This is a genomic window from Porphyrobacter sp. LM 6 (genome assembly GCF_001720465.1).
In the GTDB taxonomy this organism is placed as follows: domain Bacteria; phylum Pseudomonadota; class Alphaproteobacteria; order Sphingomonadales; family Sphingomonadaceae; genus Erythrobacter.
Genome location: NZ_CP017113.1, coordinates 2,086,966 through 2,142,726, shown reverse-complemented (window position 1 = coordinate 2,142,726; position 55,761 = coordinate 2,086,966). Strand labels below are relative to the sequence as shown.

54 protein-coding genes and 1 pseudogene (1 of these 55 only partly in view) are annotated in these 55,761 nt (G+C 65.7%); 41 read left to right on the top strand and 14 right to left on the bottom strand.

The genetic code is table 11. The annotated features are described in order from the left end of the window. Positions 1-20: 20 nt before the first annotated feature. Genes moaB through BG023_RS10250 form a run of 3 tightly spaced genes read right to left on the bottom strand, consistent with a single transcriptional unit; the run spans position 21 to position 3,136 of the window. The gene (gene moaB, locus BG023_RS10260; RefSeq protein ID WP_069310366.1) at positions 21-551 is read right to left on the bottom strand and encodes a molybdenum cofactor biosynthesis protein B; all 531 of its coding nucleotides are present in this window, start codon (positions 549-551) and stop codon (positions 21-23) included. Between the two features lie 15 nt (positions 552-566). Continuing rightward, a complete protein-coding gene (locus BG023_RS10255; RefSeq protein ID WP_083234649.1) occupies positions 567-2,348 on the bottom strand; it encodes a lytic transglycosylase domain-containing protein in 1,782 nt (593 codons plus the stop codon). Between the two features lie 2 nt (positions 2,349-2,350). After that, positions 2,351-3,136, bottom strand: coding sequence for a uracil-DNA glycosylase family protein (locus BG023_RS10250; protein ID WP_190315752.1), 786 nt, complete (start codon positions 3,134-3,136; stop codon positions 2,351-2,353). Positions 3,137-3,273: 137 nt separating this feature from the next. Here BG023_RS10250 and BG023_RS10245 point away from each other — a divergent pair, with 137 nt between their 5' ends. From BG023_RS10245 to BG023_RS10205, 9 genes are all read left to right on the top strand, one after another. After that, positions 3,274-4,923 carry an electron transfer flavoprotein-ubiquinone oxidoreductase gene (locus tag BG023_RS10245; RefSeq protein WP_069310364.1) on the top strand — a complete coding sequence of 550 codons (1,650 nt, stop codon included), beginning with the start codon at positions 3,274-3,276 and terminating at the stop codon, positions 4,921-4,923. A gap of 14 nt (positions 4,924-4,937) precedes the next feature. Further along, a complete protein-coding gene (locus tag BG023_RS10240) occupies positions 4,938-5,156 on the top strand; it encodes a hypothetical protein (protein WP_150122856.1) in 219 nt (72 codons plus the stop codon). A gap of 99 nt (positions 5,157-5,255) precedes the next feature. Next, the gene (locus BG023_RS10235) at positions 5,256-6,056 is read left to right on the top strand and encodes a hypothetical protein (RefSeq protein WP_069310362.1); all 801 of its coding nucleotides are present in this window, start codon (positions 5,256-5,258) and stop codon (positions 6,054-6,056) included. Between the two features lie 8 nt (positions 6,057-6,064). Beyond that, complete coding sequence (locus BG023_RS10230; protein ID WP_069310361.1) at positions 6,065-6,880, top strand: 4-(cytidine 5'-diphospho)-2-C-methyl-D-erythritol kinase; 816 nt, start codon at positions 6,065-6,067, stop codon at positions 6,878-6,880. Continuing rightward, entirely contained in the window at positions 6,877-7,593 is a 717-nt protein-coding gene (locus tag BG023_RS10225; protein WP_069310360.1) for an N-formylglutamate amidohydrolase, read from the top strand. Before BG023_RS10230 ends, BG023_RS10225 begins: the two co-directional genes overlap by 4 nt. Positions 7,594-7,635: 42 nt before the next feature. Further along, positions 7,636-9,357, top strand: coding sequence for a dihydroxy-acid dehydratase (gene ilvD / locus BG023_RS10220; RefSeq protein ID WP_069310359.1), 1,722 nt, complete (start codon positions 7,636-7,638; stop codon positions 9,355-9,357). Next, a complete protein-coding gene (locus tag BG023_RS14760; protein WP_150122855.1) occupies positions 9,338-9,694 on the top strand; it encodes a hypothetical protein in 357 nt (118 codons plus the stop codon). Before ilvD ends, BG023_RS14760 begins: the two co-directional genes overlap by 20 nt. Further along, on the top strand, positions 9,687-11,075 hold the full coding sequence (locus BG023_RS10210; protein WP_083234648.1) for an NAD(P)H-hydrate dehydratase: 1,389 nt from the start codon (positions 9,687-9,689) through the stop codon (positions 11,073-11,075). Before BG023_RS14760 ends, BG023_RS10210 begins: the two co-directional genes overlap by 8 nt. Beyond that, positions 11,072-12,268 carry a class I SAM-dependent RNA methyltransferase gene (locus tag BG023_RS10205; RefSeq protein ID WP_069310357.1) on the top strand — a complete coding sequence of 399 codons (1,197 nt, stop codon included), beginning with the start codon at positions 11,072-11,074 and terminating at the stop codon, positions 12,266-12,268. Before BG023_RS10210 ends, BG023_RS10205 begins: the two co-directional genes overlap by 4 nt. Here BG023_RS10205 and BG023_RS10200 read toward each other — a convergent pair. From BG023_RS10200 to BG023_RS10185, 4 genes are all read right to left on the bottom strand, one after another. Beyond that, positions 12,265-13,047, bottom strand: a complete 783-nt coding sequence (locus tag BG023_RS10200; RefSeq protein ID WP_069310356.1) for a hydrolase 1, exosortase A system-associated — start codon at positions 13,045-13,047, stop codon at positions 12,265-12,267. The genes BG023_RS10205 and BG023_RS10200 overlap by 4 nt on opposite strands. Continuing rightward, positions 13,044-13,724, bottom strand: a complete 681-nt coding sequence (locus BG023_RS10195; protein WP_150122937.1) for a hypothetical protein — start codon at positions 13,722-13,724, stop codon at positions 13,044-13,046. Before BG023_RS10195 ends, BG023_RS10200 begins: the two co-directional genes overlap by 4 nt. Positions 13,725-13,735: 11 nt before the next feature. Beyond that, positions 13,736-14,044 (bottom strand): acyl carrier protein, encoded by a 309-nt coding sequence (locus BG023_RS10190; protein WP_069310354.1) that lies wholly within the window; start codon positions 14,042-14,044, stop codon positions 13,736-13,738. A gap of 106 nt (positions 14,045-14,150) precedes the next feature. After that, the gene (locus BG023_RS10185) at positions 14,151-15,125 is read right to left on the bottom strand and encodes a GNAT family N-acetyltransferase (protein ID WP_069310353.1); all 975 of its coding nucleotides are present in this window, start codon (positions 15,123-15,125) and stop codon (positions 14,151-14,153) included. A 19-nt stretch (positions 15,126-15,144) separates the two neighbouring features. On the opposite strand from BG023_RS10185, the gene BG023_RS10180 reads away from it, so the two are divergent. The 12 genes from BG023_RS10180 (at position 15,145) to BG023_RS10125 (ending at position 30,274) form a co-directional block, all read left to right on the top strand. Beyond that, a complete protein-coding gene (locus BG023_RS10180) occupies positions 15,145-16,692 on the top strand; it encodes an acyl-CoA ligase (AMP-forming), exosortase A system-associated (protein ID WP_083234647.1) in 1,548 nt (515 codons plus the stop codon). Continuing rightward, positions 16,689-17,915, top strand: coding sequence for a pyridoxal-dependent decarboxylase, exosortase A system-associated (locus BG023_RS10175; RefSeq protein ID WP_069310352.1), 1,227 nt, complete (start codon positions 16,689-16,691; stop codon positions 17,913-17,915). Before BG023_RS10180 ends, BG023_RS10175 begins: the two co-directional genes overlap by 4 nt. Before the next feature lie 200 nt (positions 17,916-18,115). After that, positions 18,116-18,757, top strand: coding sequence for an XrtA/PEP-CTERM system exopolysaccharide export protein (locus BG023_RS10170; RefSeq protein ID WP_069310351.1), 642 nt, complete (start codon positions 18,116-18,118; stop codon positions 18,755-18,757). A 16-nt stretch (positions 18,758-18,773) separates the two neighbouring features. Then, positions 18,774-20,294, top strand: a complete 1,521-nt coding sequence (locus tag BG023_RS10165) for an XrtA system polysaccharide chain length determinant (RefSeq protein WP_069310350.1) — start codon at positions 18,774-18,776, stop codon at positions 20,292-20,294. A gap of 16 nt (positions 20,295-20,310) precedes the next feature. Beyond that, positions 20,311-21,312: an AAA family ATPase gene (locus BG023_RS10160; RefSeq protein WP_069310349.1), complete on the top strand. Its 1,002-nt coding sequence runs from the start codon at positions 20,311-20,313 to the stop codon at positions 21,310-21,312. Beyond that, positions 21,309-22,967, top strand: a complete 1,659-nt coding sequence (locus tag BG023_RS10155; protein WP_069311256.1) for a hypothetical protein — start codon at positions 21,309-21,311, stop codon at positions 22,965-22,967. Before BG023_RS10160 ends, BG023_RS10155 begins: the two co-directional genes overlap by 4 nt. Before the next feature lie 16 nt (positions 22,968-22,983). Beyond that, the gene (locus tag BG023_RS10150; RefSeq protein WP_069310348.1) at positions 22,984-24,162 is read left to right on the top strand and encodes an XrtA/PEP-CTERM system-associated ATPase; all 1,179 of its coding nucleotides are present in this window, start codon (positions 22,984-22,986) and stop codon (positions 24,160-24,162) included. Between the two features lie 3 nt (positions 24,163-24,165). Further along, entirely contained in the window at positions 24,166-25,095 is a 930-nt protein-coding gene (locus BG023_RS10145; protein WP_069310347.1) for an XrtA system polysaccharide deacetylase, read from the top strand. After that, positions 25,092-26,150 carry a FemAB family XrtA/PEP-CTERM system-associated protein gene (locus BG023_RS10140; RefSeq protein WP_069310346.1) on the top strand — a complete coding sequence of 353 codons (1,059 nt, stop codon included), beginning with the start codon at positions 25,092-25,094 and terminating at the stop codon, positions 26,148-26,150. The genes BG023_RS10145 and BG023_RS10140 overlap by 4 nt, the downstream gene beginning before the upstream one ends. Next, positions 26,150-27,370: a TIGR03087 family PEP-CTERM/XrtA system glycosyltransferase gene (locus BG023_RS10135; RefSeq protein ID WP_069310345.1), complete on the top strand. Its 1,221-nt coding sequence runs from the start codon at positions 26,150-26,152 to the stop codon at positions 27,368-27,370. The genes BG023_RS10140 and BG023_RS10135 overlap by 1 nt, the downstream gene beginning before the upstream one ends. Then, the gene (xrtA, locus tag BG023_RS10130; protein WP_069310344.1) at positions 27,360-28,367 is read left to right on the top strand and encodes an exosortase A; all 1,008 of its coding nucleotides are present in this window, start codon (positions 27,360-27,362) and stop codon (positions 28,365-28,367) included. The genes BG023_RS10135 and xrtA overlap by 11 nt, the downstream gene beginning before the upstream one ends. An 11-nt stretch (positions 28,368-28,378) precedes the next feature. After that, complete coding sequence (locus BG023_RS10125) at positions 28,379-30,274, top strand: XrtA/PEP-CTERM system amidotransferase (protein ID WP_069310343.1); 1,896 nt, start codon at positions 28,379-28,381, stop codon at positions 30,272-30,274. On the opposite strand, the gene zapE is transcribed toward BG023_RS10125, so the two are convergent. Genes zapE through BG023_RS10110 form a run of 3 tightly spaced genes read right to left on the bottom strand, consistent with a single transcriptional unit; the run spans position 30,271 to position 32,660 of the window. Next, positions 30,271-31,392 carry a cell division protein ZapE gene (gene zapE / locus BG023_RS10120; protein WP_069310342.1) on the bottom strand — a complete coding sequence of 374 codons (1,122 nt, stop codon included), beginning with the start codon at positions 31,390-31,392 and terminating at the stop codon, positions 30,271-30,273. The genes BG023_RS10125 and zapE overlap by 4 nt on opposite strands. A gap of 4 nt (positions 31,393-31,396) precedes the next feature. After that, positions 31,397-31,864, bottom strand: coding sequence for a PaaI family thioesterase (locus tag BG023_RS10115; RefSeq protein WP_069310341.1), 468 nt, complete (start codon positions 31,862-31,864; stop codon positions 31,397-31,399). Positions 31,865-31,868: 4 nt separating this feature from the next. After that, positions 31,869-32,660: a succinate dehydrogenase iron-sulfur subunit gene (locus BG023_RS10110; protein ID WP_069310340.1), complete on the bottom strand. Its 792-nt coding sequence runs from the start codon at positions 32,658-32,660 to the stop codon at positions 31,869-31,871. 142 nt (positions 32,661-32,802) lie between these two features. On the opposite strand from BG023_RS10110, the gene BG023_RS10105 reads away from it, so the two are divergent. Continuing rightward, positions 32,803-33,558 (top strand): SDR family NAD(P)-dependent oxidoreductase, encoded by a 756-nt coding sequence (locus BG023_RS10105; RefSeq protein WP_083234646.1) that lies wholly within the window; start codon positions 32,803-32,805, stop codon positions 33,556-33,558. Here the strand turns inward: BG023_RS10105 and BG023_RS10100 are convergent. Next, positions 33,555-33,866, bottom strand: coding sequence for a hypothetical protein (locus tag BG023_RS10100; protein ID WP_069310339.1), 312 nt, complete (start codon positions 33,864-33,866; stop codon positions 33,555-33,557). The genes BG023_RS10105 and BG023_RS10100 overlap by 4 nt on opposite strands. 93 nt (positions 33,867-33,959) lie before the next feature. Here BG023_RS10100 and BG023_RS10095 point away from each other — a divergent pair, with 93 nt between their 5' ends. Further along, entirely contained in the window at positions 33,960-34,595 is a 636-nt protein-coding gene (locus BG023_RS10095) for a class I SAM-dependent methyltransferase (RefSeq protein ID WP_069310338.1), read from the top strand. A 63-nt stretch (positions 34,596-34,658) separates the two neighbouring features. Here the strand turns inward: BG023_RS10095 and BG023_RS10090 are convergent, their stop codons facing one another. After that, positions 34,659-37,325: an Rne/Rng family ribonuclease gene (locus BG023_RS10090; RefSeq protein ID WP_069310337.1), complete on the bottom strand. Its 2,667-nt coding sequence runs from the start codon at positions 37,323-37,325 to the stop codon at positions 34,659-34,661. 426 nt (positions 37,326-37,751) lie between these two features. Here BG023_RS10090 and BG023_RS10085 point away from each other — a divergent pair, with 426 nt between their 5' ends. The 7 genes from BG023_RS10085 to BG023_RS10055 all read left to right on the top strand — a co-directional run bounded on the left by BG023_RS10085 (position 37,752) and on the right by BG023_RS10055 (position 46,000). Beyond that, positions 37,752-38,651, top strand: coding sequence for an N-acetylmuramoyl-L-alanine amidase family protein (locus BG023_RS10085; RefSeq protein ID WP_069310336.1), 900 nt, complete (start codon positions 37,752-37,754; stop codon positions 38,649-38,651). A 54-nt stretch (positions 38,652-38,705) separates the two neighbouring features. Beyond that, a complete protein-coding gene (locus BG023_RS10080; protein ID WP_069310335.1) occupies positions 38,706-41,231 on the top strand; it encodes a penicillin-binding protein 1A in 2,526 nt (841 codons plus the stop codon). A gap of 43 nt (positions 41,232-41,274) precedes the next feature. Beyond that, the gene (locus BG023_RS10075; protein ID WP_069310334.1) at positions 41,275-41,814 is read left to right on the top strand and encodes a peroxiredoxin; all 540 of its coding nucleotides are present in this window, start codon (positions 41,275-41,277) and stop codon (positions 41,812-41,814) included. 68 nt (positions 41,815-41,882) lie between these two features. Continuing rightward, a complete protein-coding gene (gene prfB, locus BG023_RS10070; RefSeq protein ID WP_069310333.1) occupies positions 41,883-43,010 on the top strand; it encodes a peptide chain release factor 2 in 1,128 nt (375 codons plus the stop codon). Between the two features lie 2 nt (positions 43,011-43,012). Beyond that, positions 43,013-43,744: a class I SAM-dependent methyltransferase gene (locus BG023_RS10065; protein ID WP_069310332.1), complete on the top strand. Its 732-nt coding sequence runs from the start codon at positions 43,013-43,015 to the stop codon at positions 43,742-43,744. A gap of 100 nt (positions 43,745-43,844) precedes the next feature. Further along, complete coding sequence (locus BG023_RS10060; RefSeq protein ID WP_069310331.1) at positions 43,845-45,248, top strand: NAD(P)H-dependent flavin oxidoreductase; 1,404 nt, start codon at positions 43,845-43,847, stop codon at positions 45,246-45,248. A 20-nt stretch (positions 45,249-45,268) separates the two neighbouring features. Then, positions 45,269-46,000 (top strand): esterase/lipase family protein, encoded by a 732-nt coding sequence (locus BG023_RS10055; RefSeq protein WP_069310330.1) that lies wholly within the window; start codon positions 45,269-45,271, stop codon positions 45,998-46,000. Here the strand turns inward: BG023_RS10055 and BG023_RS10050 are convergent. Continuing rightward, positions 45,997-47,010, bottom strand: coding sequence for a 2-hydroxyacid dehydrogenase (locus tag BG023_RS10050; RefSeq protein ID WP_069310329.1), 1,014 nt, complete (start codon positions 47,008-47,010; stop codon positions 45,997-45,999). The two genes, BG023_RS10055 and BG023_RS10050, sit on opposite strands and share 4 nt — an antisense overlap. 96 nt (positions 47,011-47,106) lie before the next feature. Between BG023_RS10050 and BG023_RS10045 the strand changes: the two genes are divergently transcribed. Further along, complete coding sequence (locus BG023_RS10045) at positions 47,107-47,604, top strand: SH3 domain-containing protein (RefSeq protein WP_069310328.1); 498 nt, start codon at positions 47,107-47,109, stop codon at positions 47,602-47,604. A 20-nt stretch (positions 47,605-47,624) separates the two neighbouring features. On the opposite strand, the gene BG023_RS10040 is transcribed toward BG023_RS10045, so the two are convergent. Next, positions 47,625-48,821 (bottom strand): acetyl-CoA C-acyltransferase, encoded by a 1,197-nt coding sequence (locus BG023_RS10040; RefSeq protein WP_069310327.1) that lies wholly within the window; start codon positions 48,819-48,821, stop codon positions 47,625-47,627. A gap of 133 nt (positions 48,822-48,954) precedes the next feature. On the opposite strand from BG023_RS10040, the gene BG023_RS10035 reads away from it, so the two are divergent. The 10 genes and pseudogenes from BG023_RS10035 to BG023_RS14755 all read left to right on the top strand — a co-directional run. Further along, the gene (locus BG023_RS10035) at positions 48,955-50,409 is read left to right on the top strand and encodes a coniferyl aldehyde dehydrogenase (protein ID WP_335673850.1); all 1,455 of its coding nucleotides are present in this window, start codon (positions 48,955-48,957) and stop codon (positions 50,407-50,409) included. After that, positions 50,406-51,632, top strand: coding sequence for a hypothetical protein (locus tag BG023_RS10030; RefSeq protein WP_069310325.1), 1,227 nt, complete (start codon positions 50,406-50,408; stop codon positions 51,630-51,632). Before BG023_RS10035 ends, BG023_RS10030 begins: the two co-directional genes overlap by 4 nt. Positions 51,633-51,782: 150 nt before the next feature. Further along, entirely contained in the window at positions 51,783-52,157 is a 375-nt protein-coding gene (locus BG023_RS10025; protein WP_069311254.1) for an NADH-quinone oxidoreductase subunit A, read from the top strand. Next, positions 52,154-52,732, top strand: a complete 579-nt coding sequence (locus BG023_RS10020) for a NuoB/complex I 20 kDa subunit family protein (RefSeq protein ID WP_442956766.1) — start codon at positions 52,154-52,156, stop codon at positions 52,730-52,732. The genes BG023_RS10025 and BG023_RS10020 overlap by 4 nt, the downstream gene beginning before the upstream one ends. Positions 52,733-52,738: 6 nt before the next feature. After that, positions 52,739-53,362 (top strand): annotated as a pseudogene (locus tag BG023_RS10015) (NADH-quinone oxidoreductase subunit C); the annotation flags it as partial. Between the two features lie 17 nt (positions 53,363-53,379). Then, on the top strand, positions 53,380-54,591 hold the full coding sequence (locus BG023_RS10010) for an NADH-quinone oxidoreductase subunit D (RefSeq protein ID WP_069310322.1): 1,212 nt from the start codon (positions 53,380-53,382) through the stop codon (positions 54,589-54,591). Continuing rightward, positions 54,588-54,824, top strand: a complete 237-nt coding sequence (locus BG023_RS10005) for a hypothetical protein (protein ID WP_150122853.1) — start codon at positions 54,588-54,590, stop codon at positions 54,822-54,824. Before BG023_RS10010 ends, BG023_RS10005 begins: the two co-directional genes overlap by 4 nt. Further along, the gene (gene nuoE / locus BG023_RS10000) at positions 54,817-55,485 is read left to right on the top strand and encodes an NADH-quinone oxidoreductase subunit NuoE (RefSeq protein ID WP_069310320.1); all 669 of its coding nucleotides are present in this window, start codon (positions 54,817-54,819) and stop codon (positions 55,483-55,485) included. Before BG023_RS10005 ends, nuoE begins: the two co-directional genes overlap by 8 nt. Position 55,486: 1 nt before the next feature. After that, positions 55,487-55,630 (top strand): hypothetical protein, encoded by a 144-nt coding sequence (locus tag BG023_RS14895; protein ID WP_190315751.1) that lies wholly within the window; start codon positions 55,487-55,489, stop codon positions 55,628-55,630. Then, positions 55,627-55,761: the 5' portion of a zinc metallopeptidase gene (locus BG023_RS14755; RefSeq protein ID WP_150122852.1), read on the top strand. 42 nt of this gene lie beyond the right edge of the window; the window shows 135 of its 177 coding nt (coding positions 1-135); it begins with the start codon at positions 55,627-55,629; its stop codon lies off the right edge, out of view. The genes BG023_RS14895 and BG023_RS14755 overlap by 4 nt, the downstream gene beginning before the upstream one ends.

Genomic DNA, 55,761 nt, shown 5'->3' with positions numbered 1-55,761 from the left:
AAACACCAGTTGGCGCCCGCTCAAACTTCCTTCAGCCGCGGCATCAGTTCCACGAAGTTGCACGGCCGGTTGCGGCTATCGAGCTGCTCGGCGAGGATGCCGTCCCACCCGTCCTTCACCGCGCCGTTCGATCCGGGCAGGGCAAAGATATAGGTCCCCCGCGCCACCACCGCGCAGGCGCGCGATTGCACCGTGCTGGTGCCGATGGACTTGAAGCTGAGCCAGCGGAACAGCTCGCCAAAGCCGGGAATGTCGCGCGCGCCTGCGATCATCGAGAGCGCCTCGGGCGTCACGTCGCGGCCTGTGAGGCCGGTGCCGCCGGTGCTCACCACCGCATCAATCGCCGGATCATCGATCCACGCATCGAACTGCGCGGCGAGAAGCTTGGCATCGTCCTTCACGATCATCCGCGCGGCGAGATTGTGCCCAGCCGAAACCACCCGCTCGGCGAGGATATCGCCCGAGGTGTCGTTCTCCGCCGTGCGCGTGTCGGACACGGTCAGCACCGCGATATTGATCGGCTTGAAGGTGCGGGTTGCGTCAATCGCCATGTCGGGTTCCAGCCCTCAGGGTTCGAGAAAGGCGGAGCGGAAGGTGTTGCCTGCGCGTGGGAATTCCGGCCAGCGACCCTGCGCCAGCGCACGGCGGCTGGGCGAGGGCAGGCCCGCTGCGCGTTCATACATCCAGTAGTTCCGCATCACGATTGCGACATAGCCGCGCGTTTCCCAATAGGGGATCGATTCCATCCACAGCAGCGGATCGTTCTGGTCGTTGATCTCGAGGTTCCAGCGCGCGACCGGCGTGAGGCCCGCGTTATAGGCGGCCATGATCTTGGGCAGCAGCCCGCCGGTCGCCGGCGCATCGCGCAGCATTTCGAGATTGCGCTGGCCGAAGGCGAGATTGACCGCCGGATCATCGAGATTGACCTGCGGTGCGCTCATGTTGAGCGTCGGCGCGTGCTGGCGCACGGTGATCGGGGTGATCTGCATTAGACCGCGCGCATTGGCCGGGCTGACTGCGGTGGCGCGGAAGTTCGATTCTTGCAGCGCATGGGCAAAGGCCAGTGCGGGATCGACCTGCCAGCCATCAACCGGCTGCCAGCGTGCGACGGGGAAGCGGAGCGACGGATCGCTGCGGGTGCCGTAGGGCGCGTTGTGCGCCATGAACAATTGCGTGGCGGGAAGACCAAGCTCGCGCGCCAGCCGCGCAAGCGCATCATATTGCCGCGAAGGGCCGATCTGCGCTTCGTGGCGGAGCACTTCATCGGCGAGCGCGGGGCGCCCGATCTCGGTCAGCGCAACAGCGATGCGGACATTGTTGCGGCGCGCCAGCTGGTCCCAATCGGCGCGGCTGAAAGCGCGCGGCGGGGCGTGGGCGGGCAGCTCGATCCCGAGCTGGTCGGCGGCGAGCATCCCGTAGAGCGTTTCGTCCATCTGCGCGGCGGCGGCGAGGTGCTGCTCGGCCTCGCCCGGCTGGCGACAACGCACGGCGGCGCGGTGGGCCCAGTAATGCGCAGCGGCCGCGAGTTCGACATTGTTCGCGCGCGCGGCGGTGCGGGCAAAGGCATCGCCTGCGGCGGCGCACTGGCCCAGCCGCCACGCGGCAAGCCCTTCGGTCCACGATCCTTCGGCGACCCATTCGCCCGTGCCTTCGGCAACGGTGCGGGCGAGATCGAGCGCGGCGGCATCGTTGTTCTCGATGTAATAGCTCCACGCCACGCGCTGGCGCCATTCGGCGCGCGCATCGCTGGAGAGCAGCAGATCCGCCTCGGTCAGGAGGCGCTGGGCTTCGGCGGGATTGTCGGCCTTGATCGCTTCAAGGATCAGGGTGGCGGTTTCGGCCGGCATGGTGCCATCGCTGACAGGGCGCGGAAGGATGCGCTTGGGCGCATAGGGCTGGCGGGCAAAGCCCTGCGGCTGGGGCAGCGCGGGCAGCTCGGTCACCCCGCGTTTGGCGCCCATGCGGGCGATCTGGTCGGCCTGCGGCAGTTCGGTGCCCGCGTTGAACCAGGCGGTGATCTGTTCGGGAGAGACCTTGGGGCTGTTGGCGTGGGTGTAATATTCGGCGCGCGCGATCGGGGTCAGCAGCCCGTCGTTGCGTTCGACCAGCAGCGCTTCGACCACGCTCCATTCCTCGGCGTCGATCGCGGCGAAGAGCTTGCGGTAATGCTCGCGCTCGTCCTGAGCGAGCATAGGGGTGACCACATCGGATGCCGCAGCGCCGCCGTTCCAGCGCGCGACCAGCGAACCGGCCGATTGCGCCTGCTCCGCCTGCGCCGCGACCGGCAGTGCCAGCCCTGTCAACGCGCCCGTCAACGCAAGGGCGGCCAGTGCGGCACGCGATTGCATGTTCAAGCGGCTGACCATTCTATCCATCTCTTCCAGAACCGGGTCTTGAGCGGCGGCATATCCAGCATTGCGTCGAGCGCTTCGCTGACCATCACCGGAGTGTTTGCGCCGTTATAGTTAATTCCCCGTAAAGGAGTTTCGTCCGGCGGGGCAAGCGGGGCGAGCATAGGCTCGAGCGGAATGCCGAGGAGCAGCAGGCGCTGCGGCTGTGCCAGCGTGATGTGCAGCGCGGTCACCGCATCCATCCCGCCCGCCGCCAGCGCCGGAAGATCGGCCATCGGCGTGTGCGCGGGGAGCGCCGAGGCGATGTAGACTTCGCTTTCATCCAGCCCCATGGCGGCAAGGATGTTGGCGAGGAGGCGACCCTGCGGCCCGGAAAGCAGGATGCCGGTGTCGTTCATCTCGGGTTGGGGTACCAACACCATAAGCTTCGCGCCCCGCGGCCCGCGCGGGAGTACCCTTGGAAAACTGCGGGATTGCGCAAGATCGAGGGTCTCGATCCACCAGCCGTGGAACGCATCCAGATTAGCGGGGGGCGATTCGCCCAGCCAGTCGCGGCGCATGAGCGTAGCCGGTTCGGCAGTGTCGGGTAGGAGGGGAGCGGCGCTGCCGGCAACAATATCGCAGGGGACCAGCACTGCGGTGCTGCCTGCAGCGCGCTCGGCTGGGCTGCCCTGCGACTCAACTTTGCGTGGCTTTGACAACCACGCCGTAGCGTCATCCACAAAGTCGCAATCCACCCCCGCCGCACGCCACCAGGCGAGCGCCGCCTCGAATTCGCGGGCCAAGGATGGTTCTGCTGCGGTCATGCCAATTAAGGCAGGTCTTGACTGTCCGAATCCCAGTTAGCAAGTGCATCAGAACAGCAATTCGCCGGAATGTGCGGCGAGCGCGTCCAAACCGTGTCGAGGATCAGGAAAGCCCCATGAGCGAACGTGAATCAATGCCCTGCGATGTCGTCATTGTCGGCGGCGGGGTGGCGGGTCTGGCCGCTGCGATCAAGCTCAAGCAGATCAATGCCGAACTTGAAGTGGTCGTTCTCGAAAAGGGCTCGGAAATCGGCGCGCATATCCTTTCGGGCGCGGTGGTCGATCCCAAGTCGCTCGACGAGCTGCTGCCGGAATGGCGCACGATGGGCTGCCCGATGGCGGAAACCCCCGTGACCGATAACTGGCACTGGGTGCTCTCCAAGACCGGCAAGACCTCGATGCCGCACGCGATCATGCCGCCGCTGATGAGCAACCACGGATGCTATACCGGCTCGCTCGGCAATCTGGCGCGCTGGCTGGCCGAACAGGCCGAAGGGCTGGGCGTGATGGTGTTCCCGGGCTTCCCCGCAGCCGAAGTGATGATCGACGAAAACGGCGCGGTGGCCGGCGTGATTACGCAGGACATGGGCATCGCCGCCGATGGCAGCCACAAGGGCGATTACCAGCCCGGGATGGAAATCCGCGCCAAGTACACCCTGTTTGCCGAGGGCGCGCGCGGGCACCTGACCAAGCAGATGAAGGCCAAGTACGACCTAGAGGCGAACTGCCAGCCGCAGGTCTATGGCATCGGCATCAAGGAGCTGTGGGACATCGATCCCAAGAAGCACAAGCCGGGCCGGGTGATCCACACGCAGGGCTGGCCGCTGACCGAGAGCGACAGCTGGGGCGGGGGCTTCCTCTACCATCAGGCCAACGGGCAGGTGGCATTGGGCTTCGTGACCGCGCTCGATTACAAGAACCCCTGGGTCTCGCCCTATCAGGAATTCCAGCGCTGGAAGCAGCACCCGGCGATCCGCGAATACCTCGAAGGCGGCAAGCGCGTCAGCTACGGCGCGCGAGCGATCAACGAGGGCGGCTGGCAGTCGGTGCCCAAGCTCGCCTTCCCCGGCGGCGCGCTGATCGGCTGCGCGGCGGGCTTCGTCAACGTGCCGCGCATCAAGGGCAGCCACACCGCGATGAAGAGCGGGATGCTGGCGGCCGAGAGCATCGCGGCGGCGATTGCTGCCGGCAACGAAAAGACCGAACTTGCCGATTATGATGCTGCCGTGCGTTCGAGCTGGATCGCCAAGGAACTCCAGCTGGTGCAGAACGCCCAGCCGGCGGTTGCCAAGTATGGCGGGGATATCGGCACGGTGCTCGCGGGCGTCGACATGTGGATGCGCACGCTCAAGATCGGCCTGCCGATTTCGATGAAGCACAAGCCGGACTACACCTATACCGGCCGCGCCGATCTCTATCCCAAGATCGACTACCCCAAGCCCGATGGCGTGATCAGCTTCGACCGTTTGACGAACGTTGCCTACAGCTACACCAACCACGCCGAGGACCAGCCGGTCCACCTGCAGGTCGCCGACCTTGGCTTGCAGGCATCGAGCGAACTCGACGTCTTCGGCGGCCCCTCGTCACGCTATTGCCCGGCGGGGGTCTACGAATGGCTGACCGACGAGAAGACCGGCGCGCCCAAGCTCCAGATCAACTCGCAGAACTGCGTCCACTGCAAGACCTGCGACATCAAGGACCCCAACCAGAACATCAACTGGGTAACGCCGGAAGGCGGCGGCGGGCCGAACTATCCGAATATGTGAGGTTGGAGGACGGCATGTTTTCCATCGAGCGATTGCGTGCCGTTCTGGCTGTGTTGGTGTTCCTTTCGGCATGTTTTTTTGCCGGATTTACCAACGAGACGCTTAAGCAGACGCTTCCGGATTTCGATCGTGCTATACTTTTGATTGGTTTCGTTATCGGGGCTGGTTCAGCCATGCGCTGGATCGCGAGCGGCTCTATTGGCAGTGCCAAGCATGGCAACCGCCGAACATGACCCTCACCGAAACCGCCTACGCCAAGATCAACCTCGCGCTGCATGTCCGCAGGCGGCGGGTCGCGCTATTCCGCGCTGCGCTGACAGGATGCACCCGTGATGCATGAATCGGATTGGAGACAAGCACAGCCGGCGGGCCTCGATGCTTTCGGGCTCGACCGCCGGGGATTTGCAGTAGCGGGGCTTGCGGCGTTCTCGCTGGCACTGCTCGGGTGCGAGGTTTCGGCGGCCAAGCCGCAACGGCGCATGGCCGCGCGCGACTGGATCGAGCGGCAGGGCGAATTGGCGCGCGCGCTCAAGAGCGGTCAGATCGCTCCTTTGCAATGGATGGAGGAAGTCGAGCGGCTGGCGGGCGAAATCGAGGTCGCGCAGCTGATGGCCGAGGTGGACAAGGCCCAGATCACCCAGAATGCGCTGCCGCCGACCAATGATCCGCGCAAGAGCAGCATCCGCTTTCTCGATGCCGAGGGAGCGCCGCGCAAGCTGGGCTACGGCGCCGCGCTGTTCGCGTTTGAACCGCACAATGTCATCACACCCCACGGGCATCGTCACATGGTGTCATCGCATCTTGTGGTCGAAGGTGCGTTCCGGGTCCGCAATTTCGACCGTCTGAGCGACGACGAGGGTGCCATGATTGTGCGTCCGACGCGCGATTACATCGCGCAGACCGGGCAGCTTTCGGCCATGACCCCCGACCGCGACAACATTCACTGGTTTGTGCCGAGCGGTGGCACCGCCATGACGTTTGATGTGATCATCTCCGGTATCGATCCCGGCGAGGCCGACTACGAAATCGAGGCGATCGATCCGCTGGGGGGCACCGAACTCGCCGATGGCGCGATTCGTGCGCCGAAGATCGCGTTCGAAGCAGCTTCCGACAAATACACGGCGGCATTGTAACTCGCGCCATGACCCTCGCCGCAGCCGCCCCAGAGATTGGATACGCCAAGATCAACCTCGCGCTGCATGTTCGCAGGCGGAGGGAGGACGGGTATCACGAGCTTGAGACCCTGTTCGCCTTCGTCGATGCGGGCGATGTGCTGACGGCCATGCCCGCCGAGCAGGACAGCGTCACCACGCTGGGCGAGTTTGCGGGGGTGCTCGACAACCCCTTCGACAATCTTGTCGCCCGTGCCCTGAACGCCCTTCCGCGCTCCCAAGGCCTCGCGGTGACGCTGCAGAAGAACCTCCCCGTTGCGGCTGGCCTTGGGGGCGGGTCGGCGGATGCGGGGGCTGTGTTTCGGATTGTCGAGGCGCTTCATGGCCTGCCGGATGGCTGGCAGGCGCGCGCGGCAAAGCTCGGCGCGGATGTGCCCGCCTGCGTGCTCAGCCGCACCCATATCGGCCTCGGCACTGGCACCGAGCAGCTTGCGGTAGAGGACGATCTCGCCGGAACTCCCGTGTTGCTGGTCAACCCGCGCGTGCCGCTCAGCACAGGCCCGGTGTTCAAGGCTTGGGACGGGATGGATCGTGGCGCGCTCCCCGAAGGCCCCGCAAGCCGGATCGCAAGGGAAGGGCGCAATGATCTCGAAGCCCCTGCCATTTCGCTCTGCCCGGTGATCGCCGAGGTGCTTGCGGCTCTGCGCGAAACGAACCCGTGGCTCGCCCGCATGTCCGGCTCGGGCGCGACCTGTTTTGCGCTCTACGACACGCCCGAGGCGCGCGACGCGGCGCAGGCAGCGATGCCCTCCGGCTGGTGGACAATGGTGGGGAGGCTGCGGTGACCGCACCCTTCCGCCAGATCGGAACGCCCACCCCGGGCGGGATCGTCTGCGTCGCGGACCATGCCTCCAACGCAGTGCCTGCCGAGATCTCCCTCGGCATCTTCGAGCACCTGCTGCACGAGCACATCGCGCTAGACATTGGCACCGAGGCGATTGCGGAATTGCTGGCGCGGGACCACGCCATTCCCGGCCACATCGCCGCCGTCAGCCGCCTCGTGTGCGATCTCAACCGCGAGGAAACCGCCCCCGGCCTCGTCCCCGAAGCGAGCGACGGGCACCCGATTCCCGGCAATGTCGGCGCGGACAGGGAAGCTCGGTTGAACCGCTTCCACCGCCCCTATCACACCGCTCTTGAGCAATGGCTCGCAGCCGCAGAGCCCAAGCTGATCCTCTCGCTCCACTCCTTCACCCCGCGGCTCGAAACCTCGGACGCCGCACGCCCGTGGCACGTCGGCGTGCTCTACAACACCGATGATCGCGCCGCGCGCATCGCCATTCCGCTGCTCGCGGCCGAGGGCCTGAATGTCGGCGACAACCTTCCCTATTCGGGGCGTGACCTCAATTACACCATGAACCGCCATGCCGAAGCCGAAGGGCGCGCTTATCTCGGGATCGAGCTCCGGCAGGACCTTGTCCAGACCCCCGCCGATCACACGCGCTGGGCGCACATTTTGGCGGATGTTGCGCAAAGGGTTGCGTCGGCGCTCACCTGAAGGCAGGGGACGTTTCATAAACGGCCCTAAACAGGAAATCTTATGTCCCAGCGTTTCGACAAGTCGAAGCTCCCCAGCCGCCACGTTTCGGTCGGCCCGGAGCGCGCCCCGCACCGTTCCTACTACTACGCGATGGGCATGACCGAAGAAGAGATCGCGCGCCCGTTTGTGGGCGTGGTCAGCGCAGGGAACGATTCGGCGCCGTGCAACACCACCTTGAACGCGCAGGCCGATATCTGCCGCGAGGGCGTGATTGCGGGCGGTGGCACCCCGCGCCGGTTCAACACCATCACCGTGACCGATGGCATCGCGATGGGCCACCAGGGCATGAAGTCCTCGCTCATCAGCCGCGAGGTGATCGCGGATTCGGTCGAGATTTCGGTGCGCGGGCACTGCTATGATGCGCTGGTCGGCTTTGCGGGCTGCGACAAGAGCCTGCCGGGCATGATGATGGCGATGCTGCGGCTGAACGTGCCCTCGATCTTCGTCTATGGCGGATCGATCCTGCCCGGAACCCACCGCGGCAATGATGTAACCGTGGTCGATGTGTTCGAAGCGGTCGGCCAGTTCGCCGCCGGCAATTGCTCGCTGACCGAGCTGATCGCGCTCGAAAAGGTTGCCTGTCCCGGCCACGGCGCGTGCGGCGGGCAGTTCACCGCCAACACGATGGCCTGCGTGGGCGAGGCGATCGGCCTGTCCTTGCCCAACAGCAACATGGCGCCTGCGCCCTACCGCTCGCGCGACGATATCGCGGTGGCGGCGGGCAAGCAGGTGATGGAGCTCGTCGCCCGCAACCTGCGCCCGCGCGATATCTGCACCCGCGAGGCGTTCATGAACGCCGCCCGCGTGGTTGCGGCCACCGGCGGTTCGACCAACGCGGCGCTGCACCTGCCCGCGATGGCCAGTGAGGCGGGGATCGAGTTCGATCTGTTCGACGTGGCCGAAGTTTTCAAATCAACGCCTTACATCGCGGACTTGAAGCCTGGCGGCAAGTATGTCGCCAAGGATATGCACGAGGCCGGCGGGGTCTACATGGCAATGAAGACCCTGCTCGATGGCGGGTTCATCGACCCGAACCCGATCACCGTGACCGGCAAGACCATCGGCGAAAACCTCGAAGAGATCACCTGGAACCCCGACCAGAAGGTGTTCTACGACGTGAAGTCCCCGATCACCCCCACCGGCGGCGTGGTCGGCCTCAAGGGCTCGCTTGCGCCTGATGGTGCGATCGTGAAGGTGGCCGGGATGGCGCGGCTCCAGTTCTCGGGCCCCGCGCGGGTGTTCGATTGCGAGGAAAATGCCTTCGCCGCGGTCGAAAGCCGCGACATTGCCGATGGCTGCGTGATCGTGATCCGCTACGAAGGGCCCAAGGGCGGACCCGGCATGCGCGAGATGCTCTCCACCACCGCCGCGCTCTACGGGCAGGGCATGGGCGAGAAGGTCGCGCTGATCACCGACGGGCGCTTCTCGGGAGCGACGCGCGGTTTCTGCATCGGCCATGTCGGCCCCGAAGCCGCCGATTGCGGACCGATCGCGCTGGTCGAGGATGGGGACATCATTTCCATCGACGCGACCGCCGGCACGATCGATCTCGAAGTCGCCGAAGATGTGCTCGCCGAACGCCGGGCCAAGTGGCAGCCGCGCACGAACGACTACCAGTCGGGCGCGCTGTGGCGGTACCAGCAGGTTGTCGGCAAGGCGCGCTACGGGGCGCTCACCCATCCGGGCGCGAAGGCGGAGACCCATGTGTTTGCGGATATCTAGTCCGCTCGCGCTCCTCGGACTGCTCGCGGCGTGCGGGGGTGAAAGCCCGCCGCCGCCGGGCGACCCTGTCGATTGCCGGCTCGCCGGGCAGGGCCTGTTCGGCGGGGATTGCACCGTCGAGGTGTCGCAGTCGGGGAACGAGCGCCTGATCGTGCTGTGGAACCCCGACGGATCATTCCATCGCCTGCGCGCCACGGGTGACGAACGCTGGCTCGAAACGGCAGACGGGGCCGAGCAGGCGCGCGTCGAGGAAGGCGAGGCGACGCTGATCGTCGAGGTGGGTGGCGATACCTATATCCTCTCGCAAGACCTCGTGGCGCCGAAGTCCGGTGGCTGACGCGCAGATCCTCACCGCCGCGCAGATGCGCGCTGCCGAACAGGCGCTGTTCGATGCGGGGACGAGCGTTTCCGAACTGATGGAGATCGCCGCAAGCGGTGCGGCGGAGTGGATCCGGCGCGTGGCGGCGGGGCGGTCGGTCACCGTGCTGTGCGGCCCGGGCAACAATGGCGGGGATGGCTATGTCATCGCCCGGCGGCTGCGCGAGGCGGGGAATGCCGTCACGGTCATCGCTCCGCTCGCCCCCAAGACCGATGCCGCGAAGGAAGCCAAGCGGCGCTGGGATGGGCCGGTTGCCACCTCGGCCAGCGCCGAGGGTGATGTCTTCGTCGATTGCCTGTTCGGATCGGGACTCGCCCGCCCGTTGGTGGCCGAGCACGCGCTGCTGCTGCGCGATCTTGCCGCGCGGCACCGGTATCGTGTGGCGGTCGACGTGCCTTCGGGGATTGCGAGCGATAGCGGCGCGGTGCTCAACGAGCGGCTCCCGACGTTCGATCTCACACTGGCGCTGGGCGCGTGGAAGTTCGCGCATTGGCGCCTGCCAGGCCGCGCGCTGATGGGGCAGATGCGGCTCGTGCCGATCGGGATTGCCCCGGTCGAAGGCGCGGCGCAGCTCATCGGGCGTCCGACAATCGCCGCGCCGCTTGCGGATAGTCACAAGTACCGCCGCGGGCTGCTCGGCATTGTCGGCGGCGCGATGCCGGGGGCGGGCCTGCTCTCGGCCAACGCGGCGCAGCGGGCAGGGGCGGGCTACGTCAAGATCTTCGCCCGCCTCGCCGATCCGCGCACCCCGGCCGATATCGTGACCGAGACTTCGCCGCTCGCAGAGGCATTGCAAGATGCGCGGATCGCCGCCGTGCTGGTCGGGCCGGGACTGGGGCGCGACGGAGCGGCCAAGGCGCTGCTCGGCGATGCTGTGCGCCATGCGCATGCCTTGGTGCTGGATGCCGACGCCTTGATGCTGCTCGCGCCGAACATGCTTGCGCCCGGCGTGCCGATGCTCGCCACTCCGCATGACGGGGAGCTGGAAACGCTGTGCCGCACCTTCGGCGTGGTGGCCGAAGGACGTCAGGCCCGCGCGCTGGCGCTCGCCAAGGTCAGCGGAATGGTGGTGCTCGCCAAGGGGGCGGACACCTGTGTCGCCGCACCCGATGGCAGGCTCGCGCTTGCGCCGCCTGCGTCAAGCTGGCTCTCGGTTGCGGGCACGGGCGATGTGCTGGCAGGCATTGCCGCGAGCCGGATGGCGGGCGGCGCCGATCCCTTCACCGCCGCCTGCGAGGCCGTATGGCTCCACGGCGAGGCGGCGCGGCGGGCTGGCCCCGCCTTTACCACGACGCTGCTTGCCGAACGGGTAGCAGAGGCGCTAGCGGCCGCATTGTGACCCTTACAGACCCCATCATCCGCCTCGCCGCCAAGGGCGACGGCGTTACCGCATCCGGCCGCCATGTCTCGGGCGCTGTTCCCGGTGACAGCGTGGACGAGGGCGGCGCGGTTGTTTCCGGCCCGCACCACATCGCGCCCGCCTGCCGCCATTTCGGCACCTGCGGCGGCTGTCTGTTGCAGCACGCCGACGATAGCGTGCTGGCCGAATTCGTGCGCGACCGCGTGCTGTTCGCCGCGCGCGGGCAGGGGCTTGAGCCCGAGAGCCTGCTCGAAACCCACCTTTCGCCCCCCGCCACCCGCCGCCGGGCGGGCCTTCACGGGTTGCGGACGGCCAAGGGCGCAGTGCTCGGCTATCGCGAGGGCGGATCGCACCGCATTGTCGATCTCGCCGAATGTCCGGTGCTTCATCCCGCTATCACGGCGTTGATCGCCCCGCTGCGGCGCTTCGTTGGCGCGCATGGGCCAAAGGGCATGGTCGGGATCGATCTGACGCTTGCCGATCAGGGGGTGGAGGCGAACCTCGTCCACTTCCCGCTCGACGGGCTCGGCCCGACCGAGGCGGCGCTCGATCTCGCGCGTGACCAGGGGCTGGCGCGGCTGACCATCGATCAGGGCTATGGCCCCGAGACCCTGTGGGAGCCCGAGCCGGTGACGGTCACTCTCGCGGGCGTGCCGGTCGGCCTGCCGCCGGGCGCGTTCCTGCAAGCCACGCACGATGCCGAGGCGGTGATGGCTGCCGATGCCGCCGCTTGGCTCGAAGGCACTAAGGTTGTGGCGGATCTGTTCGCGGGCCTCGGTACCTTCGCCTTTGCGCTGCGGCAGGATCGCAAGGTGCTTGCGGTCGAGGCCGAGCGTGCCGCGCATCTCGCCTGCAAGATCGCTGGAGCAAGGGCGGGAGGAACCGTTCTGGCGCTCCACCGCGATCTGTTCCGCTCGCCGCTCCAGCCTGAGGAACTGAACCGCTTCGATGCCGTGCTGCTCGATCCGCCGCGCGCCGGTGCGCGTGCGCAGGTGGCCGAGATTGCGGGGAGCACGCTGTCCCGCGTGGTCTATGTCAGCTGTAACCCGTCAAGCTGGGCGCGCGATGCGGCGACGCTGGCGGCGGCGGGCTTCCGGCTGACCAAGCTACGCCCGGTCGGCCAGTTCCGCTGGTCGACGCATGTCGAGCTGGTAAGCCTGTTCGAGCGCTAGGCTCGCAAGGCGGCCAATAACTGCGCTTCCAGCCAGTCGCGGTGCTGCGGCTCGACATAGGCATGGCCTGCGCCCGGGCAGCGATGGAGGCGCGGATCGGACTTGTCCCATGCGGCTTCGAACACCTGCGCGGTGCGATCGGCAGCTGCGAGCAAGATTGCGACCCGCCCGCCGTAACCGGCGAGGCCCGCCTGCATCTCCTGCGCCAGCGTAGAGGGTGGCGGGGCAGGGCGCAGCGCGCCGATCAGCCCGCGCGCCAGCTTGCCCAAGTCCACGCCGCCGCGCAGCAAGCGCCCTACTTCGCGCGGATTGGCGAGTTTTTCGGCATAGCGCGCGCGGATCGCGGCCGGGGTGTCGCTTGCCGCTCCGCTATCGTCTTGCTCGATCGTCCACGGGTTCGACAGCACCAGCCCGTCGCAGCCCGCGCCGCCCGCCAGCATCAGCGCCGAAGCCGCATCGCAATTGCCAAAGACGACCACGCGGCTGATCTGCGGGGCCATGGCGCGGAACGCATCGAGCGCGGCGGCGATATCCTTGGCCGCATGGCGGAAGCCGCGGTTCTCGCCCTCGCTGTCGCCGATCCCGCGGCGGTCGAAGCGGAACACCGGATAGCCCGCGCGGGCGATGCGCGCGGCCATCTCGGCCTGCCCGCCAAAGGCGCCGCTGCGGATCTCGTTGCCGCCGCTGACGATGAGCAGCCCTGCGCGGCCCGGCGCGGTGTCGAGCGTGCCGGCGAGCGTCAGGCTGCCGCAGCCGAAGGTGAGCGACAGGCGGGTCATGCGGCGACGCCCCCGGTGATGATCGCGGCGAGAGCATCGGCCTGCGCGGCATCATCGTCCGGCTCGGCGCGCAGCCACAGGCCGGGGCCGCCGAGCGCTGACTGGGCGATTTCTGACTGGCCGGGGGCGAGGGCCGGTTCAGCGCTTTCCAGCGTGCGCAGCAGGTCTGCGCCGAGCGGCCAGCCGCCGAGTGCCAACCCTTCGCTGCGGCCACGCGCCATCAGGCTTTCGGAGCTCTCCTCGCGCCCCGCCTCGCGGGCGGCAATGGTCTGGGCGCGCAGCATCCCGCGCAGCAGCTTGGGGCCGCCAAGCGGGGCATAGTGCCAGCCGGGGAGGCTTGCGGGCGCGACCAGGGCACCGGCGCGGATCGCGAGCACGTGCGTTGCTCCGAGGACGCTGGCGGCGGCCGTGGCGGCGCTGCACCAGCCTTCGAGTGTCTGTTCTCCGAGCGACGCTAGGCTTTCGTTGCACCCCGGCAGATCGGGCAGGAAGCAGTCGATTCCGGCGCGATCAAGCCGGCGCATGACCTCGATCGTGAAGCGCCGCAGCTTGTTCGCTTCATCGAACCACGCGGGGCACACCAGCACCCGCACCGCCCGTCCGCGATCGAAGGCGACGAGCAATTCCTCGCTCGCCGGAGTGCCGTCAGCGGCGGGAATGTTCCACGTGGAAATCACGCGAAACGGGGTCAAGAGGAGGTCTGGAGGGGGTCTAGCTTGGCCCGCGCGAAGGCGAACAGCCCGCCATAGGTTTCAAGCATCTCGCCATCGACATCGTCATCCTCGATCACGATGCCGAGCCGGTCCTCCATTTCGGTAAGCAGGCCGGCGACCGCCATCGAATCCAGTTCGGGCAGGTGGCCGAACAACCCCGATTCCGCATCGAAGGCGGCAGCCTGTTCCGGCGCGAGGCCGAGAACATCGGCAATCAACCCCTTGAGTTCCTGATCGAGAGCCGCCTCGTCGAGACCGCCCTCCAAGCTCGGAATGCTGTTCATCGGATTGCCCAAAGTCCTTGCCAAAGCCGCCATCCGGGGCCGTGGCCGCGGGGCTTAGCCACGCGCGCGCGCAGGTGCAAGCGATTGCAAGGGGCCAGGCTTCAGGTCAGGCACTCAGGCGCCGCCACATCCACTTGGCGAGCGGCAACCAAGAGCGGGGGCGTGCCGGGTCGAGACAGTCGATCCGGTAGCGCACCCGCACCGCCTCCATCCAGTCGGCCTTGTAGCTCTGGTCGCCGGTGCCGAAGTCGACCAGCGCAACCTTGTCGCGGTCGATCACCTGTTCGAACAGCGCGGCGCTCAGCGTCGTTCCGGCGGAAAGATGCTTGTGGCTCTCAAGGTGGGCGAGTTTGTGGATGTAGGCAATCCCGCTTTCGACGGTCCAGCACTGCGCCGCCACGGCCAGCCCTTCGGCACGCGCGATGCCGAGCCGCAGGCGGCCCGCCGCGCCCTCGGCCTCGGCAAAGGCGCGGAGCATCGCGGGCTGATCCTCGGCCGGTTTCCAGCTCGCGGCGTAGATCGCCTCGTAATCGGCCCAGACGGCGGGATCGAAGCGTGTGAGCACTTCGGTTTCGACCTTCTTTGCCTTGCGCTTCAGCGTCGTCCGCAAGGGACCGGGGCGGCTGTCCCAGTATTCGGCGAAGCTGCGTCCGTTTACCGGCAGGATATGATTGGTGTCGCACGGCTCGACCACGACCTGCCAGCCCGCAGCACGGAAGGCACGTGCGAGCCGCTCTGCCGAGCCATCCTCACCCGGCACGGGTTCGAGCGTCACCCGCCACCCTCGGACACGCAACTGCCGCGCGATTTCCGCCAGAAGACGGTCGCCCGCCGCGCCGGGCGGTGCCAGTTCGCGCCAGGTGAAGCTGTACCAGTTGCGCAAGGGCGTGATCCGGCCATCGGCCTCGGTTAGTGCCAGCGCGGCGGTGCTGTCGGCTTCGCTCGCCACCGCGATCAGCGGGGTGAGACCTGTCTCGGCGAGTAGCGCGTACCACTCGGCGCGATCGAATGGCGCCGAGCCCTGCGCACCCTTGAGGGCTTGCAAGACGTTAACGCTATCGTGATACCGCGCTTCGATCACTTGAAAGACTGCTCCATTGATGCCGCAATTGCCCGATCCGACCCCTTATCCGCTTGACCATCTCGCCGAACGGGCGGTGGCGGCGGGGCATGGGGATCGCCCGGCGCTCGTGCTGCGCGAGGTCACGCTTAACCACAATCAGTTAAGACAGCGTGTCGCGCAATTGGCCGGGTGGCTGACGGCGATGGTGCCGGAGCCGGGCGCGCGGGTGGCGAGCTGGGCGGCGAAGGGGGAACTGACCTGCCTGATGCCGCTGGCGGCAGCGCGGGCAGGGCTGGTGCACGTGCCGGTCAACCCGCTGCTCAAGCGCGCGCAGGTGGCGCATATCCTTGGCGATAGCGGCGCGCGGCTGCTGATCGGCACGCCTTCGCGGCTCGCCTCGCTGGAGCCGGGCGATCTCCCTGAGGGCTGCGCGGCGCTGGGCGAAGGCGAGGCGCTGGCCGCCGCTGCCGAAGCCGCGCACGAACTCGGGCCTTCTGCGGCCGATCCGTCTGGTCTGGCGGCGATTCTCTACACCTCGGGTTCGACGGGGCGCCCCAAGGGGGTGATGCTGAGCCACGCCAACATGTGGCTCGGCGCGGTGAGCGTGGCGCATTATCTCGGGCTGGCTGAAGACGATGTGACCTTGGCCGTGCTGCCGCTGTCGTTCGATTACGGGCAGAACCAGCTTCTGAGCACGTGGTTTGCGGGCGGCTGCGTGGTGCCGCTTGATTTCCTCTTCCCCAAGGATGTGGCCAAGGCCTGCGCGAAGCACGCGGTGACAACCCTGGCCGCGGTGCCGCCGCTGTGGGTGCAATTGACCGAGATCGAATGGCCTGCCGAGGCCGCTGCGCCGCTGCGGCGGCTCACCAATAGCGGCGGGGCGCTGACGGTGGATCTGGTGCGGAGCTTGCGGTCGATGTTCCCGCAGGCGCGGCTGTTCCCGATGTACGGGCTGACGGAAGCGTTCCGCTCGACTTATCTCGATCCAGCGTTGGTTGATTTGCATCCGACTTCAATGGGTAAGGCGATACCCTTCGCAGAGATTCTCGTTATCAACGATGCCGACGAAATTGCCGCCGACGACGAAGAGGGCGAGCTCGTCCATTGCGGGCCGCTGGTCGCGCAGGGCTATTGGCAGGATGCGGAGCGGACGGCGGAGCGCTTCAAGCCCGCACCTGCCGCTTCGGCTTATGGCGGGATGGCGGTGTGGTCGGGCGACCGCGTGCGGCGCGCGGCTGACGGCCTGCTCTATTTCGCCGGACGGCGCGATGCGATGATCAAGAGCGCAGGCAACCGCATCAGCCCGCAGGAGATCGAGGAAGCCGCGCTGGCGACGGGGCTGGTGGCCGAAGCGGTGGCGCTCGGCGTGGCGGACGCGCGGCTCGGCCAGGCGGTGCATCTGGTGGTGCGCGGCGGAGATGACGAGGCCGCGCGCGCGGATTTACCTAAAAGGCTCCAGCGCGACTTGCCCAATTTCATGCAGCCGCAGATGATCCATTGGCGTATGGCGATGCCATTGAACCCCAATGGCAAGATCGACCGCACGGCCTTGCAGGCTGAATTGACGAAGGAATTTGGCGCATGAAGCCCGTCGGCCCGATCCCTGCCGGATACGAAAGCATCGGCGGCGAGCTTGCCATCGGCGGCAAGCGCGCAAGCGAGCTGGTGGCCGAAGCGGGGCGCACGCCGCTGTTCGTCTACTCGCGCGCACATCTCGATGCTCGCGTGGCGGCCTTGCGCGCCGCGCTGCCGAGCCGCGTGGGGATCAACTACGCGGTCAAGGCCAACCCGCACCTCGCGGTTATCGGGCACATGGCCCCATTGGTGGACGGGTTCGACATCGCCTCGTCGGGTGAGCTGGGCCTGTGTGTCGCGGTCGGGATCGATCCGGCGCGCATCAGCTTTGCCGGCCCCGGCAAGCGCGACGACGAGCTGGAGGCCGCGATTGTGGCCGGGGTGACGCTCAATTGCGAATCTGCGGGCGAGGCGAACCGTGCGCTCGCCATCGGGCAGCGACTGGGCAAGCCGCCGCGCATCGCGATCCGGGTCAATCCCAGCTTCGAGCTCAAGGGTTCGGGCATGAAGATGGGCGGCGGGGCCAAGCCCTTCGGGGTTGATGCCGACAAGGTCCCCGATCTGGCGCGCCACGTGATCGCCGAAGGGGCCGAATGGCGCGGCCTCCACATCTTCACCGGCAGTCAGACGCTGAGCGCGGATGCGATCATCGAAGCGCAGGGCAACGTGCTGGAACTCGCCGCGAATCTGGCAAGTGATATCGGCCACGGCCTGCCCAAGCTCAATATGGGCGGGGGGCTGGGCATCCCCTATTTCCCCGGTGACACGCCGGTCGACCTGCCGCGCGTTGGTGCCGCGCTGGCCGAGCGGGTGGCAAACCTTCCGCCGGTGCTCGCGGACACGGAGCTGTGCCTCGAGCTCGGCCGCTATCTGGTGGGCGAGGCGGGGGTCTACCTGACCCGCATTATCGACCGCAAGGAAAGCCACGGGGTCATCTACCTCGTCACCGATGGGGGCCTGCATCACCAGCTCGCCGCCTCGGGTAATTTCGGAACCGTGGTGCGACGCAATTATCCTTCAGCAATTGCAACGCGTTATGATTCAGAACCGACAGAGGAAGTGAACATCGTCGGCTGTCTGTGCACCCCGCTTGACCGGCTCGCCGACAATGCCGCGATGCCCCATGCCGAGGTTGGCGATCTGGTCGCGGTCTTCTGCGCCGGGGCCTACGGGGCGAGCGCCAGTCCGGCGGCGTTCCTCGGCCATGGTCCGGCGGCCGAAATCCTGGTCTGATCCGCGCCCGGTAAGCTGCCCGCGTTAACCCCCGGCAGCGCGGTGTCCCGATCCGGGATAGGGCCGCATTCGCCGCTGTATAACTAACAATATCTTCACCAATTCCGGCGACAAGAAGCCCCATCACCCGGGGGTCGTATGTCGCAGGTCGCTCCTGCATGGCGCATCGTCCCCGGCTTAATGGCCAAGGATCCTGATCAATGCCCATCCATGCGCGTTTCCATCGGCTCGCCGTTATCGGCCTCAGCGCGGGGCTGCTTGCGGCCTGCGCGTCGAGCGGCCCGGAATTGCCGCCCGCGAGCGTCGGCGCCGCGCCGATCGCGCCGAGCGAGGAATACACCATCGGCCCGCTCGACGAGATCACCATCCACGTCTGGCGCAATCCCGAACTCAGCGCCGACAAGGTCCGCGTGCGCCCCGATGGTCGCCTGACCATTCCGCTGGTGCAGGATATCCCCGCGGTCGGCAAAACGGCGACCCAGCTGCAGGAATACATCGCCGGGGAACTGGCGAAGTATATCGAGCAGCCGATCGTTTCGGTGATCGTCAACACGCCCGAAGGCAATTTCACCCAGCAGGTGCGGATCATCGGCGCGACGGGGCAACCCGCCTCGCTGCCGTTCCGCGCCAACATGACCGTGCTCGATGCGATGATCGCGGTGGGCGGGCTCAATGAATTTGCCGCCGGCAACCGCGCCAAGCTGATCCGGCTCGACCGCAAGACCGGCAAGCAGGTGGAATACCGCCTGCGCCTGTCCGATCTGATCCGCCGCGGCGATGCCAGCGCCAATGTCATGCTGATGCCGGGGGATACGATCATCATCCCGGAAAGCCGGTTCTGACGGGGCGCGATCAGGCATGACCGAAATCTTCGAGGAACTGCGCGCAGCGCTGTGGTCGGTCTGGCACCGCCGCTGGCTGGCGATTGCCACTGCCTGGGGCGTGTGTCTGCTGGGCTGGCTGGTGATCGCGCTGGTTCCCAATGCCTACGAATCCAAGGCGCGGGTCTATGTCGATGTGCAGGACGTGCTGTCGCGCCAGCTCGGCATTGCCGGAGACGGCAAGGAAGAGATCATGCGCGTGCGCCAGACCCTGTCGAGCGCCAAGAACCTCGAAAAGGTGATCCGCGCGACCCGCCTCGGCGAGGGGCTTGAAGGTCGCGGGGCCTATGACGCCGCGATTGCCGAGCTCGAAAAGAAGGTGAAGGTGACGAGCGAGCAGGACAACCTGTTCGAGATTACCGCCGAAGTCGGTCGTCGCAATTTCAGCGATGCCGAAAACGCCGTGCTGGCGCGTGATGTGGTGCAGAAGCTGCTCGACATCCTGCGCGAGGAGCACATCGTGGGCAACCGCGCCGGGATCAGCTCGGCGATCGGCGATCTCGATCGTCAGCTTGAAGAGCGCAAGCGCGAGCTGGAACAGGCCGAACAGCGCCGCCTGACCTTCGAGGCGCAATATCCCGATCTGGTCGGCGGCTCGGAGAGCCTTTCGAGCAAGGTGCAGCAGGCGCGCGCCGATCTGCGCAATGTCGATGCCGATCTGGCCGCAGCCGAAAGCGCGTTGGCGGCGATTTCAGGCCAGCTGTCGAGCACGCCGCGCACGCTTGCCGGCGGCAAGGATGCTGTCGGCCCGCGCGCCGCGCTGATGCAGGCGCAGACCCAGCTTGCCGAACTGCGTGCGCGCGGTCTTACTGACAATCACCCCGATGTCATATCCACCGCGCGGCAGGTGCAACTGCTTACCAAGCAGGCGGCCACCGCAGGCGAGGATGCGGGGGGCACGCCCAATCCCGCCTGGGCCTCGCTGGTGGCGATCAAGAGCGAGCGGCAGGCGACGGTCGAGGCGCTTCAGGCCCGCCGCGCCGCGCTCCAGAGCAATTTCGCCGCGCTGATGGCGAGCCAGGCAAGCGAGCCGACTGTGGCCGCTGAAGCCAATCGCATCAGCCGCGATTACGACGTGCTGCGCCAGAACTACGAAAAGCTGCTCCAGGACCGCGAAGCGCTGCGGACCCGCGGCGAGGTTGAGGACAAGGCCAGCCAGTTCCGCTTCGACATTATCCAGCAACCCACCGTGCCGCAGAAGCCCGCCGCTCCCAACCGGCCGCTGCTGCTGTTCGGGGTGCTGGTGGTAGGCCTCGGCGCTGGCGTTGCGAGCGCGCTTGGCATGGCCCAGCTGCGCGGCGGCTTTGCCACCCAGCAGCGGCTCGAACGTGCGTTCGATCTGCCGGTGATCGGTTCGATTTCGCTGACCATGTCGGATGCCGCGCGCGCCAACGAGCAGCGTCGTCTCAAGCAATTCGCCGGGGCCTGCGCCGCGCTCGCGGCCATGTTCGTGATCCTGCTCGCGATCGAGCTGGTCGCGATCAGCACGGTGGCGTGAGGACAAGGGTGAAGCGATGACCGACCAGAGCAAGATCGATCGCAAGGGCGCCCGTCCGGCTTCGCTGTTCGAGCGCGCCGAGATGACCTTCGGGCTTGGCCCCGCGCGCACGCCGAGCGTGCCTCCGGTTGCCGAACCGCGCCGCCGTCCGGCTGCGCCTGCCGAAACCCCTGCGCCTGTCGAGGCTGCGGTTCCGGCTCCGGTTCCGGCTCCGGTCGCCGCACCTGCACCTGCACCTGCTCCAGCGGCGCCGGTTGAACCGCCCAAGCCTGTGCCCGTCGCTGTGGCCTTCAGCGGTCCTAAGGTGAGCATCGACCGCGATCTCATGCGGGCCAACGGGCTGATCGTGCCCGAAGACCCGGTGACCGGCCAGCTTGAAGAGTTCCGTATCGTCAAGCGCGAATTGCTCGCCGAAGCGCGCGCGGTCGATAGTGCGCTGGCGCGCCGCATTCTCGTGTGCTCGCCGCATCCCGGCGAAGGCAAGACCTTCTGCGCCACCAATCTCGCCATCGCGCTCGCTGTCGAACGGCGGCTCGAAGTGCTGCTGGTGGATGCCGATGTGGTCAAGCCCGCAGCGGCCGAGCGGCTGGGCATCACCGCGACCGCCGGGCTGATGGATACGCTCGCCGATCCGGCGATTGCGCCCGAATCGCTGGTGATCGCGACCGACATCCCCGGCCTGTTCGTGCTGCCCGCCGGCACGCCGAGCGTGCGCGATTCCGAATATCTCGCCAGCACTCGCACTCGCGAGGTGCTCGACCGGCTGACCGAAGGCGCGCCTGACCGGATCGTGATCTTCGATACGCCGCCTGCGCTCGCTGCGTCGGCGGCGGCGGAGCTGGCGGCCCATGTCGGGCAGGCCGTGCTGGTGGTGCGCGCCGACGAGACCAGTCGCGCGGCGCTCGACGATGCGCGCCAGCTGCTCTCGGCCTGCGCGGATATCAAGCTGCTGCTCAACGCCGCGCGTTACAGCCCTTCGGGGCGGCATTTCGGCACCTATGGAGCGGGATGGGGATGATCCGCAGGTTCGCCTCCTTCCTGCTGGCCGCGCTGGCGCTGCTGATGGGCGGCGCGCCTGCGGTTGCGCAACAGCAACCCGGCCCGTCGCAACAGGGTAGCGGGCCTGCCCCCGCGCAAGCCGAACGCCGCGGACCGTCGGTACAGCCTTACATCGAGGTCGGGCAGGTGCTTTCGGCCGAGCTGTCGCCCGGCGATGACGTGCTGACCTTCAGCCAGGTCGCGGTCGGGGTCGATATCAATGTTCAGGGGCGCAACAGCGGCGCGGCGGTCTCGCTGCGTTACGAGCGCAATATCGGCTATGACGACAACAGCGTCGACACCGATACCGTGAGCGGGATTGCGCGCGGCACGCTGGCGGTGGTTCCCAATGCGCTGAGCCTTGAGGCTGGGGCGCTCGCTTCGCGCACACGCGCCGATGGCGGCGGGGGCAGCACCCTGAACCCGCTGGTGCAACAGGATGCCGAAGCACGCTTCTACAGCTTCTACGCCGGGCCCAGCCTTGCGACGCGGGTTGGCGTGGTCGATCTGACCGGTGTTGCCCGGGTCGGCTATAACCGCTTTGAGAATGATGCCGTGCTGGTCAGCCCGCAGGGGCAACCGGTCGACGCTTTCGATGACAGCGTGACCTATACCGGCCAGCTGCGCGCAGGTGTGCGTCCGGATGATCTCCTCCCGGTCGGCATTGCGGTGACAGCGGGCGGCTTTCAGGAGGATATCGGCAACCTCGACCAGCGCGTGCGCGACCTTTACGTGCGCGGCGATGTGACCGTGCCGCTGACCCGCTCCGTCGCGTTGGTGGCAGGCGCGGGTTACGAGGATGTCGAGATTTCCAGCCGCGATGCGGTGCGCGATGCCAATGGCGTGCCGGTGATCGGCCCAGACGGCCGGTTCGTGACCGACAGCGCTGCCCCGCGCCGGATCGCCTTCGATGTCGACGGCCTGCTCTGGGATGTCGGCGTGATGTGGCGTCCGAGCTCGCGCACCAATCTGACCGCTGCTGTCGGTCGCCGTTATGATTCAACGACCTATTACGGCACCTTCACATATGTTCCGAGCCGGCGCAGCGCCTTTGCCCTGTCGGTCTATGACGGGGTGAGCGGCTTTGGCGGGGTGATCAACAACGCGCTCGCCGGGCTATCGAGCGATTTCACTGCGATCCGCAATCCGGTGACGGGCGATTTCGGCGGGCTGCTCAGCGATACCGAGGGGCAGGCCGTGGTCGGCGCGCTTGGTTCGGTGCGCTCGGCTGCGTTCCGCGGGCGCGGCGTGCGCGCTTCCTACCAGCGCCAGATCGGCCGCACCACTGCGGCGCTGGGCGCAGGCTATGACCGGCGCACCTTCATCGCGGCAGCGGGCACCGTGCTCGCCCCGTTCGATGGGCTGACCGATGAAAGCTACTACGTCATCGGCGGGCTGACCCGCCAGGTCAGCGCCGATGCCAGCCTTGCCACCAACGCCTACGTCAACTGGTTCGATGCGCCGGGCAATGGCAGCGACACCACCGCAATGGGGGCCTCGCTCGCCTATAACCGCGCAATCACCGAGCGCCTTACCGGCCGCGCCGCAATCGCGGTCGACTATTTCGACAGCGAATTCACCGCGCAGGACTTCGCCTTCGCCACCGCCCTTGTCGGCCTGCGATACAATTTCTGAGAGGGATGACAGCCTCATGTACGAGCAACACTATGGATTCGCCGGACGGCCGTTTCAGCTGACCCCTGATCCGCAGTTCTATTTCGAAAGCACCAGCCATCGGAAAGCGATGAGCTATCTCGGCTATGGCATGAGCCAGGGCGAAGGCTTCATCGTCATCACCGGCGAGGTTGGCGCGGGCAAGTCGACGCTGGTCGCGCACCTGATGGAGCGGATCGATCCGGCAGCGCTGAGCGTTGCGCAGATCGTCACCAGCGCGCTGGATGGCGAGGAGATCGTCCATGTCGTCGCGCAGGCTTTCGGGCTGGCGGTCGAAGGGCACGACAAGGCCACCGCGCTCGGCCAGATCGAACGCTTCCTGCAGGATGAAGCCCGCGCCGGCCGCCGCTGCCTGCTCGTGGTGGACGAATGCCAGAACCTCGATCTGACCGCGCTCGAAGAGTTGCGGATGCTGTCGAACTTCCAGCTCGGCTCGCACCCGCTGCTCCAGAGCCTGCTGCTCGGCCAGCCCGAATTCCGTCGCATGCTCGCGCATCATCCGGGGCTTGAACAGCTGCGCCAGCGCATCATCGCCTCGCACCATCTCGAAGCGCTCGATGCCGGAGAGATCGAGTTCTACGTCAAGCACCGCCTCGGTCAGGTTGGCTGGAACGGCTATCCGGCGTTTGAAACCGGGCTGATGGGCGCTCTCTACCGTCACACCGACGGCATCCCCCGCCGCGTCAACCAGGTGATGAACCGCCTGCTGCTTCTCGGCGCGATCGAGGACAGCGGCGAGCTGACGCTTGGCATGCTCGATGACGTGATGATCGAAATGGCCGCGGACCAGAGCCGCGGCGCTGCCGAAGAGCCCGAAGCTGCCCCCGCGCCGGCGGTGGACAGCGCGCCTGTGGCGGCGGCTCCCTCTGTCAGCCCGATCCCTGCTGCCGAATTCGCGCAGCTGCTGGCCGAACGCGATGCCCGCACCGCCGAACTCGAAGCGGCGATCAGCGAATTGCAGGCCGCGGGCACCGGGCAGAGCGGTCAGGATGGCGCGAAGCTCTCTCCTGCCGAGGCGGAAGCTGCCGAAGCGCGCCTCTCGGCCGCGATGGCGCGCATCGAAGCGCGTCTGGAAGAGCAGGAGCGGTCGTTCCGCCACGTGCTCACCATGCTGATCGAGTGGCTTGAGGAAGATCCGTCGCGCGAGGCGGCGTGAGCCATGAACGCGCCCTCTCATTCCTTGTCCGCCCTTGCAGGGGCCAGGATCGTCAATGGCCTGTCGGTCGATGTCGAGGACTGGTTCCAGGTCGGCGCGTTCGAGGATGTGATCGCGCGCGATGAATGGGACAGCATCAGCACGCGGGTGGCGGACAACGTCTACCGCGTGATCGATCTGCTGGCCGAGGCTGATGTGCGCGGCACCTTCTTCACGCTGGGCTGGGTTGCCAAGCGCCATCCCAACATGATCCGCCGCATTGCCGATGCCGGGCACGAGGTTGCCAGCCACGGCTATGATCACGCACGGGTGTTCACCTTCGATCGCAAGGCGTTCGCCGAGGATATCCGCAAGGCGCGCCAGACCATCGAGGATTGCGCCGGGGTCAAGGTCAGCGGCTACCGCGCGCCGAGCTTCTCGATCGATCACCGCACGCCGTGGGCTTTCGCCGAGCTGGCCGAGCAGGACTATGCCTATTCCTCCAGCGTCGCGCCGGTGGTGCATGACCATTATGGCTGGCCCGAAGCCCCGCGCTTTGCGTTCCGCCCGCTCGCCGGTTCGTCGCTGATCGAACTGCCGGTGACCACCGCGATGCTTGGCGGGCGGCGCGTGGCGGCGGGCGGGGGCGGGTTCTTCCGCGTGCTGCCCTATGCCTTTTCGCGCTGGGCGATCCGGCAGGTGAACCGCGTCGAGGGGCGTCCGGCGGTGTTCTATTTCCACCCGTGGGAGGTCGATCCCGATCAGCCGCGCGTTCCCAACGCCTCGATGCGCTCGCGCCTGCGCCACTACACCGGCCTTGCGCGCATGGCGGGCAAGCTCAGCGATCTGGTGCACGAATTCCGCTGGGGACGGATGGACGAGGTCGCAGCAGCCGAGCAGGCGCGCGCCGATGCCATGCCTGTTCCGGCGGTGCTGACAGGCATTGCGGCATGAACGCGCCGGTCAAGGCCGGCGAAAGCGTGCGGATCGTCGATTTTGGCGATGCCGAGGACCTGCGCCGGATCGAAGGCTTTGTCGTCGAAATGCGCGCGAGCCTGTTTCATCGCCCGGCCTGGCTTCGCGCGGTCGAGGCGGGGACGGGGCAGCGCGCTGCGGGCCTTGTGACCGAACGGCTCGGCGTCATCACCGGTTGGCTGCCGCTCACCGAGGTGCGATCGCCGCTGTTCGGGAAGGCGCTGGTTTCGAGCGGCTTTGCGGTCGGCGGCGGCATTTGCGCTGCGAGCGAGGCGGCGGCGGATGCGCTGGCGGGGGCGGCGCAGGATGCCGTGCGCGCGGGCGGCTTTGGCGAAATCGAACTGCGCGGCGGGCCGGTTCCGGCGGGGTGGGACTGCTGGTCGGACAAGCATTGCGGGTTCGAGCGCGAACTTGCTGGCGATGATGAAACGCAGCTTCTGGCCATCCCGCGCAAGGCCCGCGCCGAGGTGCGGAAAGGACTGGGCTTCGGCCACCGCATCACCATCGGGCGCGGGCGCGATGATCTCGCCGCGCACTACGCCTGCTACAGCGCGAGCGTTCGCAATCTCGGCACGCCGGTGTTCCCCAAGCGCCTGTTCGGCGCGATGATCGATGCCTTTCCGGATAGCGATATCCTCACCGTCTGGCAGGGCGACACGCCGCTCGCCAGCGTGCTCAGCTTCTATCACGATGGCGCGGTGCTGCCTTATTGGGGTGGTGGCACCTTCGCCGCGCGCGCGGCTCGCGCCAATGAGGTGATGTATTATGAGCTGATGCTCCATGCCCGGCGCAAGGGCATGACCCGTTTCGATTTCGGGCGCTCCAAGACGGGGAGCGGGCCGTACAGCTTCAAGAAGAACTGGGGCTTCGATCCTGTGCCGCTGACCTATGGCGCATGGACGGATGGTGTTGCGGCGAAGCGCAACATCGATCCGACCGATGCGGGTTACAGCCGCAAGATCGAGCTCTGGAAGCGACTCCCGCTGCCCGTCGCCAATCTGGTGGGGCCGTGGATTGCGCGCGGGTTGGCCTGATGGGCGAGATCCTGTTCCTCGCGCACCGCGTGCCGTTCCCGCCCGATCGCGGCGACCGGATTCGTTCGCACCATCTGCTCAAGGCGCTGGCGCGGCTCGCTCCCGTGCACGTCGGTTGCTTCGGCGAGGGCGACAAGGAGGCCGAAACCGCGCTTGCTGGCGTTGCCGCCTCGCATTGTGTCGCGGCGCGCTCCAAGCCGCTGGCGTTGGCCGGGATCGAGGCCGTGCTGGCGGGCAAGCCGGTCAGCCTTACCGCCTTTCACTCGGCCAAGCTGGCGGACTGGGTGCGGCGCACCATCGCAAGCCGTCCGATCAGCGCGATCGTCGTCTTCTCCGGGCAGATGGGCCAATATGTGCCCGAGGGTTTTGCCGGCCGCGTGGTGATCGACCTGTGCGATGTCGATAGCGCCAAATTTGCCAGCTACGCAGAGGCAGGCGAGCGGGTGTGGCTCAACGCCCGCGAGGCGCGGCTGCTGGGGGCGGAGGAAGAACGGCTCGGTGCACGCGCCGATGCGACGATCCTGATCTCCGAGGCCGAGGCCGCGCTCTATCGCAGCCGCCTTGTCACGCCCGACAAGGTCAATGTCGAGGTCATCGGCAACGGCATTGATGTGGCCTTCTTCGACCCCGCCATCACCGCGCCGCATCCGGCCATCGAGCAGCAACCGGGGCCGCATTTCGTCTTCACCGGCCAGATGGATTACCGGCCCAACGAACAGGCTGCGCTGTGGGTGATCGAGGCCTTGCTGCCCAAGCTGCGTGCGCATCTGCCGCAGGCGATGTTCCATGTTGTCGGGCGCAACCCGACCCGCGCGCTCATGGCGCATCACGGCACGCCCGGGGTTCACGTCTGGGGCGAAGTGCCCGATGTGCGCCCGTTCATCGCGGCGGCCGACGCGGTGCTCGCCCCGCTGCTGATCGCGCGCGGAGTGCAGAACAAGGTGCTCGAGGCGATGGCGATGGCGCGGCCCGTGGTGCTCACCCCCGAAGCGGCAACCGGCATCGCCGCCGAGGATGGCGCGCATTGGCTGGTGTGCCCGCCCGATCCGCAAGCCATGGCGGCGCGGATCGCGGCGCTGCTCGCCGATCCCGCTGCGGCTGCCGGACTTGGCGCGGCAGCGCGGCGCTTCGTGCTCGCGCATCATGGCTGGGACGCGATGCTGGCACCGCTGGCTGGCCTTGTGGGGCAGCCGGGCGAGGGGATTCGCGATGCCGCCTGAGCAGAGCACGCTCCCCGCTCCGGCGATGGCCGCAGGCAGCGTTCCCGCTGACTGGCGCGCGCCGCTTGTCGCGCTGGTGGTCGTCAGCTTCGCGCTGATGCTCGCGACCGTATCGAGCTGGGGCGAGATGTTCCACCAGTGGTGGGCGATCGACACCTATAACCACCTGCTGCTGGTGCCGTTCATCATGGGCTGGCTGGTCTGGCTCAAGGCCGGCGAGCTGACGCGCATCGCGCCGAAGCCGTTCTGGCCGGGTCTTGTGCTGGTGGTCGCGGCGCTGTGCCTGTGGCTTGCGGGGCGGGCGAGCGGGATCAACCTTCTTGCCCATGCAGGCGCGGTGGTGGCGTTGCAGGCGGCGGTGCTGAGCGTGCTCGGGTTGCGCGCCGCACTGCTGCTCGCCCTTCCGCTGGCGATGGGCGCGTTCCTTGTCCCGTTCGGCGACGAGATCATCCCGCCGCTGCAATTCGTCACCGCCGAGATCGCGGTGACGCTGGTGCGCTGGAGCGGGGTGCCGGCGCAGATCGAAGGCCTGCATATCGATACACCCGCAGGTCTGTTCATCGTTGCCGAGGCCTGTTCAGGGGTGAAGTTCCTGGTCGCGATGGCGACGCTCGGGGTGCTGGTCGCCTTTACCCGCTTTGCCAGCTGGCGACGGCGCGCGCTGTTCATGGCGGCCTGCGTGATCGTGCCGATCCTCGCCAATGGCGTGCGCGCCTTTGCGACGATTTATGTCGCGCAATCCATCGGCGCCGAGGCAGCAACCGGTTTCGATCATATCATCTATGGCTGGGTGTTCTTTGCCATCGTGCTCGCGCTGGTGCTCGCCGGGGCGTGGCGCTGGTTCGAGCGCGAACCCGAGCAGCATGGCTGGGATGCCGCGAGCCTTGCCAAGTGGGACTGGCTCTCGCGTGCCGAGACCCATGCGCTTGCGCCGGCCAGTGCCGTGCTTGCGACCTGTTCGCTGGCCGCGATTGCCGCGCTCGCGGCGATGCTTTAGGTCCGATCCCGATGTGCGGGATTGCCGGGATCGTTCATGCCGAAACCTCCAAGCCGGTCGATCCGGCGCGGGTCGAGCGGATGTGCGAGGCGCTCGCGCACCGCGGGCCTGACGGAGCGGGGGTGTGGACCGATCACGGCATCGGCCTTGGCCACCGACGCCTTTCGATCATCGACCTTGCCGGCTCGCCCCAACCGATGCATTCCGCCGATGGCCGCGCGGTGATCGTCTTCAACGGCGAAATCTACAATTTCCGCGAATTGCGGCGCGAGCTGGAACAGGCCGGTTTTACCTTCCGCACCAGCGGCGACACCGAGGTGATCCTTGCCGCGTGGCAGCGTTGGGGCGTCGATTGCCTCAAGCGGCTTGACGGGATGTTCGCCTTCGCGCTGTTCGATCTGGACAAGCGCCAGCTGTTCCTCGCGCGGGACCGCTTCGGGGTGAAGCCGCTGTTCCTTGCCCACCTGTCCGATGGCAGCATCGCCTTTGCTTCGGAACTGAAGGGTCTGCTTGCCCACCCGCTCCTGCGCCGTCGGGTGAACGCGCATGCGATCGAGGCCTATATGGCCTGGGGCTATGTGCCGGATACGCATTCGATCCTGTCGGGGGTGGCGAAGCTCCCCGCAGGCCATTTCTGGCTGATCGAGCAGGGGCGCACGCCGGGCCGTCCGCAGCGCTGGTGGGATATCGATTTCAGCCAGCGCGAGCGTGGCAGCGAGGCCGATCTCTCCGCCCAGCTCGTCCATCTGCTGCGCGATGCCGTGCGATCGCGCATGGTGGCCGATGTCCCGCTAGGCGCCTTCCTGTCGGGCGGGGTGGATTCCTCGGGCGTCGTCGCGCTGATGGCAGAGGCAAGCGCGCAGCCGGTGCGAACCTGCTCGATCGGGTTCGACGTCGCCGCCTATGACGAGACGAGTTACGCGCGGCAGGTCGCAGCGCGGTTCGGTGCGGATCATCAGGAGCGGATCGTCGCCACCGATGATTTTGCCGCCATCGACCAGATCGCCGCGATGTTCGACGAGCCTTTCGCCGATGCCTCGGCACTGCCAACATGGCGGGTATGCCAATTGGCGCGTGAACGGGTCACGGTGGCGTTGTCGGGTGACGGGGCCGACGAGGCTTTTGCCGGATATCGCCGCCAGGTGTTTCACCACCATGAGGAGCGTGCCCGTGCGGTGTTGCCAGCGGGTTTGCGCGCGCCCTTGTTCGGCGCGCTTGGCCGCGCTTGGCCCAAGGCCGATTGGGCGCCGCGCCCCTTGCGGGCCAAGGCGACCTTGCTCGCGCTCGCGGAGAGCGGAGAGGAAGGCTACGCGCGCGGGCTTTCGGTGACGCTGCCCGAGGCTCGGCGCGCGCTCTATTCGGACAGCTTCGCCGCCAGTCTCGATGGCTTCCGTGCCGAGGACGAGCTGATCGCGATGATGTGCGCAGCCCCCGGCCGTTCAGGTCTCGACCGCGCGCAATATGCCGATCTTGCCTTCTGGTTGCCGGGCGACATCCTCACCAAGGTCGACCGCACGAGCATGGCGGTGAGCCTCGAGGCGCGCGAGCCGCTGCTCGATCATCGACTGGTGGAATTCGCGGCGCGTTTGCCGGAGCGGATGCGGGTGCGGGGTTCGTCGGGCAAATACCTGCTCAAGAAGAGCCTCGAGCGCTACCTGCCGAATGACGTGCTCTACCGGCCCAAGCAGGGCTTCGTTACCCCGATTGCCGAATGGCTGCGCGGCCCGCTGGCCGGTGCGGCGCGCGGGATCGCGTCGGGCTGTCTGGCGCAGACCGGGTTCTTCGATCCCAAGTCTATCGCAGCGCTCGCCGAAGCGCATATCGCTGGCCGCGCCGACCATTCGCGCACCCTGTGGCAGCTGTTGATGCTGGAGAAGTCGCTGACCCGCCTAGGTGTGAGCGCCTAGTCTTCGGTGCCGTGGCCCAAGGCCATGTAATCGGCGCTCTGCATCTCGTTCAAACGGCTAACTGTGCGCTCGAATTCGAAGGCGCCGTCACCTGATTGATAGAGCTGTTCGGGCAGCGCGGCGGCGGTGACGAAAAGCTTCACCCGGTATTCGTAAAGCGCGTCGATCAGCTTGGTGAAGCGGATCGCTTCGTTGCGGTTTTCCGGCCCCATCAGCGGGATGCCGACGAGGATCACGGTGTGGAACGCGCGGGCAATGGCAAGGTAATCCGCCGCGCCGCGGTTCTCGACACACAGCTTCTTGAAGCTGAATACGCCCACGCCCTTGAGGCTCTTGGGCACGTGGAGCGTGCGCCCACCGCCCAAATCGAGTTCGCCCGAGGGCACATTGGCGGCATCTTCGGGGGCGAAGTCAGTGAGGCGGAAAAAGGCCTCGCGCACCTGCGCCGTCGCCGCATCGCCCAGCGGCGAATGCCACATCGCCAGCCCGCCGATCCGGTCGAGCCGGTAATCGGTTGCGCCGTTGAGGCTCAGCACATCCATCCGGCGTTCGACCAGATCGATGAAGGGCAGGAACAGCGAGCGGTTGAGCCCGTCTTTGTAGAGATCGCGTGGGGGGCGGTTGGAGGTGGTGACGATCACCGTGCCGCTCTCGATCAGCGTCTTGAAGAAGCGCCCCATGATCGCGGCATCGGCGGTGTTGGTCACCACCATCTCGTCGAATGCGAGGCAGCGCACTTCGCCCGCCATTTCGAGCGCCACGGCGGTGAGCGGGTCCTTGCGCTCGGCCTTGCGCGCGGCCGCGATGCGGCGGTCGACTTCGAGCATGAAGGCATGGAAGTGGACCCGGCGTTTCTTTTCGATCCCGAGCGTTTCGACGAACAGGTCCATCAGCATCGATTTGCCGCGCCCGACCCCGCCCCAGAGGTAGACGCCGCGCGGGTCGGGCGTGGTCGGGGGTGAACCGAGGATATAGGCATACCAGCGCTTTGGCGGCGGGGGTGCTTCGAGTTCGTCCTGCAACCGCGCGAGCCGTTCCGCTGCGGCGCGCTGATCGGGATCGGCACGCAGCTGGCCGCTGGCGATCAGTGCATCATAGCGGACGAGCAGGCCGGGCATGGCGTCAGGCTGGGGCGCGTGGCAGCATCTTGCGTACGATGCCCGAGAAGCTGGCGACAGTGTCCTCGTCCTGCACCACCATCCCGCGCACAAACACGAGCTTGCCGGTCTCGCGCACGATCTCGGTCACCGCATCGAGCGGGCGCTTGGGATCGCCGCCACCCACGAACTGCGTCGAGAGTTCCAACGTGACCGAAGGCCCGGCATTGCCGGTGCCGATGCGATGCATGGTGACAAACAGCGAGATGTCGATCAGCGCCAGCGTCACCGCGCCGTGGATCACGCCTTGCAGGTTCTCGTGCTTGCGCTCGGGGAACATCCTGAGGCGCGCTTTCCCGTCGGGATCGACGCGGGTGATGAGCTTGCCCATCACCGCGCCGTTGAACAGCGTGGGATCCTTGAGGTTCCAGTGATGCCAGCCGGGATTTTCCGGGTCCGGCCCGTGTTCGAATACGTCGTCCTTGAAGCTCACCGGATCAGATGGCCCGCTCGGCCATCATCTTCTTGGTCTCCGCGATGGCCTTGGCCGGGCTGAGGCCCTTGGGGCACACATTCGCGCAGTTCATGATGGTGTGGCAGCGGTAGAGCCGGAACGGATCTTCCAGATCGTCCAGACGCTCACCGGTCATCTCGTCGCGGCTGTCGGCGAGCCAGCGATAGGCCTGGAGCAGGATCGCAGGGCCGAGGAACTTGTCCGAGTTCCACCAGTAGGACGGGCACGAGGTCGAGCAGCAGGCGCACAGGATGCACTCGTAGAGGCCATCGAGCTTCTCGCGCTGTTCGGGCGATTGCAGCCGCTCCTTGCCGCTCGGGGTCGGCGAAACGGTCTGCAGCCACGGGCGGATGCTTGCGTATTGCGCGTAGAAGTGCGTGAAATCGGGCACCAAGTCCTTGATCACGTCCATGTGCGGCAGCGGGGTGATGCGGATCTCGCCCTTCAGATCCTCGATTGCGGTGGTGCAGGCGAGGCCGTTCTTGCCGTTCATGTTCATCGAGCACGAACCGCAGATGCCTTCGCGGCACGAACGGCGGAAGGTCAGGGTCGGGTCGATCTCGTTCTTGATCTTGAACAGCGCGTCGAGAACCATCGGGCCGCATTCGTCGAGATTTATCTCGAACTTGTCGTAGCGCGGGTTCTGGCCGCTGTCGGGATCGTAGCGGTAGATCTTGAACGACTTCACACGTCCCTTGCCATTGTCGCCCTCGGCCTTGTGGACCTTGCCGGCGCTGTTGATCTTGGAATTCTTGGGGAGAGTGAAGGTCGCCATTACGTGATCCCGGTTTCGAATTGCACCCTATCTAGCGGCATCGCGCGTGCGCGCAAGCGGGCGCTGTTGCGCGGTTTTGCACAGAGGTTGAATGCGCCTCACGTGCCGGAACCAAGCGGGTTGCGGTGCGCTTTGAGCAGCAATGGAACAGGCAGAACAAGTATCGGAAATGCCAGTGCGCTGGCCTCGCCGCGCGGCGGTGTTCGGCGCCAGCGGCGGGATCGGCGCGGCGCTGTGCACGGCGTTGCTCGCGGGCGGGACAGAGGTGGTCCACGCCGGTTCACGTCGGGTTGAGGGACCTGACATGGCAGGACTTGTGCCTTTCGCCTTCGATCTTACCGATGAAGAGAGCATTGCCAGTGCGGCTGAAGCGATGCGAGCCGATCCGCCCGAATGGGTGATCGTGGCGACAGGTGTGCTCACGCTCGCAGATAGCACCGGGCCGGAGCGGACCTACAAGCGGCTCGATCCGGCCACGATGGGCGAGGTGTTCTCGCTCAACACCATTGGGCCGGCGCTGATCGCAAAGCACATGCTGCCGCTCATGCCGCGCGGCCGGCCGTTCATCTTTGCGGCGCTCAGCGCTAGGGTCGGCTCGATCTCTGACAACCGCCTGGGCGGGTGGCACTCCTACCGCGCGTCCAAGGCGGCGCTGAATATGCTGCTGCGCAACTTCGCATTGGAAATGGCGCGCACCCATCCGGAAAGCGTGATTGTCGGTCTGCATCCGGGCACGGTCGATAGCGCGCTGTCGGCGCCGTTCCAGTCAGGCCTGCCCGACGGCCAGCTGACCAAACCCGAAGACGCTGCCTCGAATTTGCTCGGTGTGCTGGCGCGCCTCACGCCGGAGCAATCTGGCCGCGTCTTCGACTTCCGCGGCGCGGAGGTTCCGTCCTAGTCGAACAGCCCCACAGCAAGGTGCACCCAGACAGTCAGGAACATCAGCACCGCCAGCATGATCATGCCGATCCGCCAGCGCGGGGCATCAAGCCAGTGCAGGGCGGCTTCGATCGCTCCGCACAGCAAGGCAAGCAGCGCTGTCATCGCCACGAAGTCCTCGGGTCCCCAGTTGGCCCGCCCCATCACGGTGCCGAGCGCGGGGAAGGCCAGCAGCATGGCCGCGCCGATCCACAGCTTGGAATGGAACCGGAAGCCCGGCTTGCCGGGCGCGCCCGTGCCTGAGCCTGAACGCGTGGTGGTTGTCATGACGGTCTCTCTCCCACAGCCCGTTTGGCAATTGCCGCATAACGTGCCACGCATTGTTCCTCGGGGAAAGAGGGCAAGCGGAGGAGAACGGGGATGGGGTTCAAGACCTGGTACGAGGCGAATGTGATGCCGCGCCTGATAACCTGCGCGTGCTCGCAAGGTCAGGTGATGAAGCGCCGCGCCGCTGTCGTGCCGCTTGCGCGGGGCGATGTGTTCGAACTGGGCTGCGGCGGCGGGATCAACCACGAGTTCTATGACCCTGCGGCGATCACCTCATATGCCGGGATTGACCCGCATGGAGGACTGCTCGATGCCACCCGCGCGGCGGCCCAGGCCAAGGGCTGGGCGGCGGATCTCAGGCAAGGGAAGGGCGAGGCAATCCCCTTTGGCGATGCCAGCTTCGACTGCGTGGTCTGCACCTTCACCCTGTGTTCGGTCGAGGATCCCGTGCAGGTCATGCGCGAGCTACGCCGCATCCTGCGACCCGGCGGGCAGGCGCTGTTCCTCGAACACGGCCGCGCACCCGATACTGACGTGCTTCGCTGGCAGGAGCGGATCGAGCCGGTCTGGAAACGCCTTGCGGGTGGCTGCCACCTGACCCGTCCGATCGCCAGCGCCCTTCAGGGATCAGGCTTCGCGGTCGAGACGCTGGGCGAGGGGTATACGCCCAAGACCCCGCGCTTTGCCGGGTGGATGGAGTGGGGCATCGCCCGCAAGGCGGCAGCCTGACGCAAAAGGGGCGGGAGAGGTTGCCCGCTCCCGCCCCTGATTGTGTGATCGGCCTTCGGCTTATTATTCGCCGAAAGTGCGCTGCCACCAGCCGCGGCGCGGCTTGCCGTCGCCATCGTCTTCTGCCGCAGGTTCCGCCGGGGGAGCTGCACTGACTTCGGCGGTTTCTGCCGGAGCGGGATCGGCTGCCTTGGCCTTGCGCGGAGCCCGCTTGCGCTTGGGCTTCTCGTCAGCGGCGGGAGTATCCTCGGCGGGGGCCGGGGCTTCTTCCACCGGAGCAGCTTCGGCCTCGGCTTCGACGACCTTGGGCTTGCGCGGAGCCCGCTTGCGCTTGGGCTTTTCGGCAGGCGCTTCTTCGGCCGCTTCGGCTTCGGCCACAGGCGTCGCGGTCTCGGCTTCTGCCTCGCCCGTTTCGCTGTCGCTCTCGCCAGCATCCGCGTCGTTATCCTGCGCGTCGCCCTCGATCATGTTGCCATCGGCGTCACGACGCTTGCGACCGCGACCCCCGCGCCGACGGCGCTTCTTGGGGCGGCCTTCGCCGTCTTCGCTCGCGTTCTGACGCTCGGACTGCGACTCGCCGCCGTCCTCGCCATCGGCATCGCTATCGTCCGCATCACCGGCTGCACCTTCGCCGCCGTCCTCGCGGTCGCCGCGGTTGCGGTTGCGACCACCACGCCGACGCCGGCGCTTCTTCTTGCGGCCGCCTTCATCATCACCCTCGGGCCGTTCGCGGTGCGGCTGACGCGGTTCGCGCTCTTCAGCCTCTTCCTCGGCGAAATCGTCCTCTTCCTCGGGCAGATCATCGTCGTCTTCTTCGTCGATGATCGGATCGAACTTCGGAGCTTGCGCGGGACGCGGGCCGGAGCTCGACACGCTCATCTTGGCGCCTTCGTCCTCGCCTTCCGGCACGACTTCTACGCTGACGCCGTAACGGTGCTCGATCTCGACCAGATCGGCGCGCTTCTCGTTGAGGAGATAAATCGCCGCTTCGGTGCTCGCCGCCAGACGGATCTGCGTGCCCTTGCCCTTGGCCGCTTCGTCCTCGATCAGACGCAGCGCCGACAGGCCCGCCGACGAGGCGGTGCGGACAAGGCCGGTGCCATCGCAATGCGGACAGGCGCGGGTGGTGGCTTCAAGCACGCCGGTGCGCAGGCGCTGGCGGCTCATTTCCATCAGCCCGAAGCTCGAGATGCGGCCCACCTGGATGCGCGCGCGATCGTTCTTGAGCGCGTCCTTCATCGCCTTTTCGACCTTACGGACGTTGGAGGAATACTCCATGTCGATGAAGTCGATGACGACGAGGCCGGCCATGTCGCGCAGGCGCAGCTGGCGGGCGATTTCCCGTGCCGCTTCAAGGTTGGTGTGAAGCGCGGTCGCCTCGATCCCGTGCTCCTTGGTCGAACGGCCGGAGTTGATGTCGATCGACACCAGCGCTTCGGTCGGGTTGATGATCAGGTACCCGCCGCTCTTGAGCTGCACCATCGGATCATACATCGCGCGCAGCTGGTCTTCCGCCCCATAGCGCTGGAACAGCGGCACCGGATCGGAATAGGCCTTCACCCGCCGGGCGTGGCTGGGCATGAGGAGCTTCATGAAGGCCTTGGCCGAGGCATAGCCTTCCGCACCTTCGACGACGACTTCCTCGATTTCCTTGTTGTAGATGTCGCGGATTGCGCGCTTGATCAGGTCGCTGTCCGAATGGATCAGCGCGGGCGCGACCGAAGCGAGGGTCTTCTCGCGGATCTCGTCCCATACGCGAGCGAGGTAATCGAAGTCGCGCTTGATCTCGGGCTTGGTGCGGCTCATGCCCGCGGTGCGGACGATGAGACCCATGCTCTTGGGGAGCTTGAGGTCCGAGACCATGTCCTTCAACCGCTTGCGATCGCTGGTCGAGCTTATCTTGCGGCTGATCCCGCCGCCGTGCGACGAGTTGGGCATCAGCACGGTGTAACGGCCCGCGAGGCTGAGATAGGTGGTCAGCGCCGCGCCCTTGTTGCCGCGCTCTTCCTTGACGACCTGCACCAGCAGCACCTGTCGGCGCTGGATCACGTCCTGGATCTTGTAACGGCGACGCAGTTCGAGCCGCTTGGCGCGGACTTCGTCGACCTGCTTGGCACGGCTGCGGCCCTTGGCGCTGTCTCCGCCCTTGCCCTGACGGCGACGGCCACGGCCGCGGCGACCGCGCTCCTGACCATTTTCCTCGCCAGTTTCTTCGCCGGCGTCATCTTCGCCGTTCTCGTCTTCGGCGCTTTCGTCGTCGTCCGATGCACCGCCTTCGATGGTGGCGACATCGTCCTTGTCGGAGGTGTCGATTTCCTCGACGCCGTTTTCAGCGAAGTCTTCGGCGAGCGCTTCGCCGCTGTCGTCCTCGGCGTCGTATTCCGAACCGGGCGAGATGCCTTCGGCCTCTTCCTCGGCGCGCAGACGCTCTTCTTCCTCGGCAGCTTCGGCCTCTTCGGCCAGCAGCGCGTCGCGATCCGCCTTCGGGATCTGGTAATAATCAGGATGGATTTCGCTGAAGGCGAGGAAGCCGTGACGATTGCCGCCAAAGTCGACGAAAGCCGCCTGCAGCGAGGGTTCGACCCGGGTTACCTTGGCGAGATAGATATTGCCTTTGATCTGCTTGTGTTCGGCAGATTCGAAATCGAATTCCTCAATCCGGTTGCCTTGCAGAACCGCCACCCGGGTTTCTTCCGGGTGGCGCGCATCGATAAGCATGCGCGTTGCCATTGAATATTCTCCATGCGCCCGGCCTGCTCCGCAAGCGGGAGGAAAGGGGGCGCCAATTGTGGGATGAACCGGTGTGCCCGATGGGCGTACCGGAAGGGATTGTCGCGCCAAGCCCGAAGTGGGCGGTGGGCGCGAAGCTCGTGTCTGCAAAACAAGGCGTGCGGCGGATTGCCGCGCTTTGGCCCGCAGCACCACCGGCGCGCGAAGCGCGCTCAATGCTGATCTGCCGGGAAAAACGTCTCGTCACTGCATCAACCTGTACTGGGCCAGAAACCGAAAGAGGTGGTATGATCCGGCGCAAGAGGAAGGCGGTGGAACGTTCAAACGCTCCGATGCTACCTCTCCAACACCATCGGTAGCACTGTGGGGCAAACCCCGCAACTCTATTGCGTTTCCTTGCGGCCGGAACGTAATCCTGCGGATACGATGAGCTACCGCACCTTGCTCCTGGTTGTGCTGCTGGCACCCGCGCTTCTGCTGGGCGGCGCGTTGGCGCTCGGGGTGACAATCCCGGTGCCGCAGTGGGGCCGCGATTATGTGATGCGGTTCATCGTCGATGAAGCGCAGGTCCCGCCCGATCTGCCCAAGATTGATGGCCCCGATGATCCCTCCCGTCCGTTGGTGGTGATCGATGCCGGGCATGGCGGTCGCGATCCCGGTGCGAGCGGCATTGATCCGCAGGGCCGCAAGATCGACGAAAAGGACATCACGCTGGCGATTGCCCGGGCGGTGCGTGCCGAGTTGCTCAAGGCGGGCAATATCCGGGTCGCGCTGACCCGCAGCGATGATCGCATCCTGCCGCTCGGCCACCGTCCGGAAATCGCGCGGTTGCTCGACGCTGACCTGTTCATCTCGATCCACGCCGATTCCGCAGGGGAGCGGGACGATGTCAGCGGGGCAAGCATCTATACTCTGTCTAACGCCGCCTCGAGCGAAGCCGCAGCCCGCTTTGCTGCGCGCGAGAACGATGCCGACCGCCTGAACGGCATCGTCATCAGTGGCCAGAGCGATGCGGTGAGCACCATCTTGGTCGAACTCTCGCAGCAGCGCACGCAGGAAGAAGCGCTCGCCTTCGCCGATCTGGTGCTGCGCGAGGGGAGCAACCAGCTGGCGTTCCATTCGCAGCCGCGCCGCTCGGCCGCGCTCGCCGTGCTGCGCGCGCCGGATGTGCCGTCGGTGCTGTTAGAGAGCGGGTTCGTGACCAATCTTGCCGATCGCGCGCGCCTCACGACGCCGGAGGGCAGGGCGCAGTATGCATCGGTCTTGGCACGGGCGATAAAGGTCTATTTCGCGCGCCGCGCAACCGGAGCGGCTGCCGGTGAGTAAGGCCCGAAACCGGCTAGCCTTCGCAGGTCGGCGCGTGCTAGTTGCGCCTCGCCCATGACCGAGCCAACCCCCGCCACCGCCCCGCTTTCGAACTGGGCCTACCTGCGTTACCGCGCCAACCGCGATGTCGGCGCGGCATTGGTGTGGTTCAAGGCGCATTGGCGCGAAAGCCGTCTGTTCCGGATCGGGGCGAGCGCAGTGGGCGCCTTCCTCGTGCTGTGGATCGCGGTGTTCGTCTGGCTGGCGAGCGACTTGCCCGAAGCCGAGGCGCTGCTGACCTACGAAACCCCGCTGCCCACCGTGGTGCGCGGTTATGATGGCGAAATCGTCCATTCCTATGCCCGCGAACGCCGGGTGCAGCTGCAATATGCCGATTTCCCGCAGCAGCTGATCGAGGCCTATCTCTCTGCCGAGGACAAGACCTTCTTCAGCCACGGCGGGATCGACTTCTTCGGCACTGCGGGGGCGGTGATCGATTACCTCAATCCGGCGCGCACCGGGCGTGCAGTGGGCGGGTCGACGATCACCCAGCAGGTCGCCAAGAATCTGCTGCTCGGCGATGAGTATTCGGTGACCCGCAAGCTCAAGGAAATGATCCTGGCCGGGCGCATCGAACAGGTGCTGAGCAAGCAGGAAATCCTCGAACTCTATCTCAACGAGATCCCGCTCGGTCGCCGCAGCTTTGGTGTGCAGGCTGCCTCGCGTGCCTATTTCGACAAGGATGTCGACGATCTCGAACTCCACGAAGCGGCATTTCTTGCGATCCTGCCCAAGGCGCCCGAGCGATATGGCCGCAAGGGGCAGGAGCAGGCCGCGCTCGAACGGCGCAATTTCGTGCTCGATCAGATGGAAGCCAATGGCTTCATATCGGGCTCCGAACGGCGCGCTGCGGCAGCAAAGCCGCTCGGCCTTGTCACCCAGCGGCGCGAACGCAGTGTCGATGCCGGTTACTTCCTCGAAGAAGTGCGGCGTGAACTGATCGAGCGCTTCGGCGAAACCGCCGAGGAAGGCGCTAACTCGGTCTATGCCGGCGGGTTGTGGGTGCGCACTTCGCTTGATCCGCAGATGCAGCTCGCTGCGCGCGATGCCTTGCGCGATGGCCTGCTGCGCTATCATGGCGGGCGGGCGTGGAGCGGGCCGATCGCGACCATCGATGTGAGCGAAGGCAATTGGGCGGGCCAGCTGGCGAGCTCGCCGCTCGGGATCAGCTACCGCAACTGGCGCGTAGGGGTGGTGACCCGCCGGAGCGGATCTTCAGCCCGGATCGGCTTTTCCGACGGCAATGAAGCGCCGCTCTATGGCTTGCCCGATCGCCTGAAGGCGGGTGATGTGATTGCCGCCAGCCCCTCGGGCAATGGCTGGCAGGTTCGCACTCTTCCTGAAGCGCAGGGCGCATTGGTCGTCGAAAGCGCGCAGTCGGGCCGCGTCCTGGCGATGCAGGGCGGGTTCGATCACCGCCTGTCCGATTTCAACCGCGCCACGCAGGCCAAGCGTCAGCCGGGCTCGACCATCAAACCGTTCGTTTATGCCGCCGGGCTCGACAGCGGGATGACCCCCTCGACCCAGATCGATAACAACCGCTTCTGCTATTATCAGGGCGCCAATCTTGGCGAGAAGTGCATTCGCGGCGGGCCAGGCAGCGGCGGGCAGCATCCGATGCGCTACGGCCTCGAGCAGTCGCAGAACATCATGACCGTGCAGATCGGCATGACGGCGGGGATGCCCAATGTCGTGCGCGAGATCGACAAACTGGGGATCGGCAAGTTCCCGGCCTATCCCTCGACTGCGCTCGGCGCTGGCGAGACCACGCTGCTCAAGATGGTGGGGGCATATAGCGCGCTCGCCAATCACGGGCGGCTCAATCCTTCGACCCTGATCGACTATGTTCAGGACCGGCGCGGCAAGGTGCTGTGGCGGGCCGATAACCGCGAATGCCGTGGCTGCAACATGGCCAAGTGGGATGGCAAGCCGATGCCGCGCTTCGGTGTCCGCGGCACGCAGGCGATGGACCCGCGTACCGCCTTTCAGGTGATGCATATGTTACGCGGCGCGGTCAGTCGCGGGACTGCGACAGTGCTCAACCCGCTCGGCCTGCCGCTGTTCGGCAAGACCGGGACGACCACCGGCCCGAAGGACGTTTGGTTCATTGGCGGCACCCAGCAATATGTCGCCGGGGCCTATGTCGGCTTCGATCAGCCGCGCAATATGGGCGGCTATGCCTATGGCGGCACCATCGCGGCGCCGATCATCAAGAGCCTGATCGAGAAGACCCGCAAGAAGTGGTCGGACCTGCCGCCGGTTGCGCCGCAGGGCGTGCGGATGGTGCGGGTCGATCGCCGCTCGGGTAAACGCGTGTTTGATGGCTGGCCGACCGATGATCCCAAGTCGGCGATCATCTGGGAAGCCTTCAAGCCGGACACCGAGCCAGAGCGTTATACCCGTCAGGACGAGATCGCGGCCCGCCGCAACGAAATCCTCGCGTTGATCCGCGCCGGCCGTCAGAACGCCGAAAGCGCGGTGGTTGATACGACCGAGGAAACGGATGGCGTGATCGAGGAACAGGTCGGCGGGAACGATTGATCGCGCGGCGGAACCACACTGTGGGTTTGAGGGTTCAGAACATATGAAACGCGCATTTATCACCATCGCTGCCGCGCTTGCTGTTGCGGGCTCGGCCACCATCGCCTCGATCGCCGCTGCCGAGCTGCCGACCGGGACGAAGGCCCCTGTCTTCACCACCCGCGCCGCACTGGCGGGCAAGCCGTTTGGCTTCTCGCTGAGGGCCGCGCTCGCAAAGGGGCCGGTGGTGCTCTATTTCTACCCGAAGGCGTTCACTTCCGGCTGTACGCTCGAAGCCAATGCCTTTGCCGAGGCGATGCCCGAGTTCAAGGCTGCCGGTGCCAGCGTGATCGGCATGTCGGGCGACGATATCGAAACGCTCAAGAAGTTCAGCCGGCAGGAGTGCCGCGATGCCTTCCCGGTCGGGGTCGCCTCGGCCAAGGTAATTGCCGCCTATGATGTGGCGATGGGCAATTCCGGTCTGACCACCCGCACGTCCTATGTCATCGCCCGCGATGGACGGATCGTGGCGGTCCATTCGAACGCCGATTACCGCGGTCATGTCGAAAAGACGCTGGCGGCGGTGCGCGCGCTGAAGAAATAGCGGCGCTTTACAATCGCGCTCGCCCCGTTAATCGGGGCCGACTTTGTGGCGTGACTGAAGGATAGATCATGCGGGCCGAGGCCCATGCCTATATCAACCGGATCGAAGCGGCGTTGGCGCTGGTGCGCCTGTCGCTCGACTGGGAGCGCGCGCTGCGGCGGCTCGACGAGCTGAACGCGCGCGTGCAGGATCCGAACCTGTGGGACAATCCCAAGCAGGCGCAGGCGATCAGCCGCGAGCAAAAGACGCTGGAAACGGCGGTCAACACCGTGAACGAAATCGCCGCCGAAATGGCCGATGCGATCGAATTCATCGAAATGGGCGAGGCCGAGGGCGAAGAAAGCATCGTCGAGGATGGTCTGCGCACGCTCGAACGGCTCGCCGACCGCGCAGATGCCGACAAGGTGCAGGCGCTGCTTTCGGGCGAGGCTGACGGCAACGATACCTATCTCGAAATCCACGCGGGCGCAGGCGGCACAGAAAGCCAGGACTGGGCCGAAATGCTCTTCCGCATGTATGGCCGCTGGGCCGAACGGCGCGGCTTCAAGGTTGAAACGGTCGAGTATCAGGCCGGCGAACAGGCCGGGATCAAGTCGGCCACGCTGCTCATCAAGGGCGACGGTGCCTATGGCTATGCCAAGACCGAAAGCGGGGTGCACCGGCTCGTCCGCATCAGCCCCTACGATTCGTCGGCCCGCCGCCACACCAGCTTTTCGAGCGTGTGGGTCTATCCGGTGATCGACGACAGCTTCGAAATCGAGATCAATCCGGCCGACCTCAAGATCGACACCTACCGTGCCTCGGGCGCGGGCGGGCAGCACGTCAACACCACCGATTCCGCGGTGCGCATCACCCACCAGCCAACTGGCATCGTGGTCGCCAGCCAGCAGGACCGCAGCCAGCACAAGAACCGCGAAATCGCGATGAACATGCTCAAGGCGCGGCTCTACGAGGCCGAAATGCGCTCGCGCGAGGAAGCGGCCAGCGCGGAGCATTCGGCCAAGAGCGATATCGGGTGGGGACACCAGATCCGCTCCTACGTTCTTCAGCCCTATCAGATGGTCAAGGATCTGCGCACCGGCGTGGTTTCGACTTCGCCTGACGCAGTTCTCGATGGCGCGATTGACCCCTTCATCTCGGCCGCGCTCGCCCAGCGCGTGACCGGCGAGAAGGTCGAGATCGAGGACGTGGAGTAAGCATGATGCGCGTGCCTGCGCTGGTGTCGGTTCTGGCCGTTACCGCCGCTTTGGCATTGGGCGGTTGCGACCGCGTGCTGCCTGTCGTGCCTGAACAACAAGAGGGCGTCCTCGAATTTCCCGAGCCCGACCGTCCGGTTGCCAAGGTCGTCTCGACCGAGTTCGCCAACGAAGATGCGCGTGACGAGCGCAACGAGGCGAATGTGGTGATGGAACTGGCCGACATCCGCCCCGGCATGACAGTCGCCGATATCGGTGCGGGCGAAGGCTATTACACTGTCCGTCTGGCCGAAAAGGTCGGGGCCGATGGCCGCGTGCTGGCGCAGGATATCAGCCGCGATGCACTCCAGCGTCTAGGCCGCCGGGTCGAGCGCGAGCGGCTCGAAAACATCTCCATCAAGCTCGGCGACAGCGATAATCCGCAGCTGCCGCCGGACAGCTTCGACCGCATCTTCATGGTCCACATGTATCATGAGGTCGTCGAGCCTTACGCCTTCCTGTGGCAGATGTGGCCCGCGCTCAATGCCGGCGGCCAGATCATTGTCGTGGAAAGTGAAACTCCGGTCGGACGCCACGGGCTGCCGCATAACCTGCTGTTCTGCGAATTCGAGGCGGTCGGTTATGTGCTCGTCGAGTACATCGAACGTCCTGACATCAAGGGCTATTTCGCACGCTTCGAGCGCGGCAAGGCACGGGTCGCGCCGGAAGCGATCAAGGTGTGTAACGCGGAGTGAGTGGCCAAGGCGGCGCAAGGTTGCCCCGCGATGCTAGCGGCCCTATGGCAATAATTCGAAAAACAGGCGTGGGCGAACCTCGCGCAAAAGGGGATTTTCATTGTTCAAGGGATTGAGCCCGATCGTCTATGGCGGGCGTGAAGTCTGGCCGCTGGTTGAAGGCGGCAAGGGTGTTTCGGCAACCAATCACGCCAGCTCGGGCGCATGGGCCGCGGCGGGCGGGATCGGCACGGTCAGTGCGGTCAATGCCGACAGCTACGACGAAAACGGCAATGTCATCCCCCAGATCTATCACGGTCGCACCCGCGAGGAGCGCCACCAGGAACTGATCCGTTACGCCATCGAAGGCGCGACCACGCAGGTCAAAAAGGCCTTCGAAATTGCGGGCGGCAAGGGCGCGATCAACATCAATGTGCTGTGGGAAATGGGCGGCGCGCAAGCCGTGCTCGAAGGCGTTCTGGAACGCACCCGCGGCATGGTGACCGGCGTCACTTGCGGTGCAGGGATGCCCTACAAGCTTGCCGAGATCGCGGCGCGCTACAACGTCAACTATCTGCCGATCATCAGCTCGGCGCGCGCTTTCCGGGCGCTGTGGAAGCGGTCCTACCACAAGGTCGCGGATCTGATGGCGGCGGTGGTTTATGAAGATCCTTGGCTGGCAGGCGGTCACAACGGACTCAGCAACGCCGAGGACCCCACCAAGCCCGAAGATCCCTATCCGCGCGTCAAGGCGCTGCGCGAGACCATGCGCGCCGAGGGCGTTGCGGACAGCGTGCCGATCGTGATGGCGGGCGGCGTGTGGTATCTGCGCGACTGGAACGACTGGATCGACAATCCCGAGCTCGGCACCATCGCCTTCCAGTTCGGCACCCGGCCCTTGCTGACGCAGGAAAGCCCGATCCCGCAGATCTGGAAGGACATGCTACGCACGGTCGAGCCGGGCGATGTGCTGCTCCACAAGTTCTCGCCTACCGGCTTCTATTCGAGCGCGGTCAAGACGCCGTTCCTTTACGATCTGATGCACCGTTCGGAGCGCCAGATCCCCTACTTCAAGCGCGGTGAGGAAGAAGGCACGGTCCAACTCGGCGAGAATGGTAAGGCGCGCAGCTTCTGGGTGAAGCCGGAAGACAAGACCAAGGCCGAAATGTGGATGCGCGCCGGGCATACCGAACCGCTCAAGACGCCGGACGATACGATTGTGTTCGTTACTCCGGATGCGCGCGAGACGATCCGCAAGGACCAACAGGACTGCATGGGCTGCCTGTCACATTGCGGGTTCTCTTCGTGGAAGGACCACGATGATTACACCACCGGGCGTCTGGCCGACCCGCGCAGCTTCTGCATCCAGAAGACTCTGCAAGACATCGCCCACGGCGACGATCCGGACAAGAACCTCGCCTTCGCGGGCCACGCGGCCTACAACTTCAAGACCGATCCCTTCTACTCGAACGGCTACACCCCGAGCGTGGGCGAGTTGGTCGAGCGGATTCTGACCGGGGACTGAGACGGGGCGAAGGAGCGACGATGGACGATAATTCGCCTCCGTCGCTTTCGCTTTTCCTCCGGGAACTGCCGTGGCTGGCTGCGATTGCCGTGGCTCCGCTTCGCAGGGCAAGGAAGGTCGATTTCCGGTTCCCGGTCAGCGGTCCGCTGCCGCCGGTTTTGGTTCTTCCCGGTCTTCTCTCCAGCGACCGTGACACGTCGTTCTTGCGTCGCACGTTTTCTGCAAGCGGGTTTCCGACTTACCCGTCCGAACTAGGGCTGGTGACAGGCATCACACCTGAACGGATGCGCAAGGCCGAGCAGCGCATCGCCGAGATTGCGGCAAATCATGGCGAACGCGTGGTGCTTGTCGGTTGGAGCCTTGGCGGGATATACGCGCGGGTTCTGGCGCAGCGGCATCCGGAACGGGTGCGAATGGTGGTAAGCTTGGGAACCCCCTTTTCGGGCAGTCGCCGAGCCAACAACGCTTGGCGGGTCTATAATGCGCTCAACGACCATACCGTTGATGCACCGACGCTCCCCGACGATCCGTCGTGCAAGCCTCCGGTGCATACCGTCGCTGTATGGTCTCCCCACGACGGCGTTATCGCGCCGGCTTCGGCGATGGGGACTAATCGCGAATTCGACGTCGCTGTAAGTGTCGGCACCCGCCATTTCGGCTTCGGTGCGCAACGTTCCGCGGTCGAAGAGACTGTCCAGCTGGTGGCCGAAGAACTCGACATGCGATGCCCGCGAAGGGCGCAGGAACTTTAACCTCGCACCAGCGCCGTCAGCACCTGATCTGGCGGACGGTGGCCGTCGGCCCACATGCGGATGTTCGCGATGACCTTGTGGCCCGAATCCTCGCGGCCCTCGGCCGTGGCGCTGCCGATGTGGGGAAGGGTCATGACATTAGGGTGCGCAATCAGGCGCGGATCGACGTGCGGCTCGTCGGGATAGACGTCCAGTCCGGCGCCCGCGAGATGGCCCGATTCGAGCGCCGAAATCAGTGCTTCCTGATCGATCAGCTCGCCGCGCGCGGTGTTCACGATGCTGCTGCCGGGCTTCATCAAGGCGATCCGGCGCGCATCGATAAGATAGCGGGTTTCCTCGGTAAGCGGGCAATGCAGGGTGAGGATATCGGCTTCGGCCAACAGCGTGTCGACATCGCCGACATAGCGTGCGCCCAGCATCCGCTCGAGCGCTTCGGGCAAGGGCTTGCGGTTGTAGTAGGCAATTTCCAGCCCGAAGGCACGGGCGCGGTGGGCCACGGCCTGGCCGATGCGGCCCATCCCGATAATGCCGAGCACCTTGCCCGCAAGCTTCCTGCCGAGCAGGCCCGAAGGCGCCCAACCGGTCCATTCACCGCGGCGCACGAGCGCGGTGCCTTCGCGAATCCGGCGCGGCACGCCGATGATCCCGGCCATCGCGATATCGGCGGTGTCGTCGGTGAACACGCCGGGGGTATTGGTGACGATGATCTTGCGCGCGGCAGCGGCGTCGAGATCGATATGCTCGGTTCCTGCGCCGAAGCTGGCGATCAGCCCGAGACGTTCGCCAGCCCCGGCGATCAGATCGGCATCAATCTTGTCTGTCACGGTGGGCACCAGCACGTCGCAGTCCTGCATCGCGGCGGCGAGCTGCTCGCGGGACAGGGCCACATCCGCTTCGTTCAGCATCACATCGAACAGCTCGCGCATCCGCGCTTCGACCGCGGGCATGAGGTGGCGGGTGACGATCACGCGCGGGCGCGCGGCCAGCGGGCGGGAAGGGCGTTCGGTCATGCCTACCGGCTAATGCCAGTCGCCCGCCGCGGTCAAGGCGCGATCCGGCACGCAGGCCTTGAAAGCGGTGGGACAGAGCGGCTATCGGCTCTGGCAATGTTGGGATTTCGCAAGACTATCGGAGCCAGCGCTGCCTTTGCGGTGATGCTGGGCGTGTTCACCGTGCCGTTGCACGCGCAGGACCGTGCGCTGCCTTACTGGGCGAGCCTGCGGTACGACGAGGTGCGCATGCGTGTCGGGCCGAGCGAGGAATATCCGATCGAGTGGGTCTACAAGCGCAAGGGCCTGCCGGTGAAGGTGGTGCGGGTACGCGAGGGCTGGCGATTGGTAGAGGACCCTGAAGGCACGCGCGGATGGATTGCGCGCAGCCAACTCGATCCGGCACGCGCTGTGCTGGTGACGGGATCCGGCCTGGCCGATATCAGGGGTGATGCCAGCACGTCGGCGGGGCTGCGCTGGCGCGCCAAGCCGGGGGTGGTCGGGCGTCTGCTCGGCTGCAAGCCGCGCTGGTGCGAAGTCGATATTGCTGGCCGCAAGGGCTGGATCGCTCGTGAGCGACTGTGGGGCGCGGAAAATCTGCCGGGCGACGAATGACGCCGCCCGGCGATTGATTATCAGATCAGTTCGACGGCGACTGCGGTCGCTTCCCCGCCGCCGATGCACAGGCTGGCGACGCCGCGGGTCTTGCCCTGTGCCTTGAGGGCGGCGATCAGCGTCACAATGATCCGCGCGCCGCTGGCGCCGATCGGGTGACCAAGCGCGGTGCCGCCACCGTTCACGTTGATCTTCTCATGCGGAATGCCGAGGTCGCGCATCGCGAACATGGCGACGCAGGCGAAGGCTTCGTTGACTTCGAACAGATCGACATCGTCAACCCCCCATCCGGCGCGAGCGAGCACCTTCTGGATCGCCGGGATCGGCGCGGTGGTGAACTGTGCCGGGGCCTGAGCGTGAGCAGCCGTGGCGACCACGCGCGCAACCGGCGTCAGGCCCTTTTCTGCGGCGACGCTTGCGCGGGTCAGCACGAGGGCTGCCGCGCCGTCCGAGATCGAGCTTGAGGTGGCAGCGGTGATCGTCCCGTCTTTGGCGAAGGCGGGCTTCAATTGCGGGATCTTGTCCGGACGGCCTTTGGAGGGCGCTTCGTCATGTTCGACGACGACATCGCCCGCACGGGTCGAAACGGTGACCGGCACGACTTCGTCGGCGAACGCCCCACTGGCAATCGCGCGGTTGGCGCGGGCGAGCGATTCGATCGAATAGGCGTCCATCTCCTCGCGGGTCATCTGGTAGGCGTTGGCGGTGTCCTGCGCGAAGGTGCCCATCGCGCGGCCCGGCTCGTAGGCGTCTTCCAGCCCGTCGAGGAACATGTGGTCATAGGCCGTGTCATGGCCCAGCCGCGCGCCCGAGCGGTGCTTCTTGAGGAGGTAGGGGGCATTGGTCATGCTCTCCATCCCGCCGGCCACCACCATGTCGATCGTTCCGCTGGCAAGCGCCTCGGCCCCCATGATGACGGTCTGCATGCCCGAGCCGCACACCTTGTTGACGGTCGTTGCCTGGACCGAGAGCGGCAGGCCGGCCTTGATCGCCGCTTGGCGCGCCGGAGCCTGTCCGAGCCCGGCCGGCAGCACGCAGCCGATGTAGGCGCGGTCGATATCCTCGCCCGACACGCCGGCGCGTTCGACCGCAGCCTTGACGGCAATCGCCCCGAGATCGGTCGCCGCAACCTCGGCCAGCGCGCCCTGCATCGCGCCCATCGGGGTACGTGCGTAGGACAGGATCACAATCGGGTCGGCGGCGGCAAACTGGGTCATGGCAATATCCTTGGGCCGGAACAGGTAATGAGCGGGCGATGTAATGCTGCAATGCGGCAATGGCAATCGCGGCTCGGCTTCACGCTTGCGCCGCTGCGGGGATTGGGCAAGAACACGTCGCAATTGAAAACGCATCACGAACGACCGGGAGACTCACATGGCCGATGATCGCCGCGCAGAACTTGAAGCCCTGCTGGCGCGCCAGCGCGCTGCCTTCACTGCTTCGCGTCCCGAGCCGCTTTCGCAGCGCAAGGATCGCATCAAGCGCGCGATTGCCCTTGTGAAGGATCACGGCGAGGAATTCGCCAAGGCAATGAGCGCGGATTTCGGCAGCCGCTCGATGCATCAGTCGATGCTGACCGATATCGCCGCAACCGTGGGCGCGGGCACTCACGCTCTCAAGCACATGGATGCTTGGGCAAAGACCGAGAAGCGCAAGGTGCAGTTCCCCCTCGGCTTGCTGGGTGCAAAGGCCGAGCTTCGTTACGAGCCGAAGGGTGTGATCGGCATCCTGTCGCCATGGAACTTCCCTGTGCAGCTGGCTTTCGGCCCGCTGATGCAGGTGCTGGCGGCAGGTAACCGCGCGATGATCAAGCCGTCTGAATTTACCGAGCGCACCAGCGAACTGATGGCGGAGCTGACCGTCGAGTATTTCGCGCCCGAGGAAGTCGCGGTGGTCACGGGCAGCCCCGAGGTCGCGGCGGCCTTCTCTTCGCTTCCCTTCGATCACCTCGTTTTTACCGGTTCGACCGCCACGGGGCGCAGGGTAATGCAGGCGGCCGCGGCCAATCTCGTACCCGTAACGCTGGAGTTGGGCGGCAAGTCGCCTGTCGTCATGGGGCGCAGTGCCGATTTCGCCAAGGCGGGCGAACGCATTGCGATCGGCAAGATGATGAACGCCGGCCAGATCTGCCTTGCGCCGGACTATCTGATGGTCCCCGAAGACAAGGCCGATGAAGCCGTTGCCGGCGTGACCGGCGCGGCGGCGGCGATGTATCCGCGCCTCCTCGACAATGATGACTATGCCTCGATCGTGTCGGATCGCCACTTCGAGCGCCTCCAGGGCCTTGTTGCCGATGCGCGCGACAAGGGGGCGGAGGTGATCGAGGTCAATCCTGCGGGCGAGGATTTCGGCAATGCCAACCAGCGCAAGATGCCGCTGACGGTGCTGCGCAACGTCGATGATTCCATGACCGTGATGCAGGAAGAGATTTTTGGCCCTGTTCTGCCTGTGATGACCTACCAGTCGGTCGATCAGGCTGTGGATTATATCAACGAGCATGATCGCCCGCTCGGCCTCTACTATTTCGGCGAGGACAAGGGCGAGCAGGAGCGCGTGCTGACCCGAACCATCTCGGGCGGTGTGACCACCAATGACGTGGTGTTCCACGTGTCGATGGAGGACCTGCCGTTCGGCGGCGTGGGACCGTCGGGCATGGGCAGCTACCACGCGATCGAGGGCTTCCGCGAATTCAGCCACGCCCGCGCAGTCTATCACCAGCCCAAGATCGATATTGCCAAGTTGGGCGGTTTGAAGCCCCCCTATGGCAAGGCCACCGAGCAGGCTGCGGCGCGTATGCTGAAATGAGGGCGATTTTCGCCGCGCTGGTTCTGGTTCTTGCGACCCCGCTCTGGGCTCAGGAACCACCGGCGTGGCGCGCCGTCGATGCTTCGAGTGGCCAGATTGCCGATGTGGGCGGGCTCGAACAGCTTGCCCGCGACTTTCCTGACAGCACCAGCGTGCGGCAGCGGTTGCTACATGCGCAGCTGAACGGGGGCGATGCGCGGGCTGCGCTGCAGAGCCTCGCGTGGCTCAAGGCGCGGGGCCATGTGTTCAGCGATCGGGCGCGGGCGCAGATCCTGCGGTTGATCGGATCGGAGCACACCGATGCAGCTAGCACCTTGCTGTCCCATGCGACCGAAGTGATCGCCGCAAGTACCGTGTTCGACACTGTGCAGGCCGAGGCAGGCTTGATAGAATCAGTCTCCGTCGCGGACAACGGTATCGAGGCTATGGCCACCTCGATCTCGCGTCGGGCGGTGTTTGAGCGCGTTGGTGGCGGAAAGTGGACAGCCTACGATATTCCTGCAGCTCAGGCGCTCTCGGGTATCGTGTCTGCTCCTGATGCCAGCAAGTTCTGGTTCGCGTCGGCCAATATCGACGGATCGCCCGAAGATCCGGCTCGCTTTACCGGGCTGTACGAACTGGCCGACAAATTCGATCATCTCCGACGTATCCCCGTCCCTCAAGGGGCCAAGGTATCGGATCTCGCGGTCGGGCCGGACCGCACCATCTACGCCAGCGACCCGGAGGGCGGTGGCCTTTACTTTGCGACACCGAACGCAACGGCGCTATCGCCATTGGTCGCACCTGGCACGCTGCGATCACCTCAAGGGCTGGCCGTGAGTGCCGATGGTCGGCGGCTCTATGTAAGCGACTATCGTTATGGCCTCGCGATCATTGACCTTGTCAGCGGCAAAGTTTCTCGGCTTGGAAGCGACGTTGCGGTGGCACTAGACGGGATCGATGGCCTTTGGCGCCTCGATTGCGAATTAATCGTGGTGCAGAACGGCACCTCTCCGATGCGGATCATGGCGTTGCGCCTGTCGGATGACGGCACACGGATCATCGGCCATCGCGTGCTCGAGCAGGCCCATCCGGATTGGACCGAACCACTGGGTGGAAGTATTGCGGCCGGAGCGCTCTATTACGTGGCCAACGGCCAGTGGGACCGTTTCGACAAGGGCGTGCCACGTGCCGGTGTTGCTGTGCTTCCCACCGTGATCAGGCGGCTACCGTTATCGCCGTAAGGTTGGGGGCGGTTTTTCACCCCGCACCTTGTCGCAACGGTTGTTCGATTTCCTGCAACATCCTTGCAGGGTTTTCCCCGAGTCTCACCCTTGCGCCGAGCGCGCGACAGGCTTAGGGCGGCGCACGGGATTAATAGCTTGGACATCGCTGTGATCGATCTCAGCCAGTATCTGCCGATACTGTTATTCGTGCTGGTTGCCTTGGGGCTGTCGGTGCTCTTCGTCGTGGCTCCGATGGCGGTGTCGCGCCTTACCGGCGTGCACAATCCGGATTCGGAGAAGCTCAGCGAATACGAGTGCGGCTTTCCCGCGTTCGAGGACGCCCGCAGCCAGTTCGACGTGCGATTCTATCTGGTCGCGATCAGCTTCATTGTCTTCGACCTTGAAGCCGCGTTCCTGTTTCCCTGGGCTGTCAGTCTCAATCAGACCGGATGGATCGGTTGGGGCGGGATGATGCTGTTCCTGTTCATCCTCGCGGTCGGCCTTGCCTATGAATGGAAGAAAGGGGCGTTGGACTGGGAATGAATAGCATCGTTTCTCCTCCCCAGGGACTTCCGGACATTTCGAAGTTGAGCACGGCACAGGGCGGCGAAGTGCGCCAGCCTGATGCCGACTTCTTCAAGGCGCTCCAGACCGAGGTCAACGACAAGGGTTTCCTCGTCACCTCGACCGAGGATCTGTTCCAGTGGGCCCGTACCGGTTCGCTGTGGTGGATGACCTTCGGCCTCGCTTGTTGCGCGGTCGAGATGATCCACGTGAACATGCCGCGCTATGACATGGAGCGCTTCGGTGCCGCCCCGCGCGCCTCTCCGCGCCAGTCGGACGTGATGATCGTGGCCGGAACGCTGTGCAACAAGATGGCTCCGGCGCTTCGCAAGGTCTACGACCAGATGTCCGACCCCAAGTACGTGATCAGCATGGGCAGCTGCGCCAATGGCGGTGGCTATTACCATTACAGCTATTCGGTGGTGCGCGGCTGCGACCGCATCGTGCCGGTCGACATCTACGTTCCCGGCTGCCCGCCGACTGCCGAAGCGCTGCTTTACGGCGTGATGCAATTGCAGCGGAAGATCCGCCGCGTCGGCACGATCGAGAGGTAAGGGCTGATGGCTGTTCTCCACTCCGCCCCCAAGTTCGCGTCCAACGAAGGTGTGATCGATGCCATCAGCGAGACGATTTCGGTCTGGCTGATCGAGGCTGTCGAAGCCCACGGCGAGGTGATCTTCCGCGTCGAGCGCGATGCGGTCGACAAGGTGCTGCGCATCTTGCGCGATGACCACGCCTACCAGCAGCTGATGGAAATCGCCGGGGCCGATTACCCCTCGCGGCCCGAGCGCTTCGAAGTCGTCTATATGCTCCAGAGCCTCACGAAGAACCATCGCGTGATGGTGAAGTGCTCGGCCTCGGAGGATGCACCGGTACCGACAGTCACCACGCTGTGGCCTAACGCGGGGTGGCTCGAACGCGAAGTGTTCGACATGTACGGGGTGACCTTCGCCGGTAACCCGGACCTGCGCCGCATCCTCACCGATTACGGCTTTGAAGGTCACCCGTTCCGCAAGGATTTCCCGATGACGGGCTATACCGAGCTGCGCTATTCCGAAGAGGAAAAGCGGGTGGTGTACGAGCCTGTCGAACTCGCGCAGGAAATGCGCAGCTTCGATTTCCTCTCCCCGTGGGAAGGCGCTGATTACGTGCTGCCGGGCGACGAGAAAGCCCCTCCCAAGCCGGAAGGGGAGGCCAAGAAATGAGCATGCAACGCGAAGAATCGCTGACCACCACCGGCGAGGTGATTTCCAACTACACGATCAACTTCGGCCCGCAGCACCCGGCCGCACACGGCGTGCTGCGCATGGTGATGGAGCTGGACGGCGAGGTGATCGAGCGGATCGACCCGCATGTCGGCCTGCTCCACCGCGGTACCGAAAAGCTGATCGAGCAGAAGACCTATCTCCAGGCGCTGCCTTACTTTGATCGGCTCGACTACTGTTCGCCGCTGGCGATGGAGCACTCCTACGTGCTCGCTATCGAAAAGCTGCTGAACCTCGAAGTTCCGCTGCGCGCCCAGTATCTGCGCGTGCTGTTCGCCGAGCTGACCCGCATATGCAACCACATGCTCAACATGGGCGCGCACATCCTCGATGTCGGCGCATTCACGCCGAACCTGTGGATCATGGATCTGCGCGAGGACTGCCTCAACTTCTTCGAGCGGGCGAGCGGCGCGCGGATGCATAGCGCCTATTTCCGTCCCGGCGGCGTCCATCAGGACGTGCCCGAGAAGCTGCTGGTCGATATCGGCGACTGGCTCGACAACCGCTTCTTCCAGTTGTTCGAAGACGCGATGAGCCTCGTCATGGACAACCGCATCTTCAAGCAGCGCAATGTCGATATCGCGATCGTCAGCCGCGAAGATGCGGTAGCCTGGGGCTTCTCCGGCCCGATGATCCGTGCGGCGGGCATTCCGTGGGACTTGCGCAAGAGCCAGCCCTACGACGTCTATGACCGCATGGAGTTCGACATTCCGGTCGGCACCAATTCGGATTGCTACGACCGCTTCATGGTGCGCGTGAAGGAAGTCTACGAGAGCGCCCGGATCATCCGCCAGTGTCTGCGCGACATGCCGGGTGGCCCGATCGCTTCGACCGACGGCAAGGTATCGCCCCCCAAGCGCGGCGAAATGAAGCAGTCGATGGAAAGCCTGATCCACCATTTCAAGCTCTACACCGAAGGCTTCCACGTGCCTGCGGGCGAGGTCTATGTGGCGACCGAAAGCCCCAAGGGCGAGTTCGGCGTCTATCTCGTCAGCGACGGCACCAACAAGCCGTATCGGTGCAAGATCCGCCCTACGGCCTTCTCGCATCTTCAGGCAATGGACTTCATGAGCCGCGGCCACATGCTCCCCGATGCGACCGCCATTCTGGGCGCGATCGACGTGGTGTTCGGGGAGTGTGACCGGTGATTGGCTGGCGCCGCACATGGATGCCCAATGCCCAATGGTCGGAACTCCCGACATGGGCCAAGGCTGCCTTCGTGTTTTTTTTCCTCAGCCTTGTTGTTCAGGCGTCGGGTTATGTGTCGAAAGACAATGAAGTTTATGTGTTTCTAGCAGGATTTGTGCCGATGATCCCGGCTGTTTGTTACATGGCTTATTTGAACCTCAGCGAAGCCACGAGGACGGGCAACGATGGTTGACCGCACGCCCGCTCCCGACACCCCCGAACTGCGCGCCCGCTGGGGTGCTTTCGCGTGGACGCCGGAGAACAAGAAGCTCGCCGATTGGCACATCGCCAAGTATCCCGAAGGACGCCAGCGTTCGGCGGTGATGCCGCTGCTCGATCTCGCCCAGCGGCAAGTTGGCGCGGAGACCGATACGCAGGGCTGGCTGCCGCTGCCGGTGATCGAATATGTCGCGGCCTATCTCGATATGCCGGTGATCCGCGTGCTCGAAGTCGCCAGCTTCTACTTCATGTATAACCTGAATCCCGTCGGCAAATTCCACGTCCAGGTGTGCGGCACCACCCCCTGCATGCTGCGCGGCAGCGACGACATCATGGCCGCCTGCAAGAAGCGCGGGATGGTCAAGGGCGGGATCTCGGCGGACGGGCTATGGACCCTCACCGAGGTCGAATGCATGGGCAATTGCGCGACCGCACCGATGGTCCAGATCAATGACGACAACTACGAGGATCTGACGGTCGAACGGCTCGATGCCGTGCTCGATGCGCTGGCGGCGGGGCAGACCCCCAAGGCTGGCACGCAGGAGCCGGGCCGTCACACCTCCGAGCCTTCGGGTGGGCCGACCACCTTGAAGGACATGGTCAGCGCCAACCACGATTACCGGGACGAGTGGTAAGGTGGAAGCCGTCGCCTCCATCCTTGGCGCGCTTCTGCTGGGCTTCATCGCCTACAAGCTGCTGATGGGCGTGATCCGCGTCGGCGTGATCCTGCTCATCATCGCGGTGCTGGCGGGCCTGTGGCAGTCGGGAGCGATCGGATGAACGGGGTGACGCTTGCACTCGCCATGCTGGGGCTGACCGGCTTTGCGCTCGGTGCGGTGCTGAGTGCGACCGGTCAGATGAACATGGGCGTGATCCTGATGGGGCTGGGCCTGGTGTTTCAAGTGATTTCG

What these genes read in the sequence shown, in the direction of transcription:
- moaB (WP_069310366.1), bottom strand. Translation starts at nt 551, where the DNA reads ATGGCGATTGACGCAACCCGCACCTTCAAGCCGATCAATATCGCGGTG.
- BG023_RS10255 (WP_083234649.1), bottom strand. Translation starts at nt 2,348, where the DNA reads ATGCAATCGCGTGCCGCACTGGCCGCCCTTGCGTTGACGGGCGCGTTG.
- BG023_RS10245 (WP_069310364.1), top strand. Translation starts at nt 3,274, where the DNA reads ATGAGCGAACGTGAATCAATGCCCTGCGATGTCGTCATTGTCGGCGGC.
- BG023_RS10240 (WP_150122856.1), top strand. Translation starts at nt 4,938, where the DNA reads ATGTTTTCCATCGAGCGATTGCGTGCCGTTCTGGCTGTGTTGGTGTTC.
- BG023_RS10235 (WP_069310362.1), top strand. Translation starts at nt 5,256, where the DNA reads ATGCATGAATCGGATTGGAGACAAGCACAGCCGGCGGGCCTCGATGCT.
- BG023_RS10230 (WP_069310361.1), top strand. Translation starts at nt 6,065, where the DNA reads ATGACCCTCGCCGCAGCCGCCCCAGAGATTGGATACGCCAAGATCAAC.
- ilvD (WP_069310359.1), top strand. Translation starts at nt 7,636, where the DNA reads ATGTCCCAGCGTTTCGACAAGTCGAAGCTCCCCAGCCGCCACGTTTCG.
- BG023_RS14760 (WP_150122855.1), top strand. Translation starts at nt 9,338, where the DNA reads ATGTGTTTGCGGATATCTAGTCCGCTCGCGCTCCTCGGACTGCTCGCG.
- BG023_RS10200 (WP_069310356.1), bottom strand. Translation starts at nt 13,047, where the DNA reads ATGACCCGCCTGTCGCTCACCTTCGGCTGCGGCAGCCTGACGCTCGCC.
- BG023_RS10190 (WP_069310354.1), bottom strand. Translation starts at nt 14,044, where the DNA reads ATGAACAGCATTCCGAGCTTGGAGGGCGGTCTCGACGAGGCGGCTCTC.
- BG023_RS10180 (WP_083234647.1), top strand. Translation starts at nt 15,145, where the DNA reads ATGCCGCAATTGCCCGATCCGACCCCTTATCCGCTTGACCATCTCGCC.
- BG023_RS10175 (WP_069310352.1), top strand. Translation starts at nt 16,689, where the DNA reads ATGAAGCCCGTCGGCCCGATCCCTGCCGGATACGAAAGCATCGGCGGC.
- BG023_RS10170 (WP_069310351.1), top strand. Translation starts at nt 18,116, where the DNA reads ATGCCCATCCATGCGCGTTTCCATCGGCTCGCCGTTATCGGCCTCAGC.
- BG023_RS10165 (WP_069310350.1), top strand. Translation starts at nt 18,774, where the DNA reads ATGACCGAAATCTTCGAGGAACTGCGCGCAGCGCTGTGGTCGGTCTGG.
- BG023_RS10160 (WP_069310349.1), top strand. Translation starts at nt 20,311, where the DNA reads ATGACCGACCAGAGCAAGATCGATCGCAAGGGCGCCCGTCCGGCTTCG.
- BG023_RS10155 (WP_069311256.1), top strand. Translation starts at nt 21,309, where the DNA reads ATGATCCGCAGGTTCGCCTCCTTCCTGCTGGCCGCGCTGGCGCTGCTG.
- BG023_RS10150 (WP_069310348.1), top strand. Translation starts at nt 22,984, where the DNA reads ATGTACGAGCAACACTATGGATTCGCCGGACGGCCGTTTCAGCTGACC.
- BG023_RS10145 (WP_069310347.1), top strand. Translation starts at nt 24,166, where the DNA reads ATGAACGCGCCCTCTCATTCCTTGTCCGCCCTTGCAGGGGCCAGGATC.
- BG023_RS10140 (WP_069310346.1), top strand. Translation starts at nt 25,092, where the DNA reads ATGAACGCGCCGGTCAAGGCCGGCGAAAGCGTGCGGATCGTCGATTTT.
- BG023_RS10135 (WP_069310345.1), top strand. Translation starts at nt 26,150, where the DNA reads ATGGGCGAGATCCTGTTCCTCGCGCACCGCGTGCCGTTCCCGCCCGAT.
- xrtA (WP_069310344.1), top strand. Translation starts at nt 27,360, where the DNA reads ATGCCGCCTGAGCAGAGCACGCTCCCCGCTCCGGCGATGGCCGCAGGC.
- BG023_RS10125 (WP_069310343.1), top strand. Translation starts at nt 28,379, where the DNA reads ATGTGCGGGATTGCCGGGATCGTTCATGCCGAAACCTCCAAGCCGGTC.
- zapE (WP_069310342.1), bottom strand. Translation starts at nt 31,392, where the DNA reads ATGCCCGGCCTGCTCGTCCGCTATGATGCACTGATCGCCAGCGGCCAG.
- BG023_RS10110 (WP_069310340.1), bottom strand. Translation starts at nt 32,660, where the DNA reads ATGGCGACCTTCACTCTCCCCAAGAATTCCAAGATCAACAGCGCCGGC.
- BG023_RS10105 (WP_083234646.1), top strand. Translation starts at nt 32,803, where the DNA reads ATGGAACAGGCAGAACAAGTATCGGAAATGCCAGTGCGCTGGCCTCGC.
- BG023_RS10100 (WP_069310339.1), bottom strand. Translation starts at nt 33,866, where the DNA reads ATGACAACCACCACGCGTTCAGGCTCAGGCACGGGCGCGCCCGGCAAG.
- BG023_RS10095 (WP_069310338.1), top strand. Translation starts at nt 33,960, where the DNA reads ATGGGGTTCAAGACCTGGTACGAGGCGAATGTGATGCCGCGCCTGATA.
- BG023_RS10090 (WP_069310337.1), bottom strand. Translation starts at nt 37,325, where the DNA reads ATGGCAACGCGCATGCTTATCGATGCGCGCCACCCGGAAGAAACCCGG.
- BG023_RS10085 (WP_069310336.1), top strand. Translation starts at nt 37,752, where the DNA reads ATGAGCTACCGCACCTTGCTCCTGGTTGTGCTGCTGGCACCCGCGCTT.
- BG023_RS10080 (WP_069310335.1), top strand. Translation starts at nt 38,706, where the DNA reads ATGACCGAGCCAACCCCCGCCACCGCCCCGCTTTCGAACTGGGCCTAC.
- BG023_RS10075 (WP_069310334.1), top strand. Translation starts at nt 41,275, where the DNA reads ATGAAACGCGCATTTATCACCATCGCTGCCGCGCTTGCTGTTGCGGGC.
- prfB (WP_069310333.1), top strand. Translation starts at nt 41,883, where the DNA reads ATGCGGGCCGAGGCCCATGCCTATATCAACCGGATCGAAGCGGCGTTG.
- BG023_RS10065 (WP_069310332.1), top strand. Translation starts at nt 43,013, where the DNA reads ATGATGCGCGTGCCTGCGCTGGTGTCGGTTCTGGCCGTTACCGCCGCT.
- BG023_RS10055 (WP_069310330.1), top strand. Translation starts at nt 45,269, where the DNA reads ATGGACGATAATTCGCCTCCGTCGCTTTCGCTTTTCCTCCGGGAACTG.
- BG023_RS10050 (WP_069310329.1), bottom strand. Translation starts at nt 47,010, where the DNA reads ATGACCGAACGCCCTTCCCGCCCGCTGGCCGCGCGCCCGCGCGTGATC.
- BG023_RS10045 (WP_069310328.1), top strand. Translation starts at nt 47,107, where the DNA reads ATGTTGGGATTTCGCAAGACTATCGGAGCCAGCGCTGCCTTTGCGGTG.
- BG023_RS10040 (WP_069310327.1), bottom strand. Translation starts at nt 48,821, where the DNA reads ATGACCCAGTTTGCCGCCGCCGACCCGATTGTGATCCTGTCCTACGCA.
- BG023_RS10030 (WP_069310325.1), top strand. Translation starts at nt 50,406, where the DNA reads ATGAGGGCGATTTTCGCCGCGCTGGTTCTGGTTCTTGCGACCCCGCTC.
- BG023_RS10020 (WP_442956766.1), top strand. Translation starts at nt 52,154, where the DNA reads ATGAATAGCATCGTTTCTCCTCCCCAGGGACTTCCGGACATTTCGAAG.
- BG023_RS10010 (WP_069310322.1), top strand. Translation starts at nt 53,380, where the DNA reads ATGAGCATGCAACGCGAAGAATCGCTGACCACCACCGGCGAGGTGATT.
- nuoE (WP_069310320.1), top strand. Translation starts at nt 54,817, where the DNA reads ATGGTTGACCGCACGCCCGCTCCCGACACCCCCGAACTGCGCGCCCGC.